Source organism: Pseudarthrobacter sp. MDT1-40-2 (genome assembly GCF_059383595.1).
Genome location: NZ_JBWZCL010000006.1, coordinates 57,672 through 111,147 on the forward strand (window position 1 = coordinate 57,672; position 53,476 = coordinate 111,147).

Sequence of the window (53,476 nt, forward strand, 5' to 3'; positions counted from 1 at the left end):
TGTCATCCAAGGCGCTGTGGCAGGAACTGGGGCCGGAAGAGACCAAGAAGCATTTCCTGTTCCTGGCCCCCTGGGAGCACCCGCAGTACCCCAAAGGCTCCGAGGACAACACGCACTTCCAAGCCACCGGGGCCGTGGCGGTGGCCCGGCTCGTGGCACGCGAGCTTCAGGCCAAGCAGATCGCCCCGCCGGGCTACTTCCGGAACCTCGACGGCGGTGTGGAACCGCTGCTGGACATGTACTGGCCGGCGGAGCGTCCCATCGATGTTCCGGTAACGCTCGACGTCGGCCCGGGCAAGACGTTCACCACGGTCCAGGCCGCCGTCGACTCGGTTCCGTCCAACAACTCCCGGCGGACCATCATCCGGATCCAGCCGGGCACCTATCGGGAAGCTGTTCGGGTGTCCAGCAACAAGCCCCGGGTCTCGTTCATCGGGCAGGGCGACCGGCCCGAAGACGTCGTGGTTGTGTTCAACAACGCCTCGGGCACGGCCAAGCCGGACGGTACCGGCAACTTCGGAACCTCGGGCAGCGCCTCGGTCCGGATCGACGGGCAGGATTTCGTGGCCCGGAACCTGACGTTCAGCAACGATTTCGACGAAGCGGCCAATATGCACCTGAAGGACCGTCAGGCCGTGGCGCTGCACATCACCGCGGACCGCTCCCTGCTGAGCAACGTTCGGCTGCTGGGCAACCAGGACACACTGCTGGTGAACTCACCGAACACCGGCGTTCAAGCGCGGTTCCTTTTCGACGGCTGCTATCTGGAGGGCGACGTTGATTTCATTTTCGGCCGTGGCACCGCTGTGTTCAGCGGCTGTGAAATCAAGTCCCTGGACCGCGGCTCGACCACGAATAACGGCTACGTGACGGCGGGCAGTGTGGACCTGTCCATTCCCTACGGTTACTTGTTTGACGGGTGCCGCTTGGTATCGGATGCCGCTAGGGGGAGCGTCAACCTGGGCCGGCCGTGGCATCCCAGCGGTGACGTCAACGCGGTGGCTCAGGTTCTGTTCCGCGACTCCTGGTTGGGCGCACACATCTCCGGCACACCGTGGACGGATATGAGCGGGTTCTCCTGGCGCGAGGCCCGGTTCCACGAATACAACAACCGCGGGCCCGGCGCGCAGGTTACGGCGGACCGTCCGCAGCTGCCAGAATCCGAGGCCGGCAACTTCACGGTCAGGAACTATCTGCAGGGAACCGACGGCTGGGCTCCCCAGCTGGCTGGTACGACGGCGGACTGCAGCGTGGTGCCGATCGCGGTGGCGTAGGTTCTGATGCGCGCGAAGGGCTCGGTTCCCGTGGGGGTGCCGGGCCCTTCGCACGTGCTGCATACGCATGGGCTTCATCCTGCGGAGTCGCGTTGAGTTAGTGCTGAATCTTTTCCTCAGCTGGCTAACGTGCTGCTGTCCGCGTCCGCAGCGGTGTCGCCGGGCGGCAGGTGATGTCGATGGCATCGGCGACGACGTCCCTGGTACTTGCGGCACGCGCGTAGGAGTCCCGCTGCACAGCTGCGCCGGTCCCCCGGTTCAGTACCTGGAACAGCAAGAACTCCACGGTGCTGAACTCGCCTTGTTCCTCGAGCACCGGCCGGAGGTGGTTCAGCAAGGCCATCACCACCTCGAATGCATCCCGGGGGTCTCCTGTCCACGGGTCCGTCAATTCGCCCTCCAGTCCATACCGGCTGGCCTGCCAGGACGCGAGTTGCAGCTGGGTGGCCGAAGCCGGGACCGGGTCCACGCCGTCGCGCCACTGCCGAGCTGCGGTTTCTGCCAAACCGCGGACCAGGGCTGCTATCAGGACGGCGTCATCCGCGAACAGGCACACGTCCGCCACCCTGACCTCTACGGTTGGATGCTTGTGACTGAGCCGCGCGTCGAGGTAAAGATTTGCTTTGTCCAGGGGAACACCGGAGCTAAGGATCTGCCCGATCTCATGGTGGTACGCAGCAGCGGAGCCGTAAATGGCCGCCGATCCGGTGGTGGGCCACCGGCACCAAGCCTGCCAGCGGTAACTCGCGTAGCGTGAGTCCACGCCGTTCCAGTACGGCGAGTTGGCGCTGATAGCCAGCAGGACGGGCAGCCAGATCCGGATACGGTCCAGGATGGCAACGCCTTCCTCTTCCGACTCGATCTCCACGTGAACATGGAGACCGCCCGTTAGCTGTTCAACGGCGGTAAGTCCGAACCTCTCTATCAGCTGCGCACACCGTTCACCCGGGGCAATGGTGGACACCACCGGAAGAGGAGAGGTTGCCAGCGCAACCGCCCGTCCTCCAGCCCGCCTGGCCGCGGAGTCTGCGCTCTTCCGCCCGGCACTGATGTCTTCGGCCAAATCGGCGAGAAGGATCCGCGGCAAGGTACAGGTTTCAATCTGTTCCTGCTTCATCTCACTGGTCAGGCGGGAAAAGTCGCTGAGCTGTTCGAGGACTTCACCCAGCGGCAGCGGGTTCCCGTTTTCGCCATTAACGATCAGGAACTCCTCCTCAACGCCCATCCTGCGCGTCAACGGATACCGCCAAAATCGCAGGGACTCCCCAAGTACTTCCGGCCACCAACTATGCGGATACTGCCGCTCCAGATAGGGTCAACCACATTGCTCCTCAGCATAGGTCCGCAGGCCGCCAGCTCAGCCCGCCTCATTGTCACATATCAAAAACAACGGAAGACGCGCCGGAAAAAGGCGGCTGCTCTTTGCCTACTGGTCGATGATCTTGTCGTCTGCATGAGCGCCGTAATAGTCCGATTGGCCGCGCATAAGGTCGCGCATCGACACTTCGTTTCCCACGCCGTAGACAGTGCCACCGAAGTCCAGCTCTTTCTGAATGGCCCAGATCTCGTCGTGTCGCTCCGAAGGGAGGATGGCGGCTGGGTTGCCCACTGCTACCCAGCCGATGGGAACAACTACTCCGGGCTCGATGATCGTATTGACCTGGACGACTGCGTTGATCCGAACCTCGGCGCCAGCACCAATGCGGCTCCCGGGGAAGAGGGAAGCCCCGGTGGCGATAAAGGCGCCGTCTCCGACGTTGCTGCCGTTGATGTGAGTGTGCGGCCCGACCATGACCGCCGTCCCGATTTCAACCGGATGCCCTGATCGGCCTCGGACGAGGGCTTGCTCCATGATGATGCAGTCCTCCCCGATCGTTACCGAGCCATCTTCGGCGGTCACTACCGCACCGTGCAGTATTCGTACGCCGGCGGCAATCCGAACGTCTCCGATGATGACCGCCGTGTGAGCGATGTACGCTGACGGATCGACCGACGGTTCCAAGCCTCGATGTTGCACGAGCACGAGCACGCTCCAGTGTTAAGTCGTCATGGTGGTCGTCGCCTAGCCCGTCGGAATCAGCCACTCCGTTAGTACCAAGCCGTGGAAGATACCTGCCATTACTGTGCATCCGGGAGATGCACAATCAGAAGTTCCGCAGACTGCCATTCGCCGTTCAGAGCTCCGGTGCGTGCCCTTCGGGCAGCACCTCCTCATCCTCCGGGTGCCGTTTAAGGTTGAGCAACGCCAGCGCGAGGCCGCCCCACACCGTCAATATGGCGATAATCATCATGGTGATCGCAATGGCTGTCACAGCGCCGTCTCCTTTGCTTCGTTCTCCACCACGGAGTCGTATTCCGGGTCGTGATGAGCCTTGGACTTGCGGCTCCAGGGGATGAGTGTCAACACCAGCGCAAGGACAACGAGGCCCCCGGCCATACCCCAGCCAAATACCCCCACAAACCAGGCGGGATAGTCCTCGTAGGTGGTGGAGATCTTGCTGATGAACTCGTTGGCCACCATGTAGATCAGCGCCAGCGGGACGACGCCGGCCACCAGCACCATCCAGCCACGCCGCATCTTGACGGTGGAAATCCGGTTCAGATGGGCTGACAGCAGCGGAAGCTTCCGCAGGAACCAGGCGATGACGACGACGGTCACCAGCGCCCCGAGCGTGATGCCAAAGCTGTTTACGAACGCATCGGAGACATCCAGCAGGTAAAGGCCTGTCGCCGTCGGGAAGAGTGCCAACGAGACCACCGCCACCAGGCCGCTGACGATAAGGGAGGCCTTGACCCGGCCCCAGCCAAGCTTGTCCTGTACTGCGGCAACAATGACTTCCAGTACAGAGATCAGTGATGTAACTCCCGCGAACACCAGGGATCCGAAGAACAGCACACCCATAAGGGCTCCGAACGGGGCCTGCGACACGATGGTGGGGAAAGCGACGAAAGCCAGTCCGATCCCCTGCGTCACCACATCATTCACGCCCGTGCCCGCTGCCTGTGCCATGAAGCCAAGAGCGGCGAAAACACCGATGCCGGCCAGGATCTCGAATCCGGAATTTGCAAACGCGACCACCATGCCGGAACCGGTCAGATCAGTTTTGCGCTTCAGGTAAGAGGAATAGGTAACCATGATGCCGTAGCCCACGGAGAGCGAGAAAAAGATGTGTCCGTACGCTGCTGCCCAGACGCCTGGGTCGGCAAGCGCTGACCAGTTGGGGGTGAAGAAGGCGTTCAATCCTTCCGCCGCGCCCGGAAGGAAAAGCGATTGGATCACGAGCAGAACGAACATCACCACCAGCAGAGGCAGCAGGATGGAGTTCGCGCGTGAAATGCCCTTGCGGATTCCGGCGACCATGATGATGATGACGGCCACCCAGATCAGCAGCAACGGGAAGAAGACGGACGGAACGTAGCTGAACCCGAGGCCCGGGGCTTCGGCAATCTGGAGGAAGTTCCCGAAGAAGAAGCCCTCGGCGTCGTCGCCCCACGCCTCCGTGAAGGAGAAGATGGTGTACATCAGTGCCCACGCAATGATCACCGCGTAATAGGCCGCGATGACGAAACAGACCAGCACCTGCCACCACCCCAGCGGTTCTGCGGCCCGGTGGAGCCGCCGATAAGCCAACGGTGCCGAGCCACGGAATTTGTGGCCCACAGCGTAGTCCAGGAACAGCAAAGGAATACCCGCCGTGAGCAACGCAACGAGGTACGGGATCAGAAACGCTCCGCCGCCGTTGTCATAGGCAATGTACGGGAAGCGCCAGATGTTCCCCAGGCCTACGGCCGAACCAATCGCAGAAAGAATGAAGAGCCGGCGCGTGGAGAACGTTTCGCGTTTTACCGGCGCCGAAGCGCTGGGCGAGGATGTGCTGCTCATTCCGTCCCGCCCCAGAATCTTGCGCGCGTCTGTGGCTTGCCGTGGTAAGCACCACGGGTTCCTGGCCGGTTCATGGGGGGCTCGCTTTCAGGTGAAGGTGTTCGTCCGTTTCGCTGGTTATCTCTGGGGACTTTACTGCGTATTCCGGGCCACGCGAAAGTCCTCACCCAAACCACCGTCCGGAACGCATCGCATCGCATGAGCAACGCGAGGGTAGGACGGCTGGCAGCGAACCCACCGGCCAAGCAGGCTCTACTACAGCATGGCCCCGGCGGCTTTCTTGACGATCTCGGCGATCCTGGCGTCCTCGGCGGCGCCGAGTCGGGTGATGGCCCAACTGGTGGGCCACATGTTGCCGTCGTCCAGGGCGGCGTCCTCCTGGACACCCAGCGTTGAGTAGCGAGTCCCGAACTTGGCCGCGGCCTGGAAGAACAGAACGACCTTGCCGTTTGAGTTGGCCCAGGCCGGCTGACCATACCAGGTCTTGGGGGCCAGGGCCGGCGCCACCTTCGCCACTATCGCATGGATACGCTCCGCAATCACGCGCTGGTCGTCCGGCATCTCTGCGATCTTTTGCAGCAGGTCTTCAAGGGCATCGGCCGCCTTCTTGCCGCCCTTCTCCGCACGCAGCTCCGCGGCGCGTTTCGACCCTGCTGTAACGGCCTGAAGCGGACGACGGGACCTCCCGCCGTCGTCCGCTTCAGTTCATTACAGTGCTGACCAGCCGCCGTCGGAGGCGAGGATGGCGCCGTTGATGTTGGTGCCGTCATCGCTGAGCAGGAAGGTGATGGAGGCAGCCAGCTGCGCGGCAGTGGCGGGTGCGGGGATGTTGGCCTGCATCAGCGGGCCGAGCCGTTCTGCTGCTATCTGTGACCCAAAGTTTGCCACGATGCCGGTGATGGTGGGTCCGGGTGCCACCGCGTTAAAGCGAAGCCCCTTCGGTCCGTAAATCACGGCCGAGTTCTTAGTCAGGCCGACGACGGCGTGCTTGGAGGCGGTATAGGCGGCGCCCGCGGCGGACCCGCGGATGCCGGCCTCGGAGGAGACGTTCACCACTGAGCCGGTCCCGGCGTCCAGCATCAGCGGCGTCACGGCGCGGGTGAGGCGCATCAGCGCTGTGACGTTGATACGGAGGACACGGTCCCAGAGCTCGTCGTCCACCTCATGGATCGGGGCGAAGTTATCCATGATCCCGGCCACGTTGGCCAGGGCGTCGACGCGGCCCCCCGCGGCAGCAACGACGGCGGCGACGGTCTCCTCGGTGGAAATGTCGCCGGCCACAGGCACCAGGGCCAGGCCGGCGTTCTCTTCCACCAAAGTGTCGAGTCGTTCCTTGCTGATGTCTGCAGCGATGACGTTGCCGCCCTCCTTCGCAATGCGAAGGGCGGTGGCCTGCCCGATTCCGGAGGCGGCACCCGTAACGATGACGGTTTTTCCAGCAAAACGGTTAGGGGTGATGGCTTCCTGCCATGCGGCTTCGTTGCCCATGATGTCCTTCCAGACGTTGAGAAATGTAGTGCACTCACCTTATGACACACAGGGTCGTAACGGAAGGGTGAATACTGGTGAGATGTCTTCAGATGCATTGACCACCACCGCACGTACGGGACGGCCAGTAAGTATCGACCCTGAAGCCGTAGCCTCGCTCGCTCTCGAAATGTTCGCCGAGCGCGGGTTTGAACAAACCTCAATGGAGGACATAGCACGGGCAGCGGGCGTTGGTCGTAAGAGCCTCTACCGCCATTTCGGCACCAAGGCGGAGTTGGTGTGGGGCGGGATGGGGCCGGCGATTCAAGCGTCCATACCGCTAATGGATGCGCCTCCAGCCCCTAATATGTCCGCGGAAGAGATCCTAGGCGGTCTTCGCGATGCGCTGATTGCCGGCGTCGATTCACTCCCGGACCTGGCGGTTACCCGCGGACGACTGCGGCTGATCGCCGAACACCCGGAACTTATGAGCCGAAGCTACGAGTTTTTGGGGGCGCAGCGTGATCAGACGCGTTCCTATCTGACTGCTCGCGGTGTCTCCGAGACAACAGCGCGATACTTATGCGCTGGTCTTATTGGCGCCTCCTTTGAAGCCTGGCTGCAGTGGGCCGCAGGCGACGATCCGAAACCCACTACCTATCTTCAGGCAGCACTTTCGGTCCTGCGCCTTGACCAGCCATGACCTGCCTGGCAATGTTCGTCGCCGATGACAGGCCTTCGCCGTCCGTGGGGATAGAGATAGTGGAGACTTGTTCTCCCTGTGGGTTGTACACAAGAATGACGGCGCGGTTGTGCAGGCCAATATAAAGGTTTCCGTCAGCGTCAACGGCCGCTGAGTCAATCTGGCTGGAGCCGCCGTCGACGTAGATTGCGGTGTGGGCTGAGAGGACGCTGGTCCGTTCTCATTGGGACGGACGTAGTCAATCCGGCTGGCGGTATTGTGGCTGACCCAGAGTCCGTCGAACCCTGGCGTAAAGGGCGAAGCCGTTCGGGGCAGGGAGCACCCGGGCCAAAACGGTGGCCTCGCGGCCGTTCTTCTGAATGCGGATCAGGCGCCCCTGGGCTTCCAGTAGGGATCCTGGGCTCCGATTGAATCTGTGATGTACGGGTTTCCGTCCTTGTCGAAGGCAATGTCGTCCGGGTTCATCGGCGTCCCTCGATAGGGCCCGAGAAAAGAACCTGTGGATCGCCGCCGTCGGCGGTGATGCTTTGGACTGTTCCGCCCCTGAAATCTGTCAGGTATAGGCGTCCGTCATGCGAGCTGAACTGAGCGGAAGTGAACACAATCGTTTGGTCGGTGTAGACAGTAGTGGCTTCTCCTGTTCCGACATCAACGCGCAGGACCTTTAGGGCGCTGCGGCCTGCTGATTGGGTGACCTCCGGGCTGTTGACATCACCGTGATGCCCCAACCCGTGCGGATTCGAGTACATCGCTCATGTCCCCTTCACGCCACTCGCGGAGCAGGCGATGGAAGACAACCGGGCCAGGGCTGAAGGATGCGCCCGTGATCGATCGGGTCCCCTCGCCGTTGTAGTATCCCGGCGTGCATTCGGCCTGGAACTTGGCGGTGTCGGCTGCTGTCTCCCTCACGGTCTGGACCCAGGCCTCCTCAGCGGCCTCAGTGGGTTCGATGACGGAGGATCCTGTGGCCCGTCCCCGGGAGATGACGGCAGCGATGTGCTCGGCCTGCTCCTGCAGGAGGTGCACGAAGTTTACCGAGTTGGCATTCTGGAGAGCGCCGAGATGAAACAGGTTCGGGAACCCGTGCGTATAAAACCCGTGAAGGGTCCGGGGTCCCCGCGCCCACGCCTCCAGCAGCGAACGCCGGCCGCGGCCAACCACGGGAAGCGTTCCGGAAACGACGCCGGAGACACCGACATCGAACCCGGTGGCGAAGATGACGCAGTCCACTTGGTACTCCGTGTCGCCAACAATGACGGCGTTTTCGCTCATGGAAGTGATCCCGCCGAAGTCGGCAGTGTCGACAAGGCTCACGTTCTGCCGGTTGAACGTCTGCAGGTAGGAATCGCTGAAACACGGCCGTTTACACATATACCGGTACCACGGTTTGAGCAGCTCGGCGGTCCCCCGGTCAGCAACCACCTCATCGATCCGTGCACGAAGACGGTTCATCGTGTCCAGGTCGGCCAGTTCGTCCTCGACTTCACGTTCCTCGGGGGACAGTCTGTCGTCTACGGCCCCGGAGAGTATCTTTCTTTGCAGCTGGATTGTAGCCGTCCAGCCGTCACTGACAAGGCTTTCCTCCACCGCTTCCCCTGCCAGAACCGACAAAAAGTTGTCCATCCGTTCCCGCTGCCACCCCGGCTGGAGTGAAGACGCCCAGTCCGGGTCCGTGAGGCGGTTGTCGCGGACATCAACAGTGGAAGGGGTGCGCTGGAAGACGAACAGTTGCTCTGCGTCGCGTCCCAGGTGGGGGACGATTTGAATGCCGGTGGCACCGGTGCCGATGACTGCGACCCGCTTGTCCGCAAGGCCTGTCAGTCCGCCGTCTGCGCTGCCACCTGTGTAGCGGTAATCCCAGCGGCTGGTGTGGAAGGTGTGTCCCTGGAATGTCTCAATTCCGGGTATGGCGGGAAGCTTTGGCTGTGTCAACGTCCCCGACGAGGTGACGACGAAACGCGCCCGGAACCGGTCACCCCGGTCCGTTTCAACGATCCACTCCGTCGAATCCTCGTCCCAGGTCAGCCCGGTCGCCCTGGTCTGAAGCACCGCATCGCGGTACAGGTCGAACCGTTTAGCGATGGCTATGGCGTGCTGGCGGATCTCCTCGCCCGGTGCGTACCGCCACTTAGGGACATACCCGACTTCCTCCAGCAACGGCATGTACACATATGATTCGATGTCGCAATGGATTCCCGGGTACCGGTTCCAATACCACGTACCACCGACGTCGCCGGCCTCATCCATAAGCCGTATCGATTCGACCCCGTCCTGCCTTAGCCGGGAAGCCGTAAGCAGTCCGCCAAAGCCGGCACCGATGACCAGCGCCTCCACCCGGTCCGTAAGCGGTTCGCGATCAATTTTCTCCGTGTAGGGGTCCTTGGCGTAGTACCCGAACCGCCCTGCCGCACTCCGGTACTGGCCCAGCCCGTCCGGGCGGACCCTTCGATCGCGTTCCGTGCGGTATGTAGTCCGCGCCGCTTCAATTTCGAGTATTTACGCTGTTGTCGCCTTGTTTTGGATGTTAGCCATGGCCGTCCTCGCTTCACTAATGCGTGATGTCATGTCAGCGCGGGAACGGGCCGTGGCCGCATCCCCCGGGCCGCACCACCGGCACCCTGCGCGTCAACACGACTCCGTGTTTGATTCCAGATAAAGCTTAGCTTCAGGCTAAGTAATTTGCGAAGCGGCGGCCATTGGGGCTGTATCGTGGGCTCATGCCAGGCCCAGGAGAAGACCGCGAGTCGGTACAAAACAACATCGACGCACTGACTATTGCCATTGCGGTCCGCTCCATCCCCATGGTCCTGCAGAGGCTTTTAACTACGGATCTGACCATCCAGCAACTGAAAGTCCTTTCCGTCATCGTGACCGCTGAGAACGGCGCAACCAGCGGCGGCCTTATCGACACCTTTGGCGTTTCAATGGCGTCCATGTCGAAACTGGTAGACCGACTTGTAGCCGCCGGCCTCACCACGCGCACGTTCGATACCGAGGACCAGAGAGTCCGACGGATTTACGCCACAGCCCTCGGCCGCTCCGTCGTGCGCGAACTAATGGCCGCCCGTCCTGAACTCGGCGGAAACGTCCTGAACGGGCTCAGCCTGGACGAACTCCGAGCACTGGAAACAGGTCTAAGCGCTTTGTCTCGGGAACTGCGCATCCTGGGCGAGCAATTCGTGCCCTAGTTCTCTGCTGTTGCAATTGGCTTGCCAGCCTTCGATAGCTGTAAATGAAGGTCTCATGCCAGTACTCGGGGCTTAGGAGCGGATATATTCACGCCGCGTCGTGCGGATGACGGGTTCGAAGGAGCGGAGGCAGGCTCATTTTGGAACGGCCAAAGCTCACGGATTCGCGGGTATCTGTTCCGTCCCACCATTGCGCTGCCATACCATCCTCAAAATGAAGGATGTAAAAGGAATCGAACTCCACCCAGAGATCCGAAGGCGGCAAGGGCAAGGAAGCGCCGGTGTGGGTACCTGTCCATCGCACGCGGGCTGCGACTTTGCTGCCCTCCACCACCGTGTCCTGAACCGTGGCCTTTAGATCAGGGATGGCTCCTCGGAGCGAACGCGCCCAATATTTGAGACCGGGAAGGCCATCCCCTTGGGCCACAATGAGGTTGTGGTCAATGACGTCATACCGGACGAGACTGTTTAGCGAATCCAAATCCCCTGCAGCAATAGCGGCGATGATACGTCGAAATTTTTGATCGAGCGACTGTTCCGTCATGGCTCCTCATTCAATATCGGTGACTCGGCTCCTGTTAGAAGACCTGATCAGGCCTCAAAGGTTAGCCTGATCCTAACCATCCAGTCTGAGAGTATGCTGAATGCTCCAGGCACGCGGGGTTGGTCCTCCTCGCCGGTATCCGTAGCGCAACAGCAGTAAGGCGGCAACGGTTCAAAAGTTTTGGCGACATCGGACCCTTGCGTAGCGGGACTCCTGAAATTTGTAGAACCTGCCTCGCCAGTGAGCACCGTTATAGTACAGCCAAAGCTGACCTACTGCTCCTGGCATGGTCCTCGGAACAACCGGAATTGGAACGTTCATCGAGAAGTCCGCGTCCGCCCGCCCACAGCCGGGGACAATCCATATTGGTTATCCACCGCTACTGCTGCCAGTGAGCTATCCCAGCGGCTCCCAATTCTCAGTCGTGGATAACCCGAATTGACCCCAGCCGTGACGGATCGGAGTCATTGGGCGCGGCTTGTTCTAGCCCCGCCAGGTTGACGGAACAACCCTTAGGCTCGGTCGCTTACGCCTGTCCGGTGCGGGGGGCTGCGTTTATCGGGTTGTGGCTACTCAGTGTTGGCGTGGGCAGATTTGGCTGCTGAGTTGTCAACGCCGCGGCGGGTGGCAATCTCGAGGCATATGGCATCCAAGGCCAGGTGGGTGACCTGATCAAACAGGCTCGACAGCGGCTGTATGGTTGGGGCCTCGCCTTCGCGTCGGTACTTAGTCGCGGCCGGGATTACCATTACCGCCGTGGCGAGGAGCCCGAGCGGTGAGGCAGGTTCAGTAGTCACTGCAAGTACATCTGCATGGACAGACTGGGCCTGTGCGGCAACACGAACGGTTCCTGCTGTCGTTCCCGATCCCGATACGGCAAAAATCGTGTCGCCCGCGCGGACGGAGGGAGTGATGGTCTCTCCAATCACATAGACCTGCAGGCCGAGGTGCATCAGACGCATTGCGAACGCGCGGGCCATGAATCCGCTGCGTCCTTCGCCCGTGATGAACACCCGTTCCGCTAACGCGAGCCGATCGGTGAGCTCCTCGAGCTGTGCCGGATCGATCCGTGGCACGACAGTCTGGATTTCTTCGAGGATGGTTCTAAGTCCGCTCATGGCAGGACCTCCTTTGTTCGGGCCGTCAGGGACAGTTGTTCAGCTGTCGCGCGCGTATCGGGAGCCTTCGTTACCGCCGAGCCGATGATGACCCTTAGGGATTCCAGCTCAAGTTCACGTTCCAGTACCGCTAGCGCGGGCAAGTCATGGATCCTGAGCCCACCGGCGACGGCCAGCCGCCGTCCGCGTGCCCACTCACCGATCAAATCGGCCGGCGAATTCGCTCCGCCCTGCAGGTCTTTGGGTAAGTGAGCGGCCAGTATCGTCGACGATGGGAGCTGCGCGGCGAGGTCGACGCACCGGGTCTGAGACAAACCCATAAGGTCTACGACGACTTCGCGGTTGCGCTCGGCCGCTACCTGGATGCAGGTAGTAACGGTGATCGGTGAGGCGAGCCCCAGTACTGTAGCTGACGCGGCGCCGGCATCGTAGGCCATGGTGAACTCAGTGAAAGCATCATCGGCGGTTTTGATGTCGGCGAGAACCGGGGCTCCGCTGGCATCGGCGATCCCGGTGACGGCGGACATGCCGTTTGCCTTGATCAAGGAGGTGCCTACCTCGATGATGTCGGCGTAGGGCGCCACGTTTCGTGCAGTGCGAATGGCCTCAGCCAGTGGCATACGGTCCAGTGCGATCTGGATCTGCATTAGTAATTTCCTCCTTTGAAGGCGGCGATTGTCTGTGTGAGGAATGCGTCAAGCTTTTCCCGGGTGGGAAGGCCGTCCTTGTCACCGGTGCTGGTGATGGCCAGGGCGCCGACGGCAGCGGCTCGTTCCAAGGCTGCCACCTCGGTGAGCCCGTCGAGATGCGCGCTTATCAAACCAGCGGCGAATCCGTCCCCGGCACCGACTGTGTCCACAACTGGGACGCAGAATACCGGCTGGTCTACCCGCCCATTGGTGCTGAATAAGGAGCAGCCAGCAGCTCCGTCCTTGATCACGACCCGGGCTGCGCCGTGCCCCAGATAGTAATGCGCGATGCCTGCCGGGTCGGTGCGGCCAGTCAGGAGAGCTCCTTCTCCCAGGCCGGGCAACACCCAGTCGGCGAGGGCCGCCATCTCGTTGACAGTCGCGATCATTTCGTCTGGTGAGGTCCAAAGACCAGGCCTTAAATTCGGGTCGAACGAGATGGTTGCACCGGCTTTGCGCGCAACCGAGACTGCCCTGAAAGCGAATGCCCTTGTGCTGGCGGACAGTGCCAGGGGGATTCCGGTCAGATGCAGGTGCTTGCTGCCGGCGATGTAACTGTCAAGAGCTGCGGAAGGGGCGAGACGGCTACCCGCAGAGTTTGCGCGGAAATAGACGACTTCGGGGTCGCCTCCGTCAGCGAAGCTCTTGAGTTGAAAACCGGTTGGGGCATCGGCGTCAACCGTTACCGTGCTGACATCAATCCCGGCATCGGCAAGTTCGGCGAGCGCAAACCGTCCGAACGGATCCGCGCCGACCCTGCCAATCCAGCCAGTGCGATGGCCGAGCCTGGCCAGCCCGGTCGCGACGTTGGTCTCAGCTCCGGCCAGGGCGCGGGCGAAGGTGGTTACCCGTTCGAGAGGGCCCGGTTCAGTGGCAACGAACATCGTCATCACCTCTCCGAAGGTGACCACGTCAAGATTCATGCGAACGCTCCTCTGTGCTGGTGGGGTCGGCGTCGTGGACAGGATTATCCAGAATGCCAAGTTGGGGGCTGCGGACACTGACCGCAGTGTCTGCTGTAATCGGGCCGTAGCGGCCTGGCGCGCCCACGAGTACGAGGTCTTGTGCGCCGAGGGGGAGGAAGGTGCCAAGATAGTCAAGAATTTGGTGGACGCTGCGGGCCAGATTTCCGTTGCTTGCAAGCCCGAGCCCTTCGCCGTTGAGCACGAGTTCGACCTCTACGGTCTCCGGGTCCAGATCCGTCTCGATCCAAGGCCCGCAAGGAGTGAAGGTTGGATAGCCCTTCGCCTGGGCCCAACGCGCGTCGGTCAGCTGCAGGTCCCTGCCGGTGATGTCGTTAACGAGGGTCCAGCCGAAGGACTGACCGTCTGCACCGATGACTACAGCCAGTTCGGCTTCGGCGTCGACACGGCCGATTCCGGAGGGGATCCTAATTATCTCCCCTGGCCCGATCACGGACCGCGCAGCTTTGAAAAAGGCCTCTGGAGGCATATCCCGGTCTGCTTGTCCCGTATTGTGCGCCATGCCGACTACGGTTCGTGGTTGCACCGGGGCCAACAACACGACCTCTTCCGCAGTGAGGGGCGCTGTGCCGATTGGGCGGACATCGCCCAGCCCTGTCAGGAACGGGTCTTCAATTAACTGATAACTGTCACCTTCGACAACAGCGAAATTAACTTTACCGCTGTGGGCGATCCGGGCGATCCTCATGCGGGCTCTCGAACATTGTTACCGGCGGCGTCTTCAATCCGCGTCAGATCCCGCCTGAGTGTCTCAGGGGTGACGAAGGTGGTGGCAAGGGTAATCGACGCCAGCACGAAGGCGTAAATGGCAAGCGGCAACCAGGACCCGCCAAATTCCTTTATCAGGATCGCGCCGAGGACACCTGCCAGGCCGCCGGCAATGACGGCACTGAACTCGCGCGCCACGGCAACGCCAAGGTAGCGGTGCCTGTTACCGAACAGTTCCGGCAGCAGCGCGCACTGGGCGCCCAGCATGGTGTTGACGCCGAACCCGATGGCCACTGCGATAACGGCCACTATTAGTACCGGGTTTCCGAGGGAGATCAGGTACCAGCCAGGGAACGCCAGGGCGAGCAGGACGACAGCGCCGAAACGGTAAACGGGAATCCGGCCGAACCGGTCCGAGAAGTGGCCGGCCAGCGGAACGGTAAGCATGCCAATCAGGGACGCGACGGCGACCGCGATCGGACCCACCGAGGGGTTAGTCATCACGGTGCCGGTGGCGTAGGCCACGGCCAATGAGTTGAACATGTACGAACCGCCATTTTCTGCCATCCGCAGTCCAACCCCTTTGAGGACGTTACCTAGGGAGTGGCTGAAAATGTCCCGCACCGGCCGCTCTGCGACCTGCTCATGCTTCTCGAGCTCGACAAATGTGGGGCTCTCCTTCAGCCGCATCCGGATCAACAAGGCGATAAGTATGAGGACGATTGAGGCCAGAAACGGGACCCGCCATGCCCAGCCCAGGAGCACGTCCTCCGGCAGCGTGGCGAGGAACGCGAAGACTCCCGCGGCCAGCAAGGTGCCAGCCTGGATGCCAATGAAGGGCAGTGAGGCGTAGAAGCCGCGGCGTTTCACCGGGGCGTATTCCGCCATCAGTACAGTGGCACCGGCCTGCTCGGCCCCGGCACCAAAACCCTGGCACAGGCGCAGGAACACCAACAGGATCGGAGCCCAGACTCCAGCCGTCTCGTACGTCGGCAGCACGCCCACCAAGGTTGAGGCGCCGCCCATCAACAGAATCGTGGCAACGAGGACCCATTTGCGGCCCAGCTTGTCCCCGATGGTGCCGAAGAACAGCCCGCCCAAGGGACGGGCAACGAAGCCGACGCCGAACGTGGCGAAGCTGGCAATGAGTGCGACCGAGGGGTCCATGTTGCTGAAGAACAGCTTGGAGAAAATGAGCGCCGAGGCGAGGCCGTAAAGAGCGAAATCAAAGTATTCCAACGCACTGCCGGCGGTGCTGGCCAACGTAGCCCGCCGCAGGTTCGCTGCGTACTCTGGATCCTCGGATCCCCGGACAGGGGACGTGAGTTCGGTTTTATACACGTACATCTCCTTCGATGCATGCACTTCCATTTATCGGAAGTCACTTCTGAATAATGGAAGTAGCGTATAAAGATTTTTTGGCGTCGTCAATGGCTGATATGCGGAATCTACTTCCAACATGTGGGACCATACGTAGGTGAACGAGGTGTCAACAGCAGGAAAGACCGACACGGTCGGGAAAGCACTCTGGGTGCTCCAGGCCATGGGGAATTACCCGCAGGGGGTGCAATTGGCTGAATTGGCCCGGGAGGGCAAATTCCCGCTCAGCACAGCTCACCGGCTGGCCATGTCCCTCGTGCGGGAGGGCTTTGCCACCTTTGACGAGTCCACCCGGCGTTATCACCTCGGACTCAAGCTCTTTGCCCTCGCCGCACGCGTTTCCAACGCACACGGTTTCGCCGGCGCAGCGCTACCCGTATTGCGCGACTTGGCCGCAACAACCCAGGAAGCGGCACTGATGTCGGTCCTTGAAGGGCATCACCAGTTGTATGTGCACTACATCAAGGGCCCGCAGCAGGTGAATGTCATCGGGGAGCCCGGCCGACTCGGTCCGCTGCACAACACTTCGATGGGAAAGGTGCTGGTCGCCTTCGCCCCCGACCACGTGCGCGAAGAACTTGTCGCAAATCTTCCACTGGAGCCAACCGGGCCTAACACCATCACCCGGCGGGAAAAGTTCGCCGAGGAAATTGCTACAGTTCGGCAGAACGGCTACGCCCTGGCCGACGAGGAACACGAGACCGGCATCCATGCCGTCGGAGTCCCGGTACTGGGACCTGACGGGACCGCACTGGCAGCCATATCCATCGCCTCACCCAGCTTCAGGATGTCCATCGAGGACTGCATCAGCATAGTGCCCGAACTCACCGCAGCCGCACGTAAGTTGACCGTCCTGTTGCCGCCTCGGGATGTCGCCACAAGCTAAGGCCTGACTGGTGGCCCCTTCACCGGCAAGGACTTGCGGGCGACATCGTCGTGCTCTTCGTGATGGGCAGTCGGCGAATTCGAATCGACCCTGATCAAACGGGCGGTCGCTGGATCAAGGCGCAGGTGCTCCCACGAGCGCCAAAGAGCAGCTACGCGTGAGACGGCCTCGGGGTGGTAATACCACTCGATGCACCACTTGACTGACTTGTCGGTGACGCTGCGGACGTACGTGGGCAGCAGCTGCTCATGAAGGAACTCTTCGGCGGATCCGTAGACCAGCTCGGGTTCCTTTTCGGCACCCTGGCCAGCTGCAGCTGGGGCCGGCGTGTCCGTGTCGTACAGGTCGAAATCATTGGCCATGAGTGGAGACCCTTCCTACCCTGTGACCCAGGGGATTGGCAGCCGATGCAGCCGGCACCGGGACGGCTGGTTCTTCCGGGCGCGGGCTGTACTACTTGATCGACGCCTCAACCGCTTCCTTGTGGGGCCCGGCGTACCAGGGCATCGTCCGGACGAGCGTGGCCGGTGCGCCGGAAACGAGGACGACAGCGCGGCCGCGGTCCAGCTCGGCCAGGTTGGAAACGTCGAAGATGCGTTTCTTGCTCTCCTGGCGCAGCCGGCTGGAACCGGTCTTACCTGAGGATGTGGAGACGTTGATGTAGCTGCGCTCCCCCATCAGGTCAGAAAGCGCGCACAAAAAGCCTTCTTCGGCCACGCCCCCGCCGTAAACTTTGACGTTCGCGGCCGACCAGATTTTCCGCATGTTGGCTTCGCCCCACAGCTCCACGCCCTGGGACCAGGACTGCAGGATCCCCATGACGATCAGGCCCTTGGAACCGTAGTGGCTGAACTGGTCCGGCAGGGCTGCCCAACGCACAACGTTGGCCAACTCATTGAGGGCGAACAGAGCAGGTTTGGGGAGACGTCCGCCGCTGCGCTCTGCGCGTTCCTCCATGGCCTCAGCGATGGCCACCGTCAAGGCTGTGGTGAGCGGGGCGGCTGAGCCGACGCCTTCCTTGGAGAGGTGGGATGGGCTGGCGGGGCATCAATGCCTGCCCTCCAGGAGCCTAGGTGCAGGGCTGCGTAGGTTCCGCCGCCGGAGACGACGATAAATCCATGGCCAGCAGGGCGTCCCCGAGGCCCATGCCTTTACGCTTGGGTGCGCTCAAAGTGTGCCTCCTGATATGGGTACCACCTGACGCGGCCGGTTCAAGCAGAGCTCCGGGGGTGGTGTGCCATTTGCCATCGGTGTCGTTGACCCCGTCCGGGCCTTGCTCTACGGAGGTGAGCCCAACCTGGACGGGTGGACCAGGCGTCCGCTTTGATCCGTCGGAGGTTGGCTGCCCGGCGGCAGCGCCGATCATCAGGACACAAGAAAGCGGGCCGCCCAGTACAGCTGGGGGGCCCGCTTGCTTGGTTGCTGTTGAAGGAATTAGCCCAGGCCGGGGAAGGTGGGCAGCGCGGGCAGTCCGCCAATGATCGAACCAACGAGTCCTACAAGGGTGCCAACGAGTGCGAGGAGTGATGACAGCATGGTGAGCCTTTCTTTGTACCGGACGTGCATTACAAAAAAGACCCTACAGGAGATGTGGCACAAATTGACAAGAATTTGACAGGCAAATTTACAGCAAAGTCAAAGCTTCCCGCCGCATTGTCCTTTCGGCACCCGGCCGTTATTCCCTCGTTTACCCTGTCACTTACTGCGGACCGTCCTCCTCGTCGTCCCCGTCAACAGCTTCGCCCGCCTCTTCGGGCTCAAAGGTGTTGGGTTCGGCGCCGGCACCCATGCCCACGCCGTCCTGCTTTCCCGGGATGCCGCCGTCGTCCTTTGCGCCGCTCCCGGATTTTGTTCCGCCGTTGGCACTTTCCCGGGATTCGTCGCCGGGCAATGAATCCGGTGAATTGATACTCATGGCTCCTCCTTTATTCCTTAGACAATTTCACGCTAGCAGCGCGGGGCTTCGGCGCCAATGGTCCACACTGTCTGCACCTCTTAAAGGCAGACCCAGCGGGTGGTCATAAAATGGCATCCATGGACCTCCAGGCACTGGCAGAGATCGCCAACCGGCTCTATGCACTCCCCTTTGAGGAGTTCATTGCGGCCCGCACGGCGGCGGCGAAGGAGGCCGCAGGTGGGACGTCAGGCAAAAAGATGTCCGCAGACGTCCGGGGCCTGGCCAAACCTTCAGCCGCCGCATGGACCGTCAATATGCTGGTCCGCTCCCGTCACGACGTTCTCGAAGAACTGGAAGAAGTCGGCAGCCGGATGCGGGAGGCGCAGGAAAAGTTCGACGCCGGGAAGCTGCGCGAGCTGGGCCGGGAACGCAGGACGGCCCTCGCCTCCGCCGTCGATGCCGCCCGAGATGTTGCTGCAGAACTGGGCCGCCCCCTGAGCAACACCCTGGCCACCGAGGTGGAGGCCACACTCCGCGCGCTGACTGCCGACGAAGGTGCCGCCGCGGCTGTCCGGACCGGCCGACTGCTGCGGAGCCTGTCCGCAGACGGCGTGGAGCAGGTGTCGCTGGAGGATGCCGTTGCAGTGCCGGAAGCCTTGAGCGTTCCACCAGTGAAAGCACCGGCAGTCCGAACGAAAGCCAAAACACTTGAGTCCGGGTCCAAGGCACCGGACGCAGCCAAGGAGACCACCACGAAGTCCACGAAGCCCCGGCTTGTGGCCGTTCAGCCCAAGGCACGTCCGGCGTCCTCTTCGCTTCTTGAGAAGGCACAGGCCAGGGCTGAAGAAGCCCGGCAGGAAGCGGACGACTCCGCCCGGGCAGCCGAAGAACGCGAGAACGATGCGGCCGCGCTCTCGGCTGAAACCGTGCGGCTGGCGGCCGAGGCGAAGCGCCTGAGGGAGGAACTGAAGGACGTGGAGGAACGCCTTGACCGCACGCGTAAGCAGGAAACGGCCGCCGCAGCAGAGGCCCGCCAACTGCGCCGTGCGGCGGACAAGACCCTCCGCAACGCGGACCTCGCCCACGAGCGGGTGCTGCGTTTAAGCAACACGCGGAGGTGATGACGCAAAAATGTCAGACCCCGGTTGCACACTGGATTTATGAACAGCCAGAGCCTTACACCCCAGTTCACCGACGCAGGATTCCACAATGAATCCCACGCTGAATTCCATGTCACGTACTTCGATGCCGACTGTGGCCGGGCCCGGATGGAAATCTTCGGGACAGCCGCCGAGGCTGAACGCTTCGCCAACCGCTGGTGCTCGGAGGAAGACTCCTGGGCCGTGGTGGACACCGTCGAGGTTGCAGAGACCCGCATCGCCGCGTGAGCATCACCGCCGGTCATAAACGCGACGCCGGCGGCGGAACGGCACAGCTGCTAATACAGCAAATGGCCGCAACCCTTGCGGGTTGCGGCCATTTACGTGCGCCGATTTAGCCGAAGTCGGCAACTGCCGGATCAGCGCCGATGCGGCCCGAGCCGGCAGCGGTGCGATCCAGTCCGTTGATGGCCTCGATGTCGGCGTCGTCCAGCTTCACGTCAAGCGCCTCGAAGTTCTCCCGGATACGCGACTCGGTGACGGACTTGGGGATTACTACGTTCCCGATCGCCAGGTGCCAGGCAATAACAGCCTGCGCCGGGGTGGCATTGTGCTTGGCGGCGATTCCAGTGATCACCTCGTCGTTGAGCAGTTCCCCACCCTGGCCCAGCGGCGACCACGCCTCGGTCAAAATCCCCTTGGCGGACCCGAAGGCGCGCAGCTCGGACTGGTTGAAGTACGGGTGCAGTTCGATCTGGTGGATGGCCGGCGTTACTCCGGTTTCATCGATGATGCGCTCCAAGCCCTCCAAGGTGAAGTTGGAAACACCAATGGACTTCACCCGGCCGCGCTTCTGAAGCTCAATCAGCGCCTTCCAGGTGTCAACGTACTTGTCCTGCTTGGGACGCATCCAGTGGATCAGGTACAGATCAAGGGTCTCCAGGCCCAGGAGGTCCATGGACTTCTCGAACGCAGCGAGCGTGGATTCATAGCCCTGGTCCGCGTTCCACAGTTTGGTGGTGATGAACAGTTCCTCGGCAGAGAGGCCGGAGTTGGCAATCGCGCGCCCCACGCCGCCCTCGTTGCCATAAATCTTGGCGGTGTCGATGTGCCGGTAGCCGGCTTCAAAAGCCTGGCCTACCACCTTCTCCGCTACATCGTCCTCTACCTGCCAGACGCCGTAGCCCAGCTGGGGGATGGAGTTGCCGTCGTTGAATGTCAGGTTTGGTGAAGTTGTCATATTTATATCCTGCCAAACAGTATGCCGACGCCGGAACCCCCACAGGCCGTATCCGCCATTTGCGTAACCGGGAATGAAATGGGATGGACGCGCCAACTTTCCGGGTACCCGGCCTGTCATGGAGCCGGCGGCGCCTCGGCCAGCTGCCGTTCGGCGTCGGCAACTTGTTCGAATACCGATTCCGCACGCCGCCATACGGATGCCGCTCCCACCGGCACGGGTCCGACGGCGAGGCGCAGCATGGCCGCGGCCTCGGCCGTGGTGGCCAGTGAGTTGCCCGCCCGGGAAAGGGCCCGGTGGACTCCGGCCAGGGCTCCGGGAACGTCCATACCGTCGCTGGGCGAGCGTCGCTGCGCCTCGACGCAAACAGCCCGCACCCGTTCGGACAGGGCACCCAGTGCATTGGCGATCTCCACCAGCTCGGCATACAGCTGGTCGTCTTCCACGCCTTCAAGGACCTGGTGGTACCGGTCCAGTCCGCGGTGGAAGCGGTCGTGGGCGCGCCGCCACAGGCCCTTGCCCAGCTCCGAGTCGTCCTTGCGACCCTGCCGCGCGGCGGTGAAGAATCCCAAGCGGCGTCCTACAGGTACTGGCCAGGGCCGTGATCCGGATCAGCCGGCCGTCCCTGGAGGCGCGGCCCGGCAGCCGGTCCGGCAGCACGCTGCGGCTCGCCGTTTTCACCAATCACGACGCCGGGAGCTATCACAGTGCCCGGCGGAAGCTGGCGCAGCTGCAGCTGCGCCGCGGCCTGTTCGCGCGCTGCGTGCTGGGCGGCGATGGCTGCCTGGATTCCGTGGAAGAGCCCTTCCAGCCAGCCCACCAGCTGCGCCTGTGCGATGCGCAGCTCGGCATCCGACGGCGTGGCGTCCTCCGGGAACGGCAGGCTGATCCGGTCCAGCTCCTGAACGAGTTCCGGTGAAAGCCCGTCTTCAAGCTCCTTGATGGACTTCTCGTGGATCTCCGCCAGGCGTCCGCGCGCGGCATCGTCCAGCGGGGCGGCTTTCACTTCTTCAAGGAGTTGCCGGATCATGGTGCCGATCCGCATGACCTTAGCGGGCTCATCCACCAGTTCGTGCAGCTTGTTGATGCGTTGCTCAGGCGACTGGGAACTTTGACGCCCGTCAGCGCCGGGCACGGAACCGCCCTGGTTCACCGGCACGCCGGCCCGCCCGGGCTCAACCGGGATCGCTCCAGACACCGCACTATAGGCACCCGGCATTGCATCGCCGTCGAGCGTGGTTCCCTCAACCGGACGTTCCTCACCGGGTTCATTGACATTCGAATCAGTGACATTCGGATCGCTCATGCGTTCATACTCTCATGAGCCACTCAGCAGCACCGACCCTGCGGATTGGCATCCTGGCGGTCGGTCTGGTCCCGCCAGAACTCGCGTTCATTCAGCGGTGCGTGCCGGTGGCCCAGCTCGCGGTGGTGTTGGAGGTATTTGTCGTAGGCGTCTGCGCCCAGCACCCCACGGAAGTACTTGGCCACCCCCTGGAAACCGGTAGCCAGCCCGGTGAGGCCGGCCCTGCGGGCCGGCCCCGTCGACGCGCTCATCAGTGGTGCCCTGCCTTCTCCACCCGCATCTCCAGCGGAAGCTTCTCCCATTCGGCCAGCAGCTCCTTTTCCGCGGGGGTGGGGACAATTCCAGCCGGCGCGTAGACCCGCGAAGGAACTTCCGGATCCTCGTGGCTCTGCGGGGTCCTGCCGGCGGAGATGTCCTGGAACGCCTTGGCCGTGGCGAGGATTGCCGTCGCGATCACAACGATACTCAGCACCACGAAGATGACAGAGAGCCAGCCCTGGATGGCAGTGTTGCGGATTACGGCCTCCATAGCTGCCACGGACTTCGCTGAGCCGAGTTCCGTCTTACCCTCTGCCAGGGCCTTGCTGAAGGCTGCGTTGTTGGCGAAGTAGCCCACGGCAGGGGTGGACGAGAAAATCTTTTGGTAGCTCGCGGTGATGGTGACAACGGCGGCGAAGGCCAGGGGCAGCGCCACGATCCACAGGTACTTGAATGTCCCGCGCTTGGCCACAATTGCCAGGCAGACGGACAAAGCGATGGCCGCCAACAGCTGGTTGGCGATGCCGAACAGCGGGAACAGAGTGTTGATGCCGCCGAGCGGATCAGTGACGCCCATCAGGAGTACGGCGCCCCACGCCCCCACCATGATGGCCGTACACAGCCACGCTCCAGGCCGCCAGGAGTGCTCTTTGAACTTGGGGACGAAGTTGCCGATCGAGTCCTGCAGCATGAAACGGGCAACACGGGTACCGGCGTCGACGGCGGTGAGGATGAAGAGGGCCTCGAACATGATGGCGAAGTGGTACCAGAAAGCCATCATGGCGGTGCCGCCGATGAACTGCTGCATGATGTGGGCCAGGCCCACGGCCAGGGTCGGAGCTCCACCGGTGCGTGAAACGATGCTTTCCTCGCCCACATTCGCGGCTGTCTGGGACAGAAAGTCCGGCGTGATGTTGACCCCTGCCAGGCCCAGGCTGTTAACCCAGGTGGCAGCTGTTTCCACGGTTCCACCGGTAAGGGCTGCCGGGGCATTCATCGCGAAGTAAAGGCCACGGTCGATCGAGATCGCCGCCACCAGCGCCATGATCGCCACGAACGACTCCATGAGCATGCCACCGTAGCCGATGTACCGGGTCTGGCGTTCCTTCTCCACGAGTTTGGGAGTGGTACCGGACGAGATCAGGGCATGGAACCCTGACAGGGCACCGCAGGCGATGGTGACGAACAGGAAGGGGAACAGGGCACCGGGGAACACCGGCCCGTTGTCCCTGCTGGCGAATTCGCTGAAGGCTGGGACGTTGATTTCCGGCCGGACCACAATGATGGCAAGCGCCAGCATCACAATGACGCCGATCTTCATGAAGGTGGAGAGGTAGTCCCGTGGAGCCAGCAGCAGCCAGACGGGCAGGATCGCGGCGATGAAGCCGTAGATGATCAGTCCCCAGGCGATGGTGACCTTGTCCAGGTGGAAGAACGCGGCACCCCATTCGGTCTCGGCCACCATGCCGCCGCCAATGATGGCGGCCATCAGGAGGACAAATCCGATGAGCGACACTTCCATGACCTTGCCGGGACGCAGGTAGCGCAGGTACACACCCATAAAGAGGGCAATCGGGATGGTCATGCCCACCGAGAACACGCCCCACGGGCTTTCGCCCAGGGCGTTGACGACGACGAGCGCCAGGATCGCAACGATGATCACCATGATGAGCAGCGTGGCTATCAGGGCAGCGGTGCCGCCGAGGACGCCGAGTTCCTCGCGGGCCATCTGGCCAAGAGAACGCCCGCCGCGGCGCATGGAGAAGAACATCACCAGGTAGTCCTGCACGGCACCGGCCAGGACGACGCCGATGATGATCCAGATAGTGCCGGGCAGGTAGCCCATCTGGGCCGCGATGACCGGGCCCACCAGCGGGCCGGCGCCGGCGATGGCAGCGAAGTGGTGGCCGAACAGCACGTTGCGGTCCGTGCGGACATAGTCCTTGCCATCAGCCTTGTACTCGGCGGGGGTGGCCCGTCGGTCATTGGGCCGGAGCAGGTGCTTCTGGATGTACTTCGAGTAGAACCTGTAGGCAATCAGGTAGGTGCAGACCGAGGCGAAGACGAACCAGATGGCATTGACAGTTTCGCCGCGGACGATTGCCAGCATTACCCAGGAAATGCCGCCAAGCAACGCGATGCCCGCCCAGATCCCGATCTTGGCCGGCGTCCACCTGCGGTCCTCTGCCTCGAGGGCCTCCTCGTCCACCGCCGTAGCGGGCAGCACTGGTTCCTTGGTTCGTTGGGTCCCTGGGCCCGGGGTGTCCCCGTTGCCGCCAGATATTCCGGCCATGTCTCCTCCTTGAGAAATCGCACTGAGAGATTCACATTATTTCTGAAGGCACCTTACCAATGTGGGAGCTCAACTGCCCATGGCGCGACGGGACATGGGCAGCCGGGCACGGGTGAACAGCCAGGCCAAGGCGGCTGCGGCCAGCGGGACAACAACCACCAGCGCCGCCAGATGCAACCAGGGCACTGTCGTATAGGGCTTCATTTCGGTGGCGTACATGATGAGAAGCATCGGAATGACGCCCGCCACACAGCCAAGGATGGTCCCCACGGCGACGGTCAACAGCGCCTGCGAGCCCGCGAGCGCTTTCCTGAGCCCAGGAGAGGCACCCACCCCGGCCAGGGTCATATGGTCAGTCCGGGCGTCGGCCAGCGACAAGCCTGTGGTGATGCCTGCTGCGCTGAGGGTGATGAGTGCGGCGAGGCCCACGATTCCCCAGATAAGCAGGACGCGGTCTTCAGTGCCAGCCGGCTGAACGTAGAACCCTTGCGAGTCACCAAAAAGCGCTGTTATCTCAGTGCGAAGTGCGTCCATCTCAGCGTCGGAGGGGAAGGAGTTGAACTGCAATCTCAGCGTGCCTGCCTCAGGCTCCATGCCCAGGCGCTCTGCCGTCGCCTGCGAGACCACTCCATAAATTCGGACATCAGTGACAGGTTCGAGAAGCACAGCTGGAAGTTCAGTGGAGGAGATCACCTCATAGCTATTGGCAGGAGAAGTGGTCTCTTTTGGCCGCCGCAGATCCTGCACCTGGAGCACTGCCGAGCCGCCCTTGACGAATACAGGGTTGGTGACAACTATGCCGCCAGCATCAAGAATGTTTACTGCTTCCTCCGACGCTTCCCTGCCGAAGGTTGCCCGGATCACATCTGCTCCGCCCACCAACATCGAGTGCATTCCCCCGCCATAAGGCACCATGGGGCCAGAACAGCGCCAGTCGTCGGGATACCGGATGCGACCCTGTTCAGTGAAGATGCACTCATTGCCGACTGGAACAGCCAGAACGTACTGGAGACAATTGGTGGTTAAGGTACGGGCCGGTTCGTCCATCTCGGCGAGGGGTCCTCCCTGGCATTCTTCAATAGATCGGGGGTACGTCAGTACCTGAGTCCAAGACAAGGAATCTGCAGTTCTCCTGAGCGCCGTCTCGATCGCTTTCGGATCCTCGGTACTCACTGCCCGGCCGGCGCCGGACGGGCCAAGCCATAGCTGCGCCTGGTTTACCAACAGCGGGTTGGAACTATTCCGGAACGACCTCTCGTTCTCAGTGGCAGCGGCGACCATGCCGGCACTGGCGAGCGTGGCAGCCGCAAGAACCGCTGCGACGGCGGGCACTGTCCGGCCCAGGTTTCTCGCGGCATCGCGGCAGGCCATCCGGACAGCCAGCGGCAGGAATCCGGACTTTCGGGCCATCAACAATACTCCCGGACCTGTCAGCAACAGCAGGCTCACAACGGCCAATACGGCGCCGCTGACCAATAGGACGGAAATCAGCGGCACCCGTTCGGCCAGCACATCGGGATGATCCGTGCTCACGGCATACGTCGCGCCCGCCATCAGCAGTCCGATACCGAGGACCAGGATTCCGGCACCAACCATGGCGCTGCGCCTCGGGAAGGACGACGGCGCCCTTCCGGACTTGAGTGCGCCCAGGGCCGCCTGGTGCGATATCTGCCGGGCAGGCGCATAGGCAGACAGCAGGCAAGCGATCAGGCCCATCCCCATGGCGCCAACGGTAAGCAGGGAGTCGGGGTGGTAGCCGGGGAAACGCGCGGAGCCTATTGCCTGGGCAACGAAGACGACGCCGGCCGCCCCCGTCAGTCCGACGACGGCCCCGCCTGCAACTGCCAGGCCGCCCAGCCATAGTCCGGCTGCCATCACCACGGCCCGAACCGTTGGTGCCTCGGCACCGGAAGCCGCCAGAAGCGCCAGCTCGCGGACCTGACGCTTGGCCCCGACGGCGAACGCGGCCCCAGCCAGCAGCCCGACTTCCAGCAGTGCCAGGGCGCCGATGTAACCTGCCGTCAGATAGGCGCCAAATGGCACGTCGGAAACATCCTCCGGCGGCGTTCCGTCAACGCTTCGTTGGTCCATGGGTGGCGGGTTGAGTGCCACGTGCCGGGAAAGGACCGCGACGCCCACAGTGTTGGCCGCCCGCACCTGTTCCCAGATGACCGGCCGCGGGCCCACAAGATAGTACTGGGCACCGCCTTGAGGGGGCCTCACATCAGCAGAAAGTTGTTCGTCAGGCTCCCGGTCCACCTGCCCGGGCAACAAGTACAAAACAGTGTTCCGGTCCGAAAGCGCGGCGTCCCGTACGGTACCGACGGCGACGAAGGTTCCTGCCGACGTCGTAAATCTGTCATCCAACTTCAGGTCGAATCGTTGCAGCAGGCCAGGGGAAACCAGCGCCTCACCAGCTGCAACCGGCGCCCTGCCCTGTAACAGGGAGAACTTGCCGGCAAACGCCGGATTCAGCGCTTCCACCTCATTGCCCATCACCGGAACGTCGATCTGCCCGTGTTTCACCCTGACGTCGAAGGCGCTCTCCGTCAGGATGCTGAATCCGGCGGGGAGGATGTCCCGGGGGTCAGCTCCTGCAAAATCGGGATCCCACTCGCCGTTGTTCGAGGCGATCAGCGTTTCATTGACAGGATCCTGAACGAACGTGGCGTTGCCGCTGGAGAACGCCTGGTACCGGGCCTGGGCCTGCCCCAACTCGTGTTCCACCCGTTCGGCAGGGGTCTGCATGGAACTCTGCACCAGCGTGAGGGCGCCGGTCATCCCGGCCACCGGAAGCATGATGAGCAGCACGATCAGCAGAGAGCGGCCACGGTGCCGGCGGATGTCCCGCCGGGCAATCCGCATGGCCACACTGAAGCTACGACGCCGGCCGCGGGGAGCCGGCGTCAGGTCAAGGGGCACTAAAGCCCGGCCTGCGCCAGGAGCATGGCCGGATCGTGCATCGCGGCTGCCTGGTCCACGATCCGGCCGTCCCGGATAAACACCACGCGGTCGGCCCAGGCCGCATGGCGGGCCTCGTGCGTGACCAGCATGACGGCGGCGCCGGCATCCGCCCGGGACCTCAGCACCTCCATCACGCCTTGGCCGGTGGTGGAATCGAGGGCACCGGTGGGTTCATCGGCCAGGATCAGGCGGCGCTCGCCGATGATGGCCCGGGCGATGGCAACACGCTGCTGCTGGCCGCCGGACATCTCGTCCATAAAACGGTTGCCCAGTTCAGGGATGCCCACCAGTTCCAGGGCATCGCGGGCCTGCCGGTAAGCCTCCCGGCTGGGCGCTCCATCGAGTTCCAGGGGGAGCGCGACATTCTCAGCCGCGGTGAGTGTGGGAACCAGGTTGAAGTCCTGGAAGACGTAGCCAACCGCCCGGCGCCGGAGCCTGGCCAGCTCGTTCAGCCCCAGATCCGCCAGCGGGGTTGACTCCACAAAAATTCCGCCCGACGTCGGCTGGTCCAGCCCGCCGGACAGCGCCAGGAGGGAGGACTTACCGGAGCCGGAAGGGCCCATGACCGCGACGAACTCTCCCGTGTCAATGGTGAGGTCAATGTCGCGAAGTGCTGCGACCGACGTCGCGCCTTCCCCGAAAGTCCTGCAGACCTTGGCGAGTTCCAGCACCTGCTGGCCGCGCTGGACGCTCACCGGCGTGCTTCCGCGTGGCGAACCTCTTCCGATGTGACCCCGGTGGACTGGCGGCGTGGAGCCTGGCCTTTGGCTGTTTGCGCCTGCTGGACCATCCGGGCCTCACAGAGATCCAACCAGCGAACCTCCGCTTCAGTTTGGAAAATCAACGAATCCAGCACCAGCAGCCAAGCGGTGTCTGCAGGCCGCTGGTTGGCTGCGGTATCCCGGCGGGCCTTGGTGTAGTCCTGCAGCGCCCGGATCGAGGCGACGCGCTGGGCCTGGATGATGGCCGCCACATCTACCCCCGGCAGTGTGACGGCAAGCGCCAACTTGATGGCCAGCTCGTTGCGCGGTGGATTGTTCCGCTCCACCGGGGCGTCAAACCAGCTGCGGACGGCCAGGCTGCCCGCAGGAGTGATGCTGTAGATGACGTGGCCTTCGCCGTCGCCGCCGTCATTGCGCACCAGCCCATCCCGCTCCAGGCGGTCCAATGTGGTGTAGACCTGCCCGATATTCAGCGGCCAGGTGGCGCCGGTGCGGGACTCGAACTCGACCCGCAGCTGGTAGCCGTAACGGGGCTGATCCTGCAGCAGGGCAAGCAGGCTGTGACGGATGGACATGAAGCTCCTAGCGGCAGGCGAAACACGGGTTGCAGGGACCCCCAATGATCCATACATACCGCGTATGGATCCAAGCTAGCGGGAAAACGGGGACTACGCAATACTCAGTATTTATCGAGCGGGGGCGGGTTACATCACCAGCAGGATCTTGCCCACGTGGTCTCCGTCGTCGAAATACCCATGGGCGGCCCGCACCTGATCCAGCGGAAAGGTCCTGTCCACCAGCGGACGAATGCGGCCATCGGCAACCAGGGGCCAGACCGATTCGCGAACCGCGTTCATGATCACGCCCTTTTCCTGCACCGGGCGGGGACGCAACGCCGTAGCAATCACAGCCGCCCGCTTCCGCAGCAGCTGGCCAAGATCCAGCTCACCCTTGGCGCCGCCCTGCAGACCGATCACCACCAACCGCCCGTACTCCGCGAGCGCGTCCACGTTCTGGGCGAGGTACTTGGCACCCACGACGTCGAGGATCACGTCAGCGCCCTTGCCGCCGTTCTGTGCCCGCAGGCTCTCCGGGAAGTCCTCATCCTTGTAGTTGATGCCAATGTCCGCACCAAGGAACGCCTTCGCGGTGCTCACCTTCTCGTCACTCCCGGCTGTGGCAGCCACCTGCGCACCCCACGCCTTGGCCAGCTGGATCGCCATGGTGCCGATGCCGCCGGTAGCGCCGTGGATCAACACGGTTTCGCCGGGCTGGAGCTGTGCCGTCATGATCAGGTTCGAGTAGACAGTGGCCGCAACCTCAGGCAACGATGCGGCAGTGACCAGGTCTACGCCGTCGGGAATCCGAAGCACCTGCTCCGCAGCAACGGCCACCTGCTGCGCGTAGCCGCCGCCCGCCAGCAGGGCCACCACCTTGTCCCCCATCGAGAACGGCTTGTTCACATCCGGTCCAAAGCCGGCAATCCGCCCCGAAACCTCCAGGCCGGGAACTTCCGAAGCACCGGGCGGCGGCGGGTAATGTCCGCGGCGCTGCTGCACGTCCGCACGGTTCAGTCCTGCAGCCACGACGTCGATCAGCACCTCGCCGTGGCCGGGCACCGGAGCCGGGACCTCGCGGACCTCAAGGACTTCCGGACCTCCGGGACGTGAAATGTAAACAGCTTTCATGGACGACTCCCGCTTTCCGAACTGGCGTACCAAACTAGTGTGCCCCGGCGTTTGGTCCGCCGCTTTTTTGTGACTGCCGAGTGCCTATGAAACACTACTAGGCGAGGAAGGTTGTCCGAGCGGCCGAAGGAGCTGGTCTTGAAAACCAGTGTGCGGTAACCCCGTACCAAGAGTTCGAATCTCTTACCTTCCGCGGAGCGCATACTTAGCGCAGCAGGGGCCGGTCCCGCTGATCGAAAGATTGGCGGGCCCGGCCCCTTTCGTATCCTTTCCCATTCGGCCTTCCAGTCCTGCGCCAGACCGCCCAATTCCTCCCTGACCTGCGGAACTATTGAAAGTGTCAGACCCCCCACATAGGTTTAGTGCTGTTCCACCGGATCATAGACAGCGGCACGCGCCGCCCCGAACAGGAGCTTCCTATGCCTACTCCCCACCTCAAGCCGGGCTCACCCTGCTGGATCGACCTCATGACCTCTGACACCGACAAGTCACGCGAGTTCTACAGCGGGCTGTTCGGCTGGGAGTTCCAGGACGGCGACCAGGAGATGTACGGCGGCTACATCACAGCCACCAAGGACGGCCGGAACGTGGCCGGCATCATGCAGAAGCAGGAGGACCAGTTCAGCCTGCCGGACATGTGGTCCACCTACCTTTTGTCCGAGGACGCGGCCGCAACGTCCGCCGCCGTTCCAGCCCATGGCGGCCAGGTCTATATGGAGCCGATGGAGGTTCCCGGGCAGGGCGTCATGGGGTTCGTGGCTGACCCCAGCGGTGCGGCCGTTGGCATTTGGGAGTCAAGGGGCATGGCGGGCTACGGTGTTGCCGCCGAACCCGGAGCGCCGGCCTGGCATGAACTCCACAGCAAGGACTACGACGCCGCCGTCAAGTTCTACGAGGATGTCTTCGCCTGGGAAACGGATGTTTTGAGCAACTCCCCGGAGTTCCGGTACACGACCTTGGGCAAGGATGACAGCGCCCAGGCCGGCGTCATTGACGCCTCCGGTTACCTTCCCGTGGAGATCCCATCGCACTGGGCGGTCTACTTCGCAGTGGACAGCACCGACGCCAGCCTGGAGCGCGCCCTGTTGATGGGTGCAACCCTGCTGGACGGACCGGAGGATACTCCGCACGGACGCGTTGCCTCGCTCAACGATCCCACCGGAGCCATGTTCAAAATCGTTGGGGAGATTTTTCCCGAATAGCCCGCCGGGCAGGGCCAGCCCCCAAGGAAACGATCCTGTTTCCGCCGCGTAGTTAGTTCAATGACATACCTGCCGGTCGCCTGGGCAAAAGATACCGACGGGTAGCTTTGTCCTGTTCGCGGTGGCAGACTCCTGCAGGGAAACGTTTTATCCAATGTATGTGCCGTCAACCTTGCGTTCATTCAAGGCTGCTGTGATGACCCGGACATTACTTGACCAAAAGTAAACTCCGGGCCGCCTCTCGCCGCAATCCCCGGACGCTTTCCGTCACTTCCCCACCGGGATACCTCAATGAAAGTCGGAGCAAATGCGTTATTCACCTTTGAAACTGGCGCTGGGCACAGCACTGTCTGCGGGTCTCATCGCAGCGCCACTGGGCGCGGTGCCCGCGATGGCTGTGGAGCCTGCCGCAGGTACCTCGCCTGTTGTCATCAACGAGGCCTACCTCAGCGGAGGCAGCGCCGGCGCGGCCTATAAGAACAAATTCGTGGAGCTGTACAACTCCTCGGACGCCGCCGTGTCATTGGACGGCTGGTCCCTCCAGTACCGGTCGGCCACTGGGACTGCCGCCCCCACGGGGGTAGCAGCGCTGACCGGCACTATCCCGGCCAAGGGTTACTACCTGTTCAAGGGCGCTGGCAACGGCGGAACCACCCCCGCGGGCGCCGAACTTCCAGCCGCAGACGCAACCGCCACCGGCTTCAGCCCCAGCGGCACCACCGGGACCATCATCCTGGCCAGGCAGGCGACTGCGCTGTCCGGATTGCCTGCCGGATCCGTCATCGAACCGGCGAACGTAGCAGACCTCCTCGGTTACGGCACCTCAAACACGTTTGAGACGCAACCCGCTGCCGCACCTGCCAGCAACACCGACGTCAAGAGCCTGAACCGGACCAGCGAGGCGGACAGCAACAACAACCTCGCCGACTTCGCACTCAGCGCTACCATCTCACCCACGGGCACCGGCGGCGGCACCAGCCCGGTTCCCGAGCCTGAACCCCAACCGGACCCCGGCGCCACCACAAAGACCATCGCGGAGATCCAGGGAACCGGACCAGTCAGCCCGCTGGCGGGCACCAGCGTCATCACCCGGGGCAAGGTCACTGCCGCGTTCCCCACCGGCGGCTTTGCCGGCTACTACATCCAGACCCCCGGCACCGGCGGCGACGAGGACCCTGCTGCGCGTACGGCCTCCGACGCAGTGTTCGTGTACTCCCCCAGCACTGCCGCCTCTGTGCAGATCGGTGACTATGTACAGGTCACCGGCTCAGTGTCCGAGCACTTCGGCATGACCCAGGTCAGCGTCACCAGCGCAGCCGGTGTGAGCAAACTCGCCGAAGCCGCCCCCGAGGTGAAAGCCACCAACTTCACCCTGCCTGCCGCCGAGACCGTCCGCGAGACCCTCGAAGCGATGCTCCTTGCACCACAGGGCCCGGTGACGGTTACGGACAACTACTCCCTGAACCAGTACGGCGAGATCGGCCTGGCCGGCGGAACCTCCCCGCTGGTCCAGCCCACCGCCGTGGCGCCCTACGGTTCGGCGGAGTACACAGCCACCGTTGCGGAGAATGCCGCCCGCGGCATCAAGCTGGACGATGGCTCCAGCACCAACTTCCTTCGGGACGCCTCCACCAAGGCCGAGGTCCTGCCCTATCTGACCACCACGGATCCCGTCCGGGTGGGTTCGCCCGTCACCTTCACCACCAACGTGGTGCTCGGCTACGCCAACAATTCCTGGAAGTTCCAGCCGCTGACGCACCTGACGCCGGCTAACAAGGAAACCGTCCAGCCTGCCAGCTTCGGCGCTACCCGCACCGAGGCCCCGGCAGAAGTGGGAGGCAACATCAAGCTGGCTTCCTTCAACGTGCTGAACTACTTCCCCACCACCGGCGATCAACTTTCCGGCTGCCAGTTCTACACCGACCGCGCCGGCAACCCCATCACTGTCCGGGGCGGCTGCGACGCACGCGGCGCTGCGAACGCCGAGAGCTTCGAGCGGCAGCAGGCCAAGATCGTCGACGCCATCACCAAGTCCAACGCCGACGTCATCACCTTGATGGAAATCGAAAACTCGGCGCACTTCGGCAAAAACCGTGACTACGCGCTGTCCAACCTGGTGGAGGCCCTCAACGTGGCAGCCCCCGGCGTCTGGAGCTTTGCCGCTTCCCCGGCAAACGCCCCGCCGCTGACCGATGAGGACGTCATCCGTAACGCCTTCATTTACAAGTCAGCGGTGGTGGAGACCGTGGGCGAGTCCATCATCCACAACGACACCGTGGCATTCTCCAACGCCCGCAAGCCGCTGGCCCAGGTGTTCAAGCCGGTGGGCGCAGCCGAAGACAAGAGCTTCATCGCGATCGCCAACCACTTTAAGTCCAAGGGTTCCGCCGCTACTCCGGAGGACACGGACAAGGGGCAGGGCGCTTCCAACCTGGCCCGTACAGCCCAGGCACAGTCCCTTCTGGGCTTCGCCAATGACCTCCAGGCAAGCAAGGGCATCGATAAGGTGTTCCTCATCGGCGATTTCAACGCCTACGCCAAGGAGGATCCGATGAATGTCTTCGCCTCCGCCGGCTACGTCAACCAGGACGAAAAAGCGCGCAACGCCGATGGTTCCGCCAAGCACTCCTACCTCTTCGGCGGCCTGGTGGGCTCGCTGGACCATATCCTGGCTTCCCCGGCTGCTGACGCGCATGTGACCGGCGCCGACATCTGGAACATCAACTCCGTTGAATCAGTGGCGCTGGAATACAGCCGTTACAACAACAACATCACCAACTACTACTCGGCAGACCAGTTCCGTGCCAGCGACCACGATCCCGTAGTTGTTGGCCTGGACCTCCCAGCCACCCCGGCCAGCGTTGAAGTAAACCTGCTGAACATCAACGATTTCCACGGCCGGATCGATGCGAACACCACGCTGTTCGCAGGCACCATCGAGAAGCTCCGCGCCGCCGCAGCCCCCGGCGCCACCGCCCTCCTGTCTGCCGGCGACAACATCGGGGCATCGCTGTTCGCCTCGGCGGTGGCCCGGGACCAACCCACCATCGATGTGCTGAACGCGTTGGAGTTGCGGGCTTCCGCCGTGGGCAACCACGAATTCGACGGCGGCTTCGCGGACCTGCAGGACCGCGTGATTGCTGGCGGCACCAACGCCAAGTTCCCCTACCTTGGAGCAAACGTCTACACCAGGGGCACCACCACGCCTGCCCTGCAGGAGTACACCGTCCTGGACATCAACGGCATCAGGGTGGCAGTGATCGGCACCGTCACCGAAGAGGTACCGTCCCTGGTAACCCCTGCCGGAGTGGCGGACCTGGAGTTCGGTGATCCGGTGGACGCCATCAACCGGGTGGCCGCCAAAATCACCACGGAGAACCTCGCAGACGTCATTGTGGTGGAAAACCACGACGGCGCCGGCGCCGGTACCCCGGAAGGTGCCACGTTGGAGGAGGAAGTGGCCGCCGGCGGAGCGTTCGCGAAGCTGGTCACCGAGACCACCGCCGACGTGGACGCGATCTTCACCGGCCACACTCATAAGGAATACGTCTGGGACGCACCGGTTCCGGGCGTCGAAGGCAAGACCCGGCCCATCGTCCAGACCGGTAACTACGGCGAGAACATCGGCCAGATCCGGCTCACCGTAGACACCGCCACAAAGGAAGTGACGGCCTACACCGCCGGCAACGTTCAGCGCACCAAGGACCTGGAAGCAGACCTCATAGCCGCCTATCCCCGTGTTGCGGTGGTGGCGGACATCGTCAAAAAGGCCCTGGATGCAGCTGCAATAGTGGGCAACGAGAAGATCGGCTCGGTCACCAAGGACATCACCACGGCCTTTACGGTTGACCCTGCCACCGGGCTTCCCAAGCGCGATGACCGTTCCAGCGAGTCCACCCTGGGCAACCTGGTAGCCGATGCCCTGGTGGAAACCCTAAAACCGGTCACCTTGGGTGGCGCGGAAATCGGCGTCGTGAACCCCGGCGGGCTCCGCAGCGAACTGCTGTACGCACCGGACGGTTCCATCACCTACGCCGAAGCAAATGCGGTGCTCCCGTTCGTGAACAACCTCTGGACTACCTCACTGACCGGCGCACAGGTCAAGACCATGCTGGAGCAGCAGTGGCAGACCAACCCGGACGGCACGGTGCCCAGCCGCGCCTACCAGCAGCTGGGACTGTCCAAGAACGTGAACTACACCTACGACGCCGCGCGCGCCGCAGGTGACCGGATCACGTCCATCCGGGTCAACGGTGAACTGATCGATCCCGCCAGGCTGTACCGGGTGGGCACGTTCAGCTTCCTGGCCACCGGCGGCGACAACTTCCGGATCTTCACCCAAGGCACGGACACGCGGGATTCCGGCCTGGTGGACCGTGACGCGTGGATCAGCTACCTGAAGGCAAACAGCCCGCTGTCGCCTGATTTCGCCCGACGCTCTATCTCCGTGGTCAACACCACCGCGGCAGAGGTCAAACCGGGCGAGGCCATGACCCTGGTGGTTTCCAAACTGGATCTGACCTCACTCGGCAGCCCGGTGAATACCTCCCTGACAGCAACCTTCACCGATGCCGCCGGAACCGTCACGCAGCTCGGATCCGTACCGGTTTCCGGCGGCGCAGCCACCGTGAACCTTGCGGTACCGGCCGCAGCGGCAGCCGGCACGGGCACCTTGGTGCTCACCGCCGTCGAATCCGGCACGGTGGTGAAAACCGCGGTGACTGTTGCCGATTCCAAGGATCCGAAAAAGCCGAAGAAGCCCAAGGAGCCGAAGGAACCCAAGGAACCCAAGGGACCTAAGGGCTAGCCAGCACGATCAGCACTGAAGGAACTGCCCTTCCGGTCACGAACCGGGAGGGCAGTCCTTTTTAAGCCGCGGTGCCGGCAAAACCGGACAACACGGCCAGGGCGATTTCGTCAGCATCCCGGAGGGTGCGCTGGCCGCTTGAGTAAACCGGACCGTGCGTCGGAATGGCTTCTGCGGCGATGGCCGTGCCCCACTGGTTCGCGGACAGTTGCAGGCCAAGGACGTACAGCCCATTCGTAACCGAACCGTCGGCGCGCACCGGACGGTACGAATGCGGGGCCACGTCCATGCCACTGGACTGGGCCGGGATCCCTTCAGGGGTCATCAGCATCCGCGAGCGGACCAGCCCGTCATCCAGCAGTTGCCGGAGCAGCGGGGACGCGTTAACCGCAATCCGGTTCGCCGGGGCAAGGGCCTCCACCAGCGTTCGCGCCCGCACAGGCGGCGAAGCCACCCAGGGCGAGGACGCCTGGAACATGCCGGAGCGCCGGTCCACGCTGAACTTGGGGTCGGGGCCCACAAAAGTTACGACGCCGGCCCGCGCCAGGGCAGCCAACTGTTCCACGCGGAGGGCCGGCGGGCCACTGGCCAGGCCCTCGACAAACGACTCGAACCAGCCACGCAATCCGGATACCCAGGAAGCTTCGGTGATGCCGCCGTCGGCCACTGCTGATTTCAGCACCGCCCGGCCGTGGTGCAGCGCGCCAATGGCCATCTTGACCGGATCGTCCTCGCCGCGGGCGGAGCGGAAGGCATCGTCCAGCAGGTATTCAGTGACCGCGGCGTCCAGTTCGGCACGGGACGCGAATTGCCGGCCTGCCAACGGCGCGGCCAGACCTCGAAGGTCCAGGCGATGCTCCGGCGGGACATGGACGGCCAGCACGGATTCGACAGCGTCCTCCCACTTCGCTACGGAATGCGAATGCGGCCGGAGTGCCTCGGCGAGTCCGTCCAGGAAGGCTGCCGGTTCGGTGACTGCGGCCTGTTGCGTACGCACCAGCGTTGAGTAGTAGGCCCAAATGGCGTCGCGGTGCAGCAGCGGCCAGAGGTCGTGGTCGAAGCCCGGGCGGATACCGGCCACTACCAACCGCTCCAGAGCCTGGGAGGTGAGATAGCGCAACGTCACGGACTCCGGATAGTAGCCCTGCAACGTTGCCTTGGCCCGGTACGGCGTGCCGCGGCGGGAGGCCGCAATCATGCGCGGTTCGTCCCCCGAGGGCCGGTACTCCATGGCGCTGCCACTGCCCACAAATCTGCCGCCCCGGCCGATGGTCAGCTGGACCATCGCGTCGAAGAAGTTCAATCCCATACCGCGCACCAGCAGCGGCTCGCCGGCAGGCACCGCTGACCAGTCGACGTCGGCAGGTACAGCAGGCGGGAAATACTGCAGTCCCAGGTCTGCTGCTGCCTGCTGCAGGCTACGCTGTTCCGGGTTCAGCTGGGACTCAACATGGCCCAGGGCGAGGACCACGGAACCGGCGGTCAGGGTTCCGCCGCCGTCGAGTTCGACGTCGAATTCCCCGTCCTGCCGGGGACGGACGGCGACAGCAGACTGCCGGTGGAAGTCAACTGTGACACCGTCCGGCAGGTGCCGGAGCAGGTCCGCCAGGGTGCGCTGCAGGTAGCGGCCGTACAGTGCGCGACTGGGAAAATCGGTGGATTCGAGGCCCGCGAGTTCCTCGCGTTCGGCGGCGGTGAGCGAGGGGTCCGCTTCGTGATTGGCCTTAGCGGCCGCACGCCAGCGGTTAAAGGTGGTGCCCGCCACCGGTGCTGCGAGCTCCGGATCCTCCGGGATGAGCGTGGGGTAGAACGACTGCGTGTTCATGAGGAACAGTCGCGACTGCTCCGGTTGCCACACGTGGCCGGGACCTGCGGGATAGGGATCTACGACGTCGATGTGCAGCTTCGGCAGCAAGCCGCCGGCGCCGGCAGCAGCAGGCAGCGCAGCGGCTTGCGCCGCGCGGTTGGCCAGCAGCCGCTCCAGGACGCTGGTGCCACGGGGACCCGCCCCGATGACGGCCGTCCTGATGCTCTGCGAATTTTCCACGGCTACCAGCGTATCCGCCCGGCGGGCCGGGCTTGACTTGCTCTTGGCTGGTAAGTGTTGTTCTGATGGAGGATGACCACCACTGCTGCTCATTCCACTCCCACTGGTCAGGGGACATCCCCCGTGACGGCCCCGGAGCCCCTCGACGAGAACATCTGGCTGGAGGAAATCTACGGCGAGGAACCGCTGGCCTGGGTCCGCGAGCAGAATGCCCGCACCGAGGAACTGCTGGAAGACGCCGATTACGCAGGCCTGGAGAGCGAGATCCTGGCGGTCCTGGACTCCACGGACCGGATCGCCATGGTAGGCAAGCGCGGCGATCACTACTACAACTTCTGGAAGGACCGCGAGCACCCCAAGGGCCTGTGGCGCCGCACCAGCTGGGACAGTTACGTCACCGATGAGCCCGAATGGGATGTACTGCTCGACGTCGATGCCCTGGCCGCCGCAGAGGGCGTGGAATGGGTTTTCCACGGAGCCACGTTCCTTCAGCCCGCCGGCCACGCACCCCACCGGAACGCGATGCTGGCCCTCTCGCCCGACGGCGGTGACGCCCACCGCTACCGCGAGTTCGACGTCGCCACCCGCAGCTTTGTAGATCCCGAGGCCGGCGGCTTTGACATCCCCACCGCCAAGGGCAACATCTCCTGGCTGGACGCAGACACGCTCCTGGTTTCCACCACGGCTGAGGGACTGCCCAGTACTACGTCCTCCTATGCCCGGACTACTGTGGCGCTGGCCCGCGGCGAGGCCTTGGCCACCGCACCGCGGATCTTCGAGGTACCCGAGGACCACATGGTGGGCATGGTGGCCCACGACTCCACGCCCGGCTTTGAACGGACCTTCGCGGTGGACTGCCTCGACTTCTTCAACCGCACCACTGCCGTGCTGCGTGGCGAGGAGTGGGTTGGCATCGACGTCCCCACCGACGTGGATGTCAGCGCCCACCGGGACTGGCTGCTCTTCCGCCCCCAGGGTGACTGGGAAGTGGGGTCCTTGACGTATCCTGCCGGTTCACTGCTGGCAGCCGACTTCGAGCTGTATCTGGCGGGCAGCCGCGAACTCACCGTGCTGTTCACCCCCGATGCGGCCACCTCGCTGCAGTCCTGGAGCTGGACCCGGAGCTACCTGCTGCTGAATCTGCTCCGCGATGTCTCCTCCGAAATCCGGGTCCTGGACCCAGCCGCCGGCTGGGCGTCATCGCTGCTGGATGCCTGCCCTCCCCTGCACGACGTCAACGCCTATGCCGTGGACGACGAGGATGAGAGCGGCGCGGGAGACGACTTCTGGCTGGTGGCTACCGGTTTCACCACGCCCAGCACTCTGATGCGTGGCACACTTTCTCCTGATGCCGCTACTGGCTCTGCTTCAGGCTCCGATACCGGTTCCGGCGTGACCAGCAGCCATGCGGTGGTGAAAACTTCGCCGTCGTTCTTCAATGAAGCCGATTATGAGGTCCAGCAGCACTTCGCCGTTTCCGCGGACGGCACCCGCGTGCCGTACTTCCAGGTGGCATCACGGGACCTGGTGCTGGACGGCCAGAACCCCACCCAACTGTCCGGCTACGGCGGCTTCGAGATTTCCCGCACTCCCGCATACAGCGGAGTCATCGGCCGGGCCTGGCTGGAGCGCCGTACCGAGCCCGTAGACCTGGAGGGCACTGCCGGGACGCAGTCCACCCGGCACTCCCGCGGCGGGGTCTATGTCGTTGCCAACATCAGAGGCGGCGGTGAATACGGACCGTCCTGGCACCGCGCCGCACTGCAGGAGAAGCGTCCCCGCGCTTACGAAGATTTCGCAGCGGTGGCCCGGGACCTGATCCGGCGCGGCGTCACCTCGCCTCAGCGGCTGGGTTGCGTGGGCGGCTCCAACGGCGGCCTCCTGGTGGGCAACATGCTCACGCAGTACCCGGAGCTTTTCGGCGCCGTATCCTGCGGTGTTCCGCTGCTGGACATGCGCCGCTACACCAAGCTTTCCGCCGGGTTCTCCTGGATGGCCGAGTATGGCGATCCGGACGTGGCAGAGCAGTGGGAGTTCATCAGCACGTTCTCGCCGTACCACCTGCTCAAGGACGGCGTGGAGTACCCGGAAACCTTTATCTGGACGGCTACTTCTGACGACCGCGTCGGCCCGGTGCAGGCCCGGAAGATGGCTGCCCGCATGCAGGCGATGGGCATTCCGAATGTCTGGTTCCACGAGGCCCTGGAAGGCGGACACGCCGGCGCTTCAGACAATCGGCAGGCCGCCGCACTGCAGGCCAGGAGCCAGCACTTCCTGTGGCGGACGCTGGCCGGCCGCCCGTAGGACCAAGTAAGTAGCGCTATCTGTCGTTATGAGCGCTCAAAACGACAGATAGCGCTACCTAGTTGGGCGGCGGGCTCACACGGTAACCAGCCGCCCGGCATCCAGCCTGATCACGGAGTCGGCCTGCCCCAGGGCCGCCTCATCGTGGGAGACGCAGACGATCGTGGTACCCCTGGCTTTTTCGGCAAGGAGGATGGCCGCGATCCGGTCCTGGGACTCGGCGTCGAGCCCTGCCGTGGGTTCATCGAGCAGGAGGAGGTCCGCCTGCTGCGCCAGCCCCTGGCCGAGGAAAGTGCGCTGCCGCTGCCCGCCGGAAAGGGTATGCAGCGGGCGGTTCCCGTAGCCGGCAAGGCCAACGCGCTCAATGCACTCGTCGATGATCTGCCGGTCTTCGGCACGCAACGGCCGCCACAGTCCTGCCTGCGTCCAGCGGCCCATGGTGACGACGTCCCGGACGGTGAGCGGCATCCTGTCAGAGACGGCGCTGCGCTGCACCACCAGGGCGGTAGTGCCCCCCGGCGGCAGGTCCACTGTTCCACGCCGGGGGCGCAGCAATCCCGCCATCACTTCCAGCAGCGTGGACTTGCCGGAGCCATTGGGACCGGCCACGGCCGTAATGGTGTTGGCCTCCACGCGCAGCGACACGCCACAGAGCGCGTCCACACCCTGGTGGTCCAGCCACACGTCATCCAGGACAAGATCCGCGGGCACCGGGGCACCCGGCCCCCTGCTATCCGCTAGGGCAGCCGCGTTCCCGCGGGCAGGGGTTACACGTCCGGAAGGTGAAAGAAGAAGCATGCCATGATCCTAGCATTTGAGAACGAGTCTCATTAATGTCTAGGATGATCCATTGTGACCTTCCTCCTTGAACCCTTCTCCTCGGCTTTTATGCTCAACGCCCTCATAGGCGGAGTCCTGTGTGCCGGAATCTGCGCTGTGGTTGGGACGTGGGTTGTGATCCGCGGAATGGCATTTTTGGGCGAGGCAATGGCTCACGGCATGTTGCCCGGTGTTGCCCTGGCAACCATGACAGGCCTTCCCGTCGTTTTGGGGGCGGCGGGAAGTGCCATCGTGATGAGCCTGGGCGTGAGCTTGCTGGCCCGCCGCGGCCGGCTTTCCCACGACACCGGCATCGGCCTGTTCTTCGTCGGCATGCTGGCCGCGGGCGTGATCATCATCTCGCACTCGCGCAGCTTCGCCACCGATGCCACCGCCATCCTCTTCGGCGACATCCTGGCGATCGGAAACGACGAACTCCTCCTGCTCGCCTGGGCACTACCGGCCACCCTGCTCATAGCCCTGGTGTTCCACCGGTCGTTTGTGGCCCTGGCCTTCGATGCGCGGGTTGCCCAGGTGATGGGGCTAAGGCCCCGGCTCGCCCAGGTGCTGCTGGTGGGGCTGGTGACACTCGCCGTCGTAAGTTCCTACCAGGCCGTGGGGGCACTCCTGGTGCTCGGCCTCCTGCTGGCCCCGGCGGTTGCCGCCGCTGCCTGGACCCGTCGCATCCCCGCCACCATGGGGTTGGCAGCGGCCTTCGGTGCTGCATCCATTTTGGTCGGCCTCCTCATTTCCTGGTACTTCGGCACGGCTGCAGGAGCGTCCATTGCCTTGACCGCCGTCACCTCGGCAGCACTGTCCAGCCTGGTCCGGGCCGCCACCCAACCGTTTCGGCAGATAGAACCCACAACCCAGAAAGCAGTTCGTGCATACGCGTAAAACCCTCAGTCTTTCCGTCGCCTTCCTGGCTCTAACCCTCGCCGCGTGCTCCGCGCCGGCGGGGGCGGGCTCCCCCGACGCCGGGCCGCCCAGCACTGCAACCTCCGACGCGGGCACCACCGGAGACGGGCACGGCACCATCGCGGGGGCCAGCGAAGTAGCCGAACCTCAGCTGCATCTGCTCACTCTCGATCCCGAGGGCACGGCCAGCATGCTTGACCTTGCTGATGAATCCATCAGGGAAGTCGGTTCCCTGCCCGATGCGGATGCCGTCACCACCGACGGCCGGTACATTTTCGCCTCCTCCACGGAGCAGGGCACCGTCACCATCCTGGACAGTGGCACCTGGACCTGGGACCACGAGGACCATTTCCACTACTACCGTTCCTCCCCAAGGCTGGTGGGGACCGTGGAAGGCAAGGGCCCTGCGGTTGTCACACCCGGATCCGCCAGAACCGGCGTCTTCTTTCCGGAAACCGGTGAAGGCCTGCTGCTGGACAACGACTCCCTTGCCAAGGGCGAAATAGGCCGGGCCACCAAAATGGCCGGCGAGCCCCACGAGGGCCTGGTGACGCCACTGGGCACCTTCGCTTTGGCTACCGCGCCGGGTGCTGATGGCACCGCCGGCCGCGTTCAGGTCCACGATGCCAGCGGCGCCCTGGTGGATGGGGCCGGGGCGCCGTGTGCTGATGCGCGCGGAACTATCACCACGTCTGTTGGCGCGGTGATCGGCTGTGCCGACGGAGCCCTGCTTGCAACCGTCAAGGACGGGGCCGTCGACCTCGAACACATCCCCTATCCGGACGGTGCAGCCACCGGGAGCGCTTCGGAGTCCAGGGCCATGCAGTTCCGGGCACGGGAGAGCCGGCCCACCGTCGCCGCCGTCGCCGGGACGGAGGGCGCCTGGCTCCTGGATACCCGCAAACGGTCCTGGCAGCTGCTGAAGACCGAGGTGCCGCTGCTGCAGGTCTCCGCCGTCGATGACAAGGAAGGCCACGTCGTGGCGCTGTCCGCCGAGGGCAAGGTACTGGTGCTCTCGGCCGAAACCGGGGCCACCCTCGCAGTTACGGAACCACTCCTTCCGGAGACCCTCACCGATCCTGACCGGCTGCCCGGCGTGGAACTCATCGCCGATCAGCAACGGGCCTACCTCAACGCCCCGGCCGAACGGAAGCTGTACGAAATCGACTTCGCCGACGGCGGCCGCCTCGCCCGCACGTTCGACACGCCTGCCGTCCCCGCGTTCCTCGCAGTGACGGGACGGTAGCCCGATGAAACTCCGAACGCGCCGGTTCCTGGAAAGCCAGCCCCGCACGCGACGCAAGCCTCTTGCCCTGGTGCGTGCCGCCGTCGTACTCGTTGCCACGGCGATGACCGCCATCGCGGCCGCCGGCTGCTCACAGCAGCAGTCGGACCGGCCCGTCATTGTGGTGACCACGAACATCCTGGGCGACGTGGTGCACAACGTAGTTGGCGGCCAGGCCGAGGTGGTGACCCTGATGCAGCCCAACGCGGACCCGCACTCGTTCGCGATCTCCGCTCAGGAGGCGGCCATGATGCGCTCGGCCGACCTGATCGTCACCAACGGCCTGGGCCTGGAGGAAGGGCTCCAGCAGCACGTCGACAGTGCCCAGGCCGACGACGTGCCGATCTTTGTTGCCGGCGACGTCATCGAGGCCCTGGACTACAGCGAAGACAACGGAGCCGGGAACGCGAGCGGTGCGGCCGATCCCCACTTCTGGATGGACCCGCAGAAGGTGGTGGAGGTGGTTGATGGCCTGGAAGCGCGCGTGGCTGGCCTCAGCGGCGTCGACGCGGCCGCGCTCGCCGCCAGCGCAAACAACTACCGCAGTGAGCTGGCGGAACTGGACGAATACATGTCCTCGTCCTTTGCCGCCATCCCTGCGGAGCAACGGAACCTGGTCACCAATCACCACGTGTTCGGCTACCTCGCCAGCCGCTTCGACTTCCGGATCATTGGAGCGGTCATCCCCGGCGGAACGACGTTGGCCTCCCCCAGCGCCTCGGACCTAAGGGACCTGGTCAGCGCCATCGAGGAAGCCAACGTGTCCACGATCTTCGCCGAAGCGTCCCAACCTGACCGTCTGGTCCAGGCCCTGGCGGACGGGGCAAACCTGGACGTCACCGTCGTCGAACTTTTCACCGAATCACTCACAGCCCCCGGTGAGGGCGCTGAGTCGTACCTCACCATGATGCGCACCAACACGGAGCGCATCGCCACAGGCCTCTCGCCATGAGCGGCCCCAACCAGAAGGAACCCATGAAGCACGCTCCATCACTCCCACTCAGCCCCAAGCGCCCCAGCTTCCGGCGCCTGGGCTTGGCTGCCGCTGTCTCCGCCTCCGTACTGTTGATCTCAGCTTGCGGATCCGCTGCAGTTCCGGCGGCAGATACTTCCGACGCCGCCACCACCCCGGCCACCACGGGCCCCCGGGTGGCACTTACGTACGACGGCGGAATCGCCGTCCTGGACGGAGAATCGCTGAAGCTTGACGGGGACCTGCCCCTCGAAGGCTTCAACCGCCTCAACTCCGCCGGCGACGGCCGCCACGCCCTGGTCACCACCACCGCGGGCTTCCAGGTCCTGGATATGGCCACACCGAAGCTGACCGACCTCATTTTCAAGGCAGAGAAGGCCGGCCACGTTGTGCGGCACGGCGGCAAGACCGTCCTTTACGCGGACGGCACCAGCGACACCACGATCTTCGAGACCGACGACCTCCTGAACTCCGGCACCAGCCTGCCTAAGACCGAAGTCATCCCCGGCGACGAAGCCCATCACGGCGTCTCGATCGTGCTGGAGGACAACACCCTGCTGACCACAGTGGGCAACTCCCAAAGCCGTTCCGGAATCCGCGTCCTGGATGCCGACCGCAAGGAAATCGCCCGGAACGACGAATGCCCGTCCATCCACGGAGAAGGCACTGCGGCCAACGAGGTAGTGCTGTTTGGCTGCAGCAACGGCGTTCTGGTCTACGACGCCGGCACCATCACCAAGATCACCGCACCGGACGAGTACGGCCGGATGGGCAACGCCTACGTTACCGAGGACAGCACCCTGGCCGTGGGCGACTACAACTCCGATCCTGATTCGGAAGGCTCGCTCCTCCACGAACTGGCCCTCATCGACACCACAACCAAAACCATGAAGGTCATCGAACTGCCGAACGGGATCGAATACACGTGGCGGGATGTTGCCCGCGGACCCGCCGGTGAGATCCTGCTGCTGGGCACCGACGGCTCGCTGCATACCCTCGACGCGGCAACCGGTAACATCACCGCCTCCGTGCCCGTCATCGGCGCCTGGGAAGGACCGGCCAAGTGGCAGGACCCGCACCCGGCCCTGTCAGTCCTTGACGGTACCGCCTACATCACGGAGCCGGCCAAGAAGTTGCTCCATGCTGTTGATCTCGCCTCCGGCAAGGTCACCACATCCGAAGAGCTGCCCGGCATCCCCAACGAGATCACCGTCGTCAACGGCTGACCTGGGCCCGCCCTGGATGCGGACCTTCGGCGGCAAAATGGCTCGTTTTGCGCTGCCTGCCCCGTTCTGCGTATTCTTGGTGGGCTAGGAACAGCAATTGGAGACGTGCCAGAGCGGCCGAATGGGCTTCACTGCTAATGAAGTGTGGGGCAAAACTCCACCGGGGGTTCAAATCCCCCCGTCTCCGCCAACGAACACCCCCGGTCCCTGGACCGGGGGTGTTCTGGTTTGCAGGGCTGTTTTCCTGTATCGGGAGCAGAACGGCCCGAATCCGCGAAAGCGGGGTAGCAGTCACTCTCTTTTGCAGGTCACAGACGCCCGTGGGAGCCGCCGCCGGTGGCAGGATGGTTCAATGGCCAGCACGCAAAGCAACCCAGGCAGTCCGGGCAGTCCGCGCATGGACGATCCGCACGTGTGGAGTCCGCGGCTGGCCCTCCTGGTGGCGGCCACCTTTTTCATGGAGTTCCTCGACGGCACCATCCTGGTCACCGCCATTCCCAGTATCGCGTCCGACTTCAACATTCCGGCCGCCGACGTCAACATCACCATGACCGGCTACCTGATGACCGTCGCCATGGGTATCCCGTTCAGCGGTTGGCTGGCCGAGCGGCTGGGCGCCAGGAGGGTTTTCTGCCTGGCCATTGCGCTGTTCACGGTGGCTTCCCTGTTGTGCGCCGTCAGCGCCGACCTCACCATGCTGACGTTGAGCCGGATCCTGCAGGGACTGGGCGGGGCGATGATGGTGCCTGTAGGGACGCTGGTGGTCCTGCGGGGAACACCCAAGGCAGACCTGCTGCGCGCCACCGCCTTCCTGGTCTGGCCCGGGCTGCTGGCGCCCGTTCTGGCCCCGCTGGTGGGCGGCGCCCTCACCACCTACCTGTCCTGGCACTGGATCTTCCTCATCAACCTCCCGCTGGGTGTGGCCGCGTTCTTCGCCGCGCTCCGCATGGTTCCCGGGACACCGGGAGATTCACGACGGCGGCTGGACTGGTTGGGGCTGGTGCTAACCACTGCAGGGGTGGGATCCCTCGTGGCGGGCATGGAGCTGGCGGCCTCACACCCGGAGGGCCCCTGGCCGTCCCTCGCAGTGGCGTCCGGGGTCCTCTGCCTCACGCTTGCCGTCTTGTGGATGCGACGCTGCAGCCACCCGTTGTTTAATCTGGGCGTGTTCCGTGCCCGGGCATTCCGGGCGATGGCCACCGGCGGCTTCATCTACCGGCTGACCATCAGCTCCATCCCGTTCCTGCTGCCACTGCTGTTCCAGGCGGGCTTCGGTTGGACCCCTCTGCATGCGGGCTGGCTGGTGGCCGCGGTGTTCGTTGGCAACATCGGCATCAAACCGGCCACCACGCCCATTATCCGGAGGTTTGGCTTCAAACCGGTGCTGGTATTCGCGTCATTGGCCTCGGCCGCAACATTCGTGATGTGCGGCTTCATCCGGGCGGACACTCCCGAACCACTGATCATCGCCCTGCTGGTGGCCAGCGGCGCCTTCCGTTCCATTGGCTTCTCCGCCTACATGTCTTTCCAGTATGCGGACATCTCGCCCGCGCAACTGACCTCCGCCAACGTTGTGTCCGCCACGCTGGCCCAGCTCGCAGCCGGCGCGGGCATCGCCGTCGGCGCCCTGCTCATCCGGCTGTTCAGCCCGGACGGTCCGGCCGGCCCGCTGGCCGACGCTCTCAGTGGCAGCATTACAGGCGGGCTTGACGGCAGTTATCCGGCCAGCGCCTTCCGCGGAGCCTTCTTTGTCATGGCGGCCCTGATGCTGTTCAGCACCATAGACAGCCTGACCCTGCAGCGCCAGGCCGGCGCGGAGATCAGCCGAGGAGCAGGCAGCCGAAAGACCTCTCCCGCCAACAAGGTTTGAGGCAACCAGGCCTGCTACCCCGCCTGCGCCAGCACCAACGGCAGCACCGCTCCGGCGCCGGCCTGTCTGAGGGCCCGGCCGGCGACCGTGATGGACCAGCGGCTGTCCACGAGGTCGTCGATTAGCAGGACCGTTGAGCCCTGCACAGAGGCCAGGCCCGCTGCGAGTTCCTCCCCTACCACCAGCCTGTCCCAAACCCCGGCCAGGCGGTAAGCGCTGTTGCCTCCCCGGCTTCCGGTAGGTCCACCATGGGCCGGCTCCAGCTGGCCTGCGTAGGGAATCCGGCCGATTTCGGAGATGCCCCGGGCCAGTGATTCCACCAGTTGCGGCATACTCCGGGACGGCATGCTGACTATGGCTGCTGGCCTGCCGGCTCCGCTCCAGCCAGGTTTCCGTGAATCTCCCCCGCCCCACTCGCGCAGTACCTGGACGCAGGCCTGCAGCATGGCAGGATCCAGAGGACGGTCCAGAGCTCCGGCAGCAAACAGTTCACGCAAGGCTCCGCCCCATCCCAGGTCCGTCAGCCTGGCCAGGTACCGGCCCTCGGCCAGTTGTTCTTCCGGCTTGATCTTGCCCTTGACCGGGACGCCCAGCCGGTCCATGCCGCTGGGCCACTGCAGGCGGGGCTCCAGCGCTCCGCCGGCCTGGCGGAGCTTCTCTCCGGCGGCCTCGGTGGCCTGCGCAGCGATGTCTGTGGAGAACCAGGTCCCGGCACAGTTGTCGCATTTGCCGCAGGGGTGCGCTGTTTCGTCATCGAGGACCGAGGTGATGTACTCCATCCGGCATCCGGCGGTGTCCTGGTAAATCACCATGGAGTCCTGTTCGTCCACCCGGGCCTCCGCAATCCGGCGGTAGCGCTCGGCGTCGTAAACCCACGGCTGCCCGGTGGACCGCCACCCACCGCCTACCCGCTCCACTGCGCCGTCCACGGACAGCACTTTCAGCAGCAGCTCCAGCGGGGTGCGGCGCAGGTCCACCCTGGCTTCCAGCGCCACTGTTGAGACGGCCGCACCGGCCTCGGCGAGGGCGCCCAGGACGGCGTTGGCTTTGTCCTCGGAAGGCATCGAGGCGGTGGCGAAGTACTGCCAGATATCGCGGTCTTCGGAGCCCGGCAGCAGCAGGACATCGGCGTTGGCGGCCCCACGTCCGGCGCGGCCCACCTGCTGATAGTAGGCAACCGGCGACGAAGGCGCGCCAAGGTGCACTACAAAACCGAGGTCCGGCTTATCGAAGCCCATGCCCAATGCGGACGTGGCTACCAGCGCCTTGACCTGGTTGTCCTTGAGCAGCTGCTCAGCGCGTTCCCGGTCCGCCGGATCCGTGCGGCCCGTGTAGGACAGCACCTTGTGGCCCGCGTCCGCCAGGAGCCTGGCGGTATCTTCCGCCGCCGAAACAGTCAGGGTATAGATGATGCCGCTGCCTGGAAGATCGCCCAGATGGGTCAGGAGCCAGCCAAGGCGCTGCCGCGAGTCCGGCAGGCTCAGTACCCCCAGGCGCAGCGAATCCCGGCCCAGCGCGCCACGGATGGTCAGCACGTCCTTCCCGAGCTGCTCTTCGATGTCATGGACTACCCGCGAATTGGCCGTTGCTGTAGTGGCCAGCACCGGGACAGTCTCCGGAAGGCCGGCGATGAGGTCCGAGATGCGGCGGTAGTCCGGCCGGAAATCATGGCCCCAGTCCGAAATGCAATGGGCCTCGTCAATCACCAGCAGGCCGGTGCGCCGGATCAGCTCCGGCAACTGGTTCTCGCGAAAGGATGGATTGGTAAGCCGCTCCGGCGAGACCAGCAACACGTCCACCTGGTCCTCGGCCAGCTGCTGGCGCACCGAGTCCCACTCCAGCTGGTTGGCGGAGTTGATGGCCACGGCACGCACACCGGCGCGGGCAGCAGCTGCAACCTGGTCCCGCATCAGCGCAAGCAAAGGCGACACAATCAGCGTGGGACCGGCTCCGCGGCGCCGCAAAAGCAGCGAGGCGACGAAATAAACAGCCGACTTTCCCCAGCCGGTGCGCTGCACCACCAACGCCCGCCGGCCGCCGTCGACCAGTGCCTCAATGGCCTCATACTGGCCGTCATGGAAGTCCGCGGACGGGTTCCCCACGAGCTCGCGGAGCACTGCCAGCGCCTGGCCCCTGGTTCCACTGCCATCTTCCACACTTACGGCAGAGGTGCCGGCGGACTGGTTGGTGGCGGGATCCTGCGAGAAAGTGTTCTGGTTATCGGCCATTGATTCAGTATCCCAGCCACCGCTGACACCCACACCCCGGGGCGGCGTTATGTGGATAAAGCCATATGGATAAAAGGCGCATCCGTGCCACCGTAAGATAGGAGCCGTGACTAGCGACCAGACCAAGACCTTTGATCTTTCGGCCTCCTTCAAGGCCTACGACGTTCGTGGAATCGTGGGCGATTCCATCACCGCGGAAATCGTCGAAGCAGTTGGCGCTGCCTTTGTTGACGTCCTGCAGCTTGAAGGGCAGACCGTCCTGGTAGGCGGCGACATGCGCCCGTCCTCCCCGGAGTTCAGCAAGGCCTTCGCCAACGGTGCGGCCACCCGCGGAGCCAATGTGCAGCTGTTGGGCCTGATCTCCACGGATGAGCTCTACTTCGCCTGCGGCTCGCTCAACGCAGCCGGAGCCACGTTCACGGCCAGCCACAACCCCGCAGCCTATAACGGCATCAAGATGTCCAAGGCCGGCGCCCAGCCCATCTCCTCCGAGTCCGGCCTCAATGAAATCCAGGCTCTCGCCGAGGAATACCTGAACAGCGGCACCATCCCGGAAGCTGCAACCCGCGGCCTGATCGGCGTCCAGGACGTCCTGAAGGACTACGCCGAATACCTCCGCACGCTGGTTGACCTCTCCGGGTCCCGCCCGCTGAAGATCGTTGTCGACGCCGGCAACGGCATGGCGGGCCTCACCACGCCCGCAGTCTTGGGCGACACCTTGCTGCCCAAGCTGCCGTTCCAGATAATCCCGCTCTACTTTGAGCTGGACGGATCCTTCCCCAACCACCCGGCGAACCCGCTGGAGCCGGAGAACCTCCGCGACCTGCAGGCCGCAGTCATCGAACACGGTGCGGACATCGGACTGGCTTTCGACGGCGACGCCGACCGCTGCTTTGTGATCGACGAGAACGGAAACCCTGTGTCGCCGTCGGCCATTACCGGCATGGTGGCCCGCCGGGAAATCGCCCGCGCCAAGGCACTGGGCGAGGAAACCCCCACCATCATCCACAATCTGCTGACCTCCCGTGCGGTGTCGGAACTGGTCGAGCACGACGGCGGCAGGGCAGTCCGCACGCGGGTAGGCCACTCCTTCATCAAGGCAGTCATGGCCGAGGAAGGTGCCGTGTTCGGCGGCGAGCATTCGGCACACTTCTACTTCCGCGACTTTTGGAACGCGGACACCGGCATGCTTGCGGCGATGCACGTTCTGGCAGCGCTGGGCGAGCAGGACGGCCCACTGTCCGACCTTGGCCGCGAATACGAGCCCTATGTCTCCTCCGGCGAACTGAACTCGGAAGTCGAGGACAAGGCCGCGGCCATCGAGCGTGTCCGCCAGGATTTCGCCTCCGAAGACCTCACCATCGACACCATGGATGGCAGCACCTTCACGGCCAACGACGGCAGCTACTGGTTCAACCTGCGCCCGTCCAACACCGAGCCGTTCCTTCGGTTGAACGCCGAGGCTGTAGACCTCGACACGATGGAACGCATCCGCGACCGCGTCCTGTCGCTGGTACGCGGGCAGTAGCCGTGAGCGAGGAACCCCGGCCCTGGCGGGAAACAGTGTCCGAAAGTACCGCCCGGGATCTGGAAACCCTGCTTGGCACCGGAATCGGCGCCGCCCAGGAACAACTGGAAGGGCAGGGCGGGTTCCTGCCCTTCGCCCTGGTGATGGATCACGACGGCGAGGTGCGGCTGCTTGCCGTGACGCCGGCAGATGCCGCGGCTGCTACAGCAGACGCCGAATTCGACGCCGATGGCATGATCGGGGACCTCACGGCCCTGCTGCAGCAGAAACGGACGGAGTTCCGCGCCGCCGCGATCGTCAGTGATATCACGCTGGTGGAGGAAAATTCCGATGCCATCCATGTGGCTGCCGAGCACCAGGACGGCTCGCTGTTTGCCGCTGTCCTGCCGTACGCTGCCGATCCGGCCACCAGCGCGTGGACCTTTGACGAGCTCGCTGCAGACTCCAGCGACGCCACCATCTGGGTGGACTAGACCGCAGCCCGCTGGTGGCCGGGTTAGACCGGCACCAACCCGGGATGCACAGTCCCGGCAGCCCATTGACGGACCATGGCGGTGAACAGGGCTTCATTCTCTACATTCCAGACGTGGTGCATCCCTGGCGCCAGCCGGAACTCCCCCAGCGGAAGCCTGGCGGCCAAAAGCGCGAGGGAGCCGACCGCCAGGGCGGGCTCCTTTTCACCGGCAACGGCCAGAACCCGGCTCCCGAACCGCTCCAGCCCCACGGGCATGTGCCCGGCGTAGACCTGCTGCAGCATCCGCTCCACGTTCTCGCGCCGCAACGTCAAGCCGTGCTGCACGTAGGGTTCGACGGAATCGGCCGGCAGCCCGAAGGCCTTGGCCTGTGCCCGCCAGAACCAGGCTTTGTCCCAGAACACGAACTGCAGCGCAGCAAGGGAGCGTGACAGCCTGCCCACCCGGGTAACTACCGCGCCGCTGACCAGCACAGAAGAAGCGAGCTCAGGGTGCCGGGCCGCGAGGTGGAGACCAACCACCGCCCCCAGCGAGAGTCCCACCACGTGGATGGGCCCTGGGCCGGCATGCCGGGCAATGAACACCGCCAAGGCGTCGGCAGTGTCCTCCAGCGAAACCCATTCCTCTCCGGCCTTGGCGCCGAAACCGGGGAGATGGGGAGTCAGGACCTGAAAATCGGGAAGCGCCCGGACCTGGGGATCCCACATCCAGTTCGCCACATTGCCGCCATGCAGGAACACAACGGTGGCAGCGCCAGTGGCCCTGCTGTCGGTGCCGCCGCCTTCCGAACGGGGATGGACTTCCGGATATGAACCAGGATCATGCCTCATGCCAGCTCCCCTTCCAGCTCCTGCAACCACTCGAGCTCGGCCTGTACATGGCGGATGCCATTGCGCAGGGTGGCCAGCTGGAAGTAGCGGGGATCGCCTGCCGCAGCAGGGGCTTGGGCTGCCAACTGCTGCTGCAGTTCTGCCAGTAAGCGCACCGCCGCGGCTTTCCGCGCTTCGAGCAACCGCAGGGCGTCCTCCGTTTCGAGATGGGCGGCAAAAAATACCCGGCCCAGAAAAGCGTTGCGCTCCGTGTCCGGTGGCGGCTCTGAGGCCAGCCACTCCTGGAGCGCTGCCCGACCAGCATCCGTGATGTGGTGCACCTGGCGGGACGGGTATCCCTGCTGCGCTACCGTCTGCACTTGGGACAGCCCTTCGCTGACCAGCGCGGTCAGCGTCCGGTAAATCTGCGCCTTGTCGGCATTCCAGAAGTGGCTGATCGTGGCATCGAAATGCTTCTTCAGTTCATAGCCTGTCATGGGCGCCAGACTCAGCAGCCCGAGGATCAATCGCGAAAGGGTCATAGGCTCATAGTGACACTTCGCCTAGTGGACTTGTCAACTAGATGACAAAATGCAGCCGACGACGGCGGGACCACCCCCCTCTTGGAAGGGGGTGGGGGCGGCGGTGGGGTTTTTTTTTTTTCCTGTTGGCTTCAGGCAATTGGGGTTTTCGCCC

The 53,476-nt window shown here is 63.9% G+C and carries 47 protein-coding genes and 2 tRNA genes (1 of these 49 running past the window's edge); 18 read left to right on the plus strand and 31 right to left on the minus strand.

What is annotated here, in order from left to right; all coding sequences use genetic code 11:
- Window positions 1–1,274, plus strand: the 3' portion of a protein-coding gene (locus AC50X5_RS15270) for a pectinesterase family protein (protein ID WP_494976920.1). Its footprint begins 604 nt before the window's first position; only the last 1,274 of its 1,878 coding nucleotides appear in the window; the start codon falls outside the window, past its left edge; it ends in the stop codon at window positions 1,272–1,274.
- Window positions 1,275–1,398: 124 nt separating this feature from the next.
- Here the strand turns inward: AC50X5_RS15270 and AC50X5_RS15275 are convergent, their stop codons facing one another.
- The 6 genes from AC50X5_RS15275 to AC50X5_RS15300 all read right to left on the minus strand — a co-directional run bounded on the left by AC50X5_RS15275 (window position 1,399) and on the right by AC50X5_RS15300 (window position 6,645).
- Window positions 1,399–2,499: a glutamate--cysteine ligase gene (locus AC50X5_RS15275; protein WP_494976921.1), complete on the minus strand. Its 1,101-nt coding sequence runs from the start codon at window positions 2,497–2,499 to the stop codon at window positions 1,399–1,401.
- A 201-nt stretch (window positions 2,500–2,700) separates the two neighbouring features.
- Window positions 2,701–3,276: a gamma carbonic anhydrase family protein gene (locus tag AC50X5_RS15280; RefSeq protein ID WP_494976922.1), complete on the minus strand. Its 576-nt coding sequence runs from the start codon at window positions 3,274–3,276 to the stop codon at window positions 2,701–2,703.
- A gap of 172 nt (window positions 3,277–3,448) precedes the next feature.
- Window positions 3,449–3,586 carry a methionine/alanine import family NSS transporter small subunit gene (locus tag AC50X5_RS15285; protein WP_494976923.1) on the minus strand — a complete coding sequence of 46 codons (138 nt, stop codon included), beginning with the start codon at window positions 3,584–3,586 and terminating at the stop codon, window positions 3,449–3,451.
- Window positions 3,583–5,157: a sodium-dependent transporter gene (locus tag AC50X5_RS15290; protein WP_494976924.1), complete on the minus strand. Its 1,575-nt coding sequence runs from the start codon at window positions 5,155–5,157 to the stop codon at window positions 3,583–3,585. Before AC50X5_RS15290 ends, AC50X5_RS15285 begins: the two co-directional genes overlap by 4 nt.
- 255 nt (window positions 5,158–5,412) lie before the next feature.
- Window positions 5,413–5,718, minus strand: coding sequence for a hypothetical protein (locus AC50X5_RS15295; protein WP_494976925.1), 306 nt, complete (start codon window positions 5,716–5,718; stop codon window positions 5,413–5,415).
- 147 nt (window positions 5,719–5,865) lie between these two features.
- Window positions 5,866–6,645 (minus strand): SDR family NAD(P)-dependent oxidoreductase, encoded by a 780-nt coding sequence (locus AC50X5_RS15300; protein ID WP_494976926.1) that lies wholly within the window; start codon window positions 6,643–6,645, stop codon window positions 5,866–5,868.
- 82 nt (window positions 6,646–6,727) lie between these two features.
- Between AC50X5_RS15300 and AC50X5_RS15305 the strand changes: the two genes are divergently transcribed.
- Complete coding sequence (locus AC50X5_RS15305; protein ID WP_494976927.1) at window positions 6,728–7,327, plus strand: TetR family transcriptional regulator; 600 nt, start codon at window positions 6,728–6,730, stop codon at window positions 7,325–7,327.
- Here AC50X5_RS15305 and AC50X5_RS15310 read toward each other — a convergent pair.
- Window positions 7,278–7,514: an SMP-30/gluconolactonase/LRE family protein gene (locus tag AC50X5_RS15310; protein ID WP_494976970.1), complete on the minus strand. Its 237-nt coding sequence runs from the start codon at window positions 7,512–7,514 to the stop codon at window positions 7,278–7,280. The genes AC50X5_RS15305 and AC50X5_RS15310 overlap by 50 nt on opposite strands.
- 524 nt (window positions 7,515–8,038) lie before the next feature.
- Entirely contained in the window at window positions 8,039–9,661 is a 1,623-nt protein-coding gene (locus tag AC50X5_RS15315) for a flavin-containing monooxygenase (protein ID WP_494976928.1), read from the minus strand.
- A gap of 383 nt (window positions 9,662–10,044) precedes the next feature.
- Here AC50X5_RS15315 and AC50X5_RS15320 point away from each other — a divergent pair, with 383 nt between their 5' ends.
- Window positions 10,045–10,515 (plus strand): MarR family winged helix-turn-helix transcriptional regulator, encoded by a 471-nt coding sequence (locus AC50X5_RS15320; RefSeq protein WP_494976929.1) that lies wholly within the window; start codon window positions 10,045–10,047, stop codon window positions 10,513–10,515.
- Window positions 10,516–10,603: 88 nt separating this feature from the next.
- Here AC50X5_RS15320 and AC50X5_RS15325 read toward each other — a convergent pair whose 3' ends face one another.
- From AC50X5_RS15325 to AC50X5_RS15350, 6 genes are all read right to left on the minus strand, one after another.
- Window positions 10,604–11,059, minus strand: a complete 456-nt coding sequence (locus AC50X5_RS15325) for an ester cyclase (RefSeq protein WP_494976930.1) — start codon at window positions 11,057–11,059, stop codon at window positions 10,604–10,606.
- Window positions 11,060–11,628: 569 nt separating this feature from the next.
- Entirely contained in the window at window positions 11,629–12,177 is a 549-nt protein-coding gene (gene hxlB / locus AC50X5_RS15330; RefSeq protein WP_494976931.1) for a 6-phospho-3-hexuloisomerase, read from the minus strand.
- Complete coding sequence (locus tag AC50X5_RS15335; protein WP_494976932.1) at window positions 12,174–12,824, minus strand: orotidine 5'-phosphate decarboxylase / HUMPS family protein; 651 nt, start codon at window positions 12,822–12,824, stop codon at window positions 12,174–12,176. Before AC50X5_RS15335 ends, hxlB begins: the two co-directional genes overlap by 4 nt.
- Window positions 12,824–13,789, minus strand: coding sequence for a sugar kinase (locus AC50X5_RS15340; protein ID WP_494976933.1), 966 nt, complete (start codon window positions 13,787–13,789; stop codon window positions 12,824–12,826). Before AC50X5_RS15340 ends, AC50X5_RS15335 begins: the two co-directional genes overlap by 1 nt.
- Complete coding sequence (locus AC50X5_RS15345; RefSeq protein WP_494976934.1) at window positions 13,779–14,537, minus strand: fumarylacetoacetate hydrolase family protein; 759 nt, start codon at window positions 14,535–14,537, stop codon at window positions 13,779–13,781. The genes AC50X5_RS15340 and AC50X5_RS15345 overlap by 11 nt, the downstream gene beginning before the upstream one ends.
- Window positions 14,534–15,898, minus strand: a complete 1,365-nt coding sequence (locus AC50X5_RS15350; protein ID WP_494976935.1) for an MFS transporter — start codon at window positions 15,896–15,898, stop codon at window positions 14,534–14,536. The genes AC50X5_RS15345 and AC50X5_RS15350 overlap by 4 nt, the downstream gene beginning before the upstream one ends.
- A 145-nt stretch (window positions 15,899–16,043) precedes the next feature.
- Between AC50X5_RS15350 and AC50X5_RS15355 the strand changes: the two genes are divergently transcribed.
- Window positions 16,044–16,823: an IclR family transcriptional regulator gene (locus AC50X5_RS15355; protein WP_494976936.1), complete on the plus strand. Its 780-nt coding sequence runs from the start codon at window positions 16,044–16,046 to the stop codon at window positions 16,821–16,823.
- On the opposite strand, the gene AC50X5_RS15360 is transcribed toward AC50X5_RS15355, so the two are convergent.
- The 3 genes from AC50X5_RS15360 to AC50X5_RS15370 all read right to left on the minus strand — a co-directional run bounded on the left by AC50X5_RS15360 (window position 16,820) and on the right by AC50X5_RS15370 (window position 18,738).
- A complete protein-coding gene (locus AC50X5_RS15360) occupies window positions 16,820–17,185 on the minus strand; it encodes a DUF4913 domain-containing protein (protein WP_494976937.1) in 366 nt (121 codons plus the stop codon). The two genes, AC50X5_RS15355 and AC50X5_RS15360, sit on opposite strands and share 4 nt — an antisense overlap.
- Window positions 17,186–17,276: 91 nt before the next feature.
- Window positions 17,277–17,798 (minus strand): type IV secretory system conjugative DNA transfer family protein, encoded by a 522-nt coding sequence (locus tag AC50X5_RS15365; protein ID WP_494976938.1) that lies wholly within the window; start codon window positions 17,796–17,798, stop codon window positions 17,277–17,279.
- 724 nt (window positions 17,799–18,522) lie between these two features.
- On the minus strand, window positions 18,523–18,738 hold the full coding sequence (locus tag AC50X5_RS15370; RefSeq protein ID WP_494976939.1) for a hypothetical protein: 216 nt from the start codon (window positions 18,736–18,738) through the stop codon (window positions 18,523–18,525).
- Window positions 18,739–18,857: 119 nt separating this feature from the next.
- Between AC50X5_RS15370 and AC50X5_RS15375 the strand changes: the two genes are divergently transcribed.
- Together AC50X5_RS15375 and AC50X5_RS15380 are read left to right on the plus strand one after the other, a co-directional pair.
- Window positions 18,858–19,841, plus strand: a complete 984-nt coding sequence (locus AC50X5_RS15375) for a hypothetical protein (protein WP_494976940.1) — start codon at window positions 18,858–18,860, stop codon at window positions 19,839–19,841.
- Between the two features lie 39 nt (window positions 19,842–19,880).
- A complete protein-coding gene (locus AC50X5_RS15380) occupies window positions 19,881–20,108 on the plus strand; it encodes a hypothetical protein (RefSeq protein ID WP_494976941.1) in 228 nt (75 codons plus the stop codon).
- Window positions 20,109–20,214: 106 nt separating this feature from the next.
- Here the strand turns inward: AC50X5_RS15380 and AC50X5_RS15385 are convergent, their stop codons facing one another.
- The 9 genes from AC50X5_RS15385 to AC50X5_RS15425 all read right to left on the minus strand — a co-directional run bounded on the left by AC50X5_RS15385 (window position 20,215) and on the right by AC50X5_RS15425 (window position 30,291).
- Complete coding sequence (locus tag AC50X5_RS15385) at window positions 20,215–21,060, minus strand: aldo/keto reductase (RefSeq protein ID WP_494976942.1); 846 nt, start codon at window positions 21,058–21,060, stop codon at window positions 20,215–20,217.
- A 116-nt stretch (window positions 21,061–21,176) separates the two neighbouring features.
- Window positions 21,177–21,632: a hypothetical protein gene (locus tag AC50X5_RS15390; RefSeq protein ID WP_463936881.1), complete on the minus strand. Its 456-nt coding sequence runs from the start codon at window positions 21,630–21,632 to the stop codon at window positions 21,177–21,179.
- Window positions 21,633–21,640: 8 nt separating this feature from the next.
- Entirely contained in the window at window positions 21,641–22,366 is a 726-nt protein-coding gene (locus tag AC50X5_RS15395; protein WP_494976943.1) for a bacterial proteasome activator family protein, read from the minus strand.
- 23 nt (window positions 22,367–22,389) lie between these two features.
- Entirely contained in the window at window positions 22,390–22,617 is a 228-nt protein-coding gene (locus tag AC50X5_RS15400; RefSeq protein WP_494976944.1) for a YbdD/YjiX family protein, read from the minus strand.
- A complete protein-coding gene (locus tag AC50X5_RS15405; RefSeq protein ID WP_494976945.1) occupies window positions 22,617–24,917 on the minus strand; it encodes a carbon starvation CstA family protein in 2,301 nt (766 codons plus the stop codon). The genes AC50X5_RS15400 and AC50X5_RS15405 overlap by 1 nt, the downstream gene beginning before the upstream one ends.
- A 69-nt stretch (window positions 24,918–24,986) precedes the next feature.
- Window positions 24,987–27,839, minus strand: a complete 2,853-nt coding sequence (locus AC50X5_RS15410; RefSeq protein ID WP_494976946.1) for an ABC transporter permease family protein — start codon at window positions 27,837–27,839, stop codon at window positions 24,987–24,989.
- The gene (locus tag AC50X5_RS15415; RefSeq protein WP_494976947.1) at window positions 27,839–28,576 is read right to left on the minus strand and encodes an ABC transporter ATP-binding protein; all 738 of its coding nucleotides are present in this window, start codon (window positions 28,574–28,576) and stop codon (window positions 27,839–27,841) included. Before AC50X5_RS15415 ends, AC50X5_RS15410 begins: the two co-directional genes overlap by 1 nt.
- Window positions 28,573–29,178 carry a PadR family transcriptional regulator gene (locus tag AC50X5_RS15420; RefSeq protein WP_494976948.1) on the minus strand — a complete coding sequence of 202 codons (606 nt, stop codon included), beginning with the start codon at window positions 29,176–29,178 and terminating at the stop codon, window positions 28,573–28,575. The genes AC50X5_RS15415 and AC50X5_RS15420 overlap by 4 nt, the downstream gene beginning before the upstream one ends.
- A 129-nt stretch (window positions 29,179–29,307) precedes the next feature.
- On the minus strand, window positions 29,308–30,291 hold the full coding sequence (locus tag AC50X5_RS15425) for an NAD(P)H-quinone oxidoreductase (RefSeq protein WP_494976949.1): 984 nt from the start codon (window positions 30,289–30,291) through the stop codon (window positions 29,308–29,310).
- A 105-nt stretch (window positions 30,292–30,396) separates the two neighbouring features.
- Here AC50X5_RS15425 and AC50X5_RS15430 point away from each other — a divergent pair.
- The 3 genes from AC50X5_RS15430 to AC50X5_RS15440 all read left to right on the plus strand — a co-directional run bounded on the left by AC50X5_RS15430 (window position 30,397) and on the right by AC50X5_RS15440 (window position 36,300).
- A tRNA-Ser gene (locus AC50X5_RS15430) sits at window positions 30,397–30,484 on the plus strand.
- Window positions 30,485–30,710: 226 nt separating this feature from the next.
- Entirely contained in the window at window positions 30,711–31,493 is a 783-nt protein-coding gene (locus tag AC50X5_RS15435) for a VOC family protein (RefSeq protein WP_494976950.1), read from the plus strand.
- Between the two features lie 307 nt (window positions 31,494–31,800).
- A complete protein-coding gene (locus AC50X5_RS15440; protein WP_494976951.1) occupies window positions 31,801–36,300 on the plus strand; it encodes an ExeM/NucH family extracellular endonuclease in 4,500 nt (1,499 codons plus the stop codon).
- 61 nt (window positions 36,301–36,361) lie between these two features.
- Here AC50X5_RS15440 and AC50X5_RS15445 read toward each other — a convergent pair whose 3' ends face one another.
- Complete coding sequence (locus AC50X5_RS15445; RefSeq protein ID WP_494976952.1) at window positions 36,362–38,347, minus strand: FAD/NAD(P)-binding protein; 1,986 nt, start codon at window positions 38,345–38,347, stop codon at window positions 36,362–36,364.
- A 72-nt stretch (window positions 38,348–38,419) separates the two neighbouring features.
- On the opposite strand from AC50X5_RS15445, the gene AC50X5_RS15450 reads away from it, so the two are divergent.
- On the plus strand, window positions 38,420–40,651 hold the full coding sequence (locus tag AC50X5_RS15450; RefSeq protein WP_494976953.1) for a prolyl oligopeptidase family serine peptidase: 2,232 nt from the start codon (window positions 38,420–38,422) through the stop codon (window positions 40,649–40,651).
- 75 nt (window positions 40,652–40,726) lie between these two features.
- Here the strand turns inward: AC50X5_RS15450 and aztA are convergent, their stop codons facing one another.
- Window positions 40,727–41,449: a zinc ABC transporter ATP-binding protein AztA gene (aztA, locus tag AC50X5_RS15455; protein ID WP_494976954.1), complete on the minus strand. Its 723-nt coding sequence runs from the start codon at window positions 41,447–41,449 to the stop codon at window positions 40,727–40,729.
- Between the two features lie 54 nt (window positions 41,450–41,503).
- Here aztA and aztB point away from each other — a divergent pair, with 54 nt between their 5' ends.
- The 6 genes from aztB (at window position 41,504) to AC50X5_RS15485 (ending at window position 47,742) form a co-directional block, all read left to right on the plus strand.
- On the plus strand, window positions 41,504–42,367 hold the full coding sequence (gene aztB, locus AC50X5_RS15460) for a zinc ABC transporter permease AztB (protein WP_494976955.1): 864 nt from the start codon (window positions 41,504–41,506) through the stop codon (window positions 42,365–42,367).
- Window positions 42,354–43,634 carry a cytochrome D1 domain-containing protein gene (locus tag AC50X5_RS15465; RefSeq protein ID WP_494976956.1) on the plus strand — a complete coding sequence of 427 codons (1,281 nt, stop codon included), beginning with the start codon at window positions 42,354–42,356 and terminating at the stop codon, window positions 43,632–43,634. The genes aztB and AC50X5_RS15465 overlap by 14 nt, the downstream gene beginning before the upstream one ends.
- Window positions 43,635–43,737: 103 nt before the next feature.
- Window positions 43,738–44,625 (plus strand): zinc ABC transporter substrate-binding protein AztC, encoded by an 888-nt coding sequence (aztC, locus tag AC50X5_RS15470; RefSeq protein WP_494976971.1) that lies wholly within the window; start codon window positions 43,738–43,740, stop codon window positions 44,623–44,625.
- Window positions 44,622–45,872, plus strand: a complete 1,251-nt coding sequence (aztD, locus tag AC50X5_RS15475) for a zinc metallochaperone AztD (RefSeq protein ID WP_494976957.1) — start codon at window positions 44,622–44,624, stop codon at window positions 45,870–45,872. The genes aztC and aztD overlap by 4 nt, the downstream gene beginning before the upstream one ends.
- Window positions 45,873–45,971: 99 nt before the next feature.
- Window positions 45,972–46,062 (plus strand) — tRNA-Ser (locus AC50X5_RS15480).
- A 207-nt stretch (window positions 46,063–46,269) separates the two neighbouring features.
- The gene (locus AC50X5_RS15485; RefSeq protein WP_494976972.1) at window positions 46,270–47,742 is read left to right on the plus strand and encodes an MFS transporter; all 1,473 of its coding nucleotides are present in this window, start codon (window positions 46,270–46,272) and stop codon (window positions 47,740–47,742) included.
- Between the two features lie 14 nt (window positions 47,743–47,756).
- Here the strand turns inward: AC50X5_RS15485 and AC50X5_RS15490 are convergent, their stop codons facing one another.
- Window positions 47,757–49,970 (minus strand): RecQ family ATP-dependent DNA helicase, encoded by a 2,214-nt coding sequence (locus tag AC50X5_RS15490; protein ID WP_494976958.1) that lies wholly within the window; start codon window positions 49,968–49,970, stop codon window positions 47,757–47,759.
- A 106-nt stretch (window positions 49,971–50,076) separates the two neighbouring features.
- Between AC50X5_RS15490 and AC50X5_RS15495 the strand changes: the two genes are divergently transcribed.
- Both AC50X5_RS15495 and AC50X5_RS15500 read left to right on the plus strand, forming a co-directional pair.
- Entirely contained in the window at window positions 50,077–51,498 is a 1,422-nt protein-coding gene (locus tag AC50X5_RS15495) for a phosphomannomutase/phosphoglucomutase (protein ID WP_494976959.1), read from the plus strand.
- Between the two features lie 2 nt (window positions 51,499–51,500).
- The gene (locus tag AC50X5_RS15500; protein ID WP_494976960.1) at window positions 51,501–51,971 is read left to right on the plus strand and encodes a hypothetical protein; all 471 of its coding nucleotides are present in this window, start codon (window positions 51,501–51,503) and stop codon (window positions 51,969–51,971) included.
- Between the two features lie 23 nt (window positions 51,972–51,994).
- Here AC50X5_RS15500 and AC50X5_RS15505 read toward each other — a convergent pair whose 3' ends face one another.
- Together AC50X5_RS15505 and AC50X5_RS15510 are read right to left on the minus strand one after the other, a co-directional pair.
- A complete protein-coding gene (locus AC50X5_RS15505; protein WP_494976961.1) occupies window positions 51,995–52,801 on the minus strand; it encodes an alpha/beta fold hydrolase in 807 nt (268 codons plus the stop codon).
- A complete protein-coding gene (locus AC50X5_RS15510; RefSeq protein WP_494976962.1) occupies window positions 52,798–53,322 on the minus strand; it encodes a PadR family transcriptional regulator in 525 nt (174 codons plus the stop codon). Before AC50X5_RS15510 ends, AC50X5_RS15505 begins: the two co-directional genes overlap by 4 nt.
- Window positions 53,323–53,476: the final 154 nt, after the last annotated feature.

What these genes read in the sequence shown, in the direction of transcription:
- AC50X5_RS15420 (WP_494976948.1), bottom strand. Translation starts at nt 29,178, where the DNA reads ATGTCCATCCGTCACAGCCTGCTTGCCCTGCTGCAGGATCAGCCCCGT.
- AC50X5_RS15395 (WP_494976943.1), bottom strand. Translation starts at nt 22,366, where the DNA reads ATGAGCGATCCGAATGTCACTGATTCGAATGTCAATGAACCCGGTGAG.
- AC50X5_RS15440 (WP_494976951.1), top strand. Translation starts at nt 31,801, where the DNA reads ATGCGTTATTCACCTTTGAAACTGGCGCTGGGCACAGCACTGTCTGCG.
- AC50X5_RS15485 (WP_494976972.1), top strand. Translation starts at nt 46,270, where the DNA reads ATGGACGATCCGCACGTGTGGAGTCCGCGGCTGGCCCTCCTGGTGGCG.
- AC50X5_RS15375 (WP_494976940.1), top strand. Translation starts at nt 18,858, where the DNA reads ATGGACCTCCAGGCACTGGCAGAGATCGCCAACCGGCTCTATGCACTC.
- AC50X5_RS15335 (WP_494976932.1), bottom strand. Translation starts at nt 12,824, where the DNA reads ATGCAGATCCAGATCGCACTGGACCGTATGCCACTGGCTGAGGCCATT.
- AC50X5_RS15370 (WP_494976939.1), bottom strand. Translation starts at nt 18,738, where the DNA reads ATGAGTATCAATTCACCGGATTCATTGCCCGGCGACGAATCCCGGGAA.
- aztA (WP_494976954.1), bottom strand. Translation starts at nt 41,449, where the DNA reads ATGCTTCTTCTTTCACCTTCCGGACGTGTAACCCCTGCCCGCGGGAAC.
- AC50X5_RS15385 (WP_494976942.1), bottom strand. Translation starts at nt 21,060, where the DNA reads ATGACAACTTCACCAAACCTGACATTCAACGACGGCAACTCCATCCCC.
- AC50X5_RS15510 (WP_494976962.1), bottom strand. Translation starts at nt 53,322, where the DNA reads ATGACCCTTTCGCGATTGATCCTCGGGCTGCTGAGTCTGGCGCCCATG.
- AC50X5_RS15320 (WP_494976929.1), top strand. Translation starts at nt 10,045, where the DNA reads ATGCCAGGCCCAGGAGAAGACCGCGAGTCGGTACAAAACAACATCGAC.
- AC50X5_RS15405 (WP_494976945.1), bottom strand. Translation starts at nt 24,917, where the DNA reads ATGGCCGGAATATCTGGCGGCAACGGGGACACCCCGGGCCCAGGGACC.
- AC50X5_RS15505 (WP_494976961.1), bottom strand. Translation starts at nt 52,801, where the DNA reads ATGAGGCATGATCCTGGTTCATATCCGGAAGTCCATCCCCGTTCGGAA.
- AC50X5_RS15450 (WP_494976953.1), top strand. Translation starts at nt 38,420, where the DNA reads ATGACCACCACTGCTGCTCATTCCACTCCCACTGGTCAGGGGACATCC.
- AC50X5_RS15435 (WP_494976950.1), top strand. Translation starts at nt 30,711, where the DNA reads ATGCCTACTCCCCACCTCAAGCCGGGCTCACCCTGCTGGATCGACCTC.
- AC50X5_RS15290 (WP_494976924.1), bottom strand. Translation starts at nt 5,157, where the DNA reads ATGAGCAGCACATCCTCGCCCAGCGCTTCGGCGCCGGTAAAACGCGAA.
- AC50X5_RS15305 (WP_494976927.1), top strand. Translation starts at nt 6,728, where the DNA reads ATGTCTTCAGATGCATTGACCACCACCGCACGTACGGGACGGCCAGTA.
- AC50X5_RS15295 (WP_494976925.1), bottom strand. Translation starts at nt 5,718, where the DNA reads ATGCCGGACGACCAGCGCGTGATTGCGGAGCGTATCCATGCGATAGTG.
- AC50X5_RS15380 (WP_494976941.1), top strand. Translation starts at nt 19,881, where the DNA reads ATGAACAGCCAGAGCCTTACACCCCAGTTCACCGACGCAGGATTCCAC.
- AC50X5_RS15345 (WP_494976934.1), bottom strand. Translation starts at nt 14,537, where the DNA reads ATGAGGATCGCCCGGATCGCCCACAGCGGTAAAGTTAATTTCGCTGTT.
- AC50X5_RS15360 (WP_494976937.1), bottom strand. Translation starts at nt 17,185, where the DNA reads ATGGCCAATGATTTCGACCTGTACGACACGGACACGCCGGCCCCAGCT.
- AC50X5_RS15425 (WP_494976949.1), bottom strand. Translation starts at nt 30,291, where the DNA reads ATGAAAGCTGTTTACATTTCACGTCCCGGAGGTCCGGAAGTCCTTGAG.
- AC50X5_RS15300 (WP_494976926.1), bottom strand. Translation starts at nt 6,645, where the DNA reads ATGGGCAACGAAGCCGCATGGCAGGAAGCCATCACCCCTAACCGTTTT.
- AC50X5_RS15275 (WP_494976921.1), bottom strand. Translation starts at nt 2,499, where the DNA reads ATGGGCGTTGAGGAGGAGTTCCTGATCGTTAATGGCGAAAACGGGAAC.
- AC50X5_RS15490 (WP_494976958.1), bottom strand. Translation starts at nt 49,970, where the DNA reads ATGGCCGATAACCAGAACACTTTCTCGCAGGATCCCGCCACCAACCAG.
- AC50X5_RS15400 (WP_494976944.1), bottom strand. Translation starts at nt 22,617, where the DNA reads ATGAGCGCGTCGACGGGGCCGGCCCGCAGGGCCGGCCTCACCGGGCTG.
- AC50X5_RS15340 (WP_494976933.1), bottom strand. Translation starts at nt 13,789, where the DNA reads ATGAATCTTGACGTGGTCACCTTCGGAGAGGTGATGACGATGTTCGTT.
- hxlB (WP_494976931.1), bottom strand. Translation starts at nt 12,177, where the DNA reads ATGAGCGGACTTAGAACCATCCTCGAAGAAATCCAGACTGTCGTGCCA.
- AC50X5_RS15325 (WP_494976930.1), bottom strand. Translation starts at nt 11,059, where the DNA reads ATGACGGAACAGTCGCTCGATCAAAAATTTCGACGTATCATCGCCGCT.
- aztD (WP_494976957.1), top strand. Translation starts at nt 44,622, where the DNA reads ATGAGCGGCCCCAACCAGAAGGAACCCATGAAGCACGCTCCATCACTC.
- aztC (WP_494976971.1), top strand. Translation starts at nt 43,738, where the DNA reads ATGACCGCCATCGCGGCCGCCGGCTGCTCACAGCAGCAGTCGGACCGG.